The 57,671-nt window shown below is 44.6% G+C and carries 52 protein-coding genes (2 of these 52 cut by a window edge); 38 read left to right on the top strand and 14 right to left on the bottom strand.

Annotated elements, in window-relative coordinates:
* Positions 1-824: the 5' portion of a glycosyl hydrolase family 8 gene (locus tag ACR8BL_RS02615; RefSeq protein WP_434751170.1), read on the bottom strand. It extends 319 nt beyond the left edge of the window; 824 of the gene's 1,143 nt are visible here — the first part of the coding sequence; it begins with the start codon at positions 822-824; its stop codon lies off the left edge, out of view.
* A 316-nt stretch (positions 825-1,140) separates the two neighbouring features.
* Between ACR8BL_RS02615 and ACR8BL_RS02610 the strand changes: the two genes are divergently transcribed.
* The 7 genes from ACR8BL_RS02610 to ACR8BL_RS02580 all read left to right on the top strand — a co-directional run bounded on the left by ACR8BL_RS02610 (position 1,141) and on the right by ACR8BL_RS02580 (position 8,420).
* Positions 1,141-2,424 (top strand): SGNH/GDSL hydrolase family protein, encoded by a 1,284-nt coding sequence (locus tag ACR8BL_RS02610; protein ID WP_434758315.1) that lies wholly within the window; start codon positions 1,141-1,143, stop codon positions 2,422-2,424.
* A gap of 56 nt (positions 2,425-2,480) precedes the next feature.
* A complete protein-coding gene (locus ACR8BL_RS02605) occupies positions 2,481-3,248 on the top strand; it encodes an alpha/beta hydrolase (protein WP_434751167.1) in 768 nt (255 codons plus the stop codon).
* Between the two features lie 38 nt (positions 3,249-3,286).
* A complete protein-coding gene (locus ACR8BL_RS02600; protein WP_434751166.1) occupies positions 3,287-3,919 on the top strand; it encodes a glycoside hydrolase family 11 protein in 633 nt (210 codons plus the stop codon).
* A 93-nt stretch (positions 3,920-4,012) separates the two neighbouring features.
* Complete coding sequence (locus ACR8BL_RS02595; RefSeq protein ID WP_434751165.1) at positions 4,013-4,855, top strand: formylglycine-generating enzyme family protein; 843 nt, start codon at positions 4,013-4,015, stop codon at positions 4,853-4,855.
* Positions 4,856-5,105: 250 nt separating this feature from the next.
* A complete protein-coding gene (bglS, locus tag ACR8BL_RS02590) occupies positions 5,106-5,819 on the top strand; it encodes a beta-glucanase (protein ID WP_145330760.1) in 714 nt (237 codons plus the stop codon).
* A 180-nt stretch (positions 5,820-5,999) separates the two neighbouring features.
* Complete coding sequence (locus tag ACR8BL_RS02585) at positions 6,000-6,563, top strand: hypothetical protein (protein ID WP_434751164.1); 564 nt, start codon at positions 6,000-6,002, stop codon at positions 6,561-6,563.
* A 171-nt stretch (positions 6,564-6,734) separates the two neighbouring features.
* The gene (locus ACR8BL_RS02580) at positions 6,735-8,420 is read left to right on the top strand and encodes an extracellular solute-binding protein (protein WP_434751163.1); all 1,686 of its coding nucleotides are present in this window, start codon (positions 6,735-6,737) and stop codon (positions 8,418-8,420) included.
* Between the two features lie 74 nt (positions 8,421-8,494).
* Here ACR8BL_RS02580 and ACR8BL_RS02575 read toward each other — a convergent pair whose 3' ends face one another.
* Both ACR8BL_RS02575 and ACR8BL_RS02570 read right to left on the bottom strand, forming a co-directional pair.
* A complete protein-coding gene (locus tag ACR8BL_RS02575) occupies positions 8,495-10,135 on the bottom strand; it encodes a response regulator transcription factor (RefSeq protein WP_434751162.1) in 1,641 nt (546 codons plus the stop codon).
* A gap of 9 nt (positions 10,136-10,144) precedes the next feature.
* Complete coding sequence (locus ACR8BL_RS02570; RefSeq protein WP_434751161.1) at positions 10,145-11,854, bottom strand: sensor histidine kinase; 1,710 nt, start codon at positions 11,852-11,854, stop codon at positions 10,145-10,147.
* Between the two features lie 146 nt (positions 11,855-12,000).
* Here ACR8BL_RS02570 and ACR8BL_RS02565 point away from each other — a divergent pair, with 146 nt between their 5' ends.
* From ACR8BL_RS02565 to ACR8BL_RS02535, 7 genes are all read left to right on the top strand, one after another.
* Positions 12,001-12,951 carry an ABC transporter permease gene (locus tag ACR8BL_RS02565; RefSeq protein ID WP_434751160.1) on the top strand — a complete coding sequence of 317 codons (951 nt, stop codon included), beginning with the start codon at positions 12,001-12,003 and terminating at the stop codon, positions 12,949-12,951.
* A 15-nt stretch (positions 12,952-12,966) separates the two neighbouring features.
* On the top strand, positions 12,967-13,845 hold the full coding sequence (locus ACR8BL_RS02560; protein ID WP_434751159.1) for a carbohydrate ABC transporter permease: 879 nt from the start codon (positions 12,967-12,969) through the stop codon (positions 13,843-13,845).
* A 42-nt stretch (positions 13,846-13,887) separates the two neighbouring features.
* Complete coding sequence (locus ACR8BL_RS02555) at positions 13,888-18,369, top strand: carbohydrate binding domain-containing protein (protein ID WP_434751158.1); 4,482 nt, start codon at positions 13,888-13,890, stop codon at positions 18,367-18,369.
* A 353-nt stretch (positions 18,370-18,722) separates the two neighbouring features.
* Positions 18,723-19,097: a response regulator transcription factor gene (locus ACR8BL_RS02550; RefSeq protein ID WP_434751157.1), complete on the top strand. Its 375-nt coding sequence runs from the start codon at positions 18,723-18,725 to the stop codon at positions 19,095-19,097.
* Positions 19,087-19,713 (top strand): chemotaxis protein CheC, encoded by a 627-nt coding sequence (locus tag ACR8BL_RS02545; RefSeq protein ID WP_434758314.1) that lies wholly within the window; start codon positions 19,087-19,089, stop codon positions 19,711-19,713. The genes ACR8BL_RS02550 and ACR8BL_RS02545 overlap by 11 nt, the downstream gene beginning before the upstream one ends.
* Before the next feature lie 2 nt (positions 19,714-19,715).
* On the top strand, positions 19,716-20,690 hold the full coding sequence (locus tag ACR8BL_RS02540) for a diguanylate cyclase domain-containing protein (protein ID WP_434751155.1): 975 nt from the start codon (positions 19,716-19,718) through the stop codon (positions 20,688-20,690).
* A gap of 200 nt (positions 20,691-20,890) precedes the next feature.
* Entirely contained in the window at positions 20,891-21,322 is a 432-nt protein-coding gene (locus ACR8BL_RS02535) for a DUF3237 family protein (RefSeq protein ID WP_434751154.1), read from the top strand.
* A gap of 1 nt (position 21,323) precedes the next feature.
* Here the strand turns inward: ACR8BL_RS02535 and ACR8BL_RS02530 are convergent, their stop codons facing one another.
* The gene (locus ACR8BL_RS02530) at positions 21,324-21,479 is read right to left on the bottom strand and encodes a hypothetical protein (RefSeq protein WP_434751153.1); all 156 of its coding nucleotides are present in this window, start codon (positions 21,477-21,479) and stop codon (positions 21,324-21,326) included.
* A gap of 263 nt (positions 21,480-21,742) precedes the next feature.
* Here ACR8BL_RS02530 and ACR8BL_RS02525 point away from each other — a divergent pair, with 263 nt between their 5' ends.
* Positions 21,743-22,339, top strand: coding sequence for a TetR/AcrR family transcriptional regulator (locus tag ACR8BL_RS02525; protein ID WP_434751152.1), 597 nt, complete (start codon positions 21,743-21,745; stop codon positions 22,337-22,339).
* Positions 22,340-22,393: 54 nt separating this feature from the next.
* Positions 22,394-22,741, top strand: a complete 348-nt coding sequence (locus tag ACR8BL_RS02520; RefSeq protein ID WP_434751151.1) for a DUF4260 domain-containing protein — start codon at positions 22,394-22,396, stop codon at positions 22,739-22,741.
* 187 nt (positions 22,742-22,928) lie between these two features.
* Here ACR8BL_RS02520 and ACR8BL_RS02515 read toward each other — a convergent pair whose 3' ends face one another.
* Genes ACR8BL_RS02515 through ACR8BL_RS02505 form a run of 3 tightly spaced genes read right to left on the bottom strand, consistent with a single transcriptional unit; the run spans position 22,929 to position 25,777 of the window.
* Positions 22,929-23,696, bottom strand: a complete 768-nt coding sequence (locus ACR8BL_RS02515) for a sulfite exporter TauE/SafE family protein (protein ID WP_434751150.1) — start codon at positions 23,694-23,696, stop codon at positions 22,929-22,931.
* A gap of 33 nt (positions 23,697-23,729) precedes the next feature.
* Positions 23,730-24,299 carry a GerMN domain-containing protein gene (locus ACR8BL_RS02510; RefSeq protein ID WP_434751149.1) on the bottom strand — a complete coding sequence of 190 codons (570 nt, stop codon included), beginning with the start codon at positions 24,297-24,299 and terminating at the stop codon, positions 23,730-23,732.
* Between the two features lie 47 nt (positions 24,300-24,346).
* Entirely contained in the window at positions 24,347-25,777 is a 1,431-nt protein-coding gene (locus tag ACR8BL_RS02505) for an N-acetylmuramoyl-L-alanine amidase (protein ID WP_434751148.1), read from the bottom strand.
* A 458-nt stretch (positions 25,778-26,235) separates the two neighbouring features.
* Here ACR8BL_RS02505 and codB point away from each other — a divergent pair, with 458 nt between their 5' ends.
* From codB to ACR8BL_RS02480, 5 genes are all read left to right on the top strand, one after another.
* Positions 26,236-27,513: a cytosine permease gene (gene codB, locus ACR8BL_RS02500; RefSeq protein ID WP_434751147.1), complete on the top strand. Its 1,278-nt coding sequence runs from the start codon at positions 26,236-26,238 to the stop codon at positions 27,511-27,513.
* A complete protein-coding gene (locus ACR8BL_RS02495) occupies positions 27,482-28,756 on the top strand; it encodes a cytosine deaminase (RefSeq protein WP_434751146.1) in 1,275 nt (424 codons plus the stop codon). Before codB ends, ACR8BL_RS02495 begins: the two co-directional genes overlap by 32 nt.
* Before the next feature lie 435 nt (positions 28,757-29,191).
* Positions 29,192-30,256 (top strand): polysaccharide deacetylase family protein, encoded by a 1,065-nt coding sequence (locus tag ACR8BL_RS02490; protein ID WP_434751145.1) that lies wholly within the window; start codon positions 29,192-29,194, stop codon positions 30,254-30,256.
* A 209-nt stretch (positions 30,257-30,465) separates the two neighbouring features.
* Positions 30,466-30,960 (top strand): RNA polymerase sigma factor, encoded by a 495-nt coding sequence (locus ACR8BL_RS02485; RefSeq protein WP_434751144.1) that lies wholly within the window; start codon positions 30,466-30,468, stop codon positions 30,958-30,960.
* Positions 30,957-31,979, top strand: coding sequence for a hypothetical protein (locus ACR8BL_RS02480; RefSeq protein ID WP_434751143.1), 1,023 nt, complete (start codon positions 30,957-30,959; stop codon positions 31,977-31,979). Before ACR8BL_RS02485 ends, ACR8BL_RS02480 begins: the two co-directional genes overlap by 4 nt.
* A 90-nt stretch (positions 31,980-32,069) precedes the next feature.
* Here the strand turns inward: ACR8BL_RS02480 and ACR8BL_RS02475 are convergent, their stop codons facing one another.
* Positions 32,070-32,933, bottom strand: a complete 864-nt coding sequence (locus ACR8BL_RS02475) for a LysR family transcriptional regulator (protein ID WP_434751142.1) — start codon at positions 32,931-32,933, stop codon at positions 32,070-32,072.
* Positions 32,934-33,102: 169 nt separating this feature from the next.
* Between ACR8BL_RS02475 and ACR8BL_RS02470 the strand changes: the two genes are divergently transcribed.
* On the top strand, positions 33,103-34,158 hold the full coding sequence (locus tag ACR8BL_RS02470) for an alkene reductase (protein WP_434751141.1): 1,056 nt from the start codon (positions 33,103-33,105) through the stop codon (positions 34,156-34,158).
* Here ACR8BL_RS02470 and ACR8BL_RS02465 read toward each other — a convergent pair.
* Complete coding sequence (locus ACR8BL_RS02465) at positions 34,141-34,491, bottom strand: winged helix-turn-helix transcriptional regulator (RefSeq protein ID WP_434751140.1); 351 nt, start codon at positions 34,489-34,491, stop codon at positions 34,141-34,143. The two genes, ACR8BL_RS02470 and ACR8BL_RS02465, sit on opposite strands and share 18 nt — an antisense overlap.
* Positions 34,492-34,625: 134 nt before the next feature.
* Here ACR8BL_RS02465 and ACR8BL_RS02460 point away from each other — a divergent pair, with 134 nt between their 5' ends.
* Positions 34,626-35,540, top strand: coding sequence for a DsbA family oxidoreductase (locus tag ACR8BL_RS02460; RefSeq protein ID WP_434752989.1), 915 nt, complete (start codon positions 34,626-34,628; stop codon positions 35,538-35,540).
* A 272-nt stretch (positions 35,541-35,812) separates the two neighbouring features.
* Here the strand turns inward: ACR8BL_RS02460 and ACR8BL_RS02455 are convergent, their stop codons facing one another.
* Positions 35,813-36,373: a GNAT family N-acetyltransferase gene (locus ACR8BL_RS02455; protein WP_434752988.1), complete on the bottom strand. Its 561-nt coding sequence runs from the start codon at positions 36,371-36,373 to the stop codon at positions 35,813-35,815.
* Between the two features lie 736 nt (positions 36,374-37,109).
* Here ACR8BL_RS02455 and ACR8BL_RS02450 point away from each other — a divergent pair.
* From ACR8BL_RS02450 to ACR8BL_RS02420, 7 genes are all read left to right on the top strand, one after another.
* Positions 37,110-38,486: a cytochrome ubiquinol oxidase subunit I gene (locus tag ACR8BL_RS02450; RefSeq protein ID WP_434751139.1), complete on the top strand. Its 1,377-nt coding sequence runs from the start codon at positions 37,110-37,112 to the stop codon at positions 38,484-38,486.
* Positions 38,483-39,496, top strand: a complete 1,014-nt coding sequence (locus ACR8BL_RS02445; protein WP_434751138.1) for a cytochrome d ubiquinol oxidase subunit II — start codon at positions 38,483-38,485, stop codon at positions 39,494-39,496. The genes ACR8BL_RS02450 and ACR8BL_RS02445 overlap by 4 nt, the downstream gene beginning before the upstream one ends.
* Positions 39,497-39,592: 96 nt before the next feature.
* On the top strand, positions 39,593-41,353 hold the full coding sequence (gene cydD / locus ACR8BL_RS02440; RefSeq protein ID WP_434752987.1) for a thiol reductant ABC exporter subunit CydD: 1,761 nt from the start codon (positions 39,593-39,595) through the stop codon (positions 41,351-41,353).
* Positions 41,350-43,080, top strand: coding sequence for a thiol reductant ABC exporter subunit CydC (gene cydC, locus ACR8BL_RS02435; RefSeq protein ID WP_434751137.1), 1,731 nt, complete (start codon positions 41,350-41,352; stop codon positions 43,078-43,080). The genes cydD and cydC overlap by 4 nt, the downstream gene beginning before the upstream one ends.
* Positions 43,081-43,231: 151 nt before the next feature.
* A complete protein-coding gene (locus ACR8BL_RS02430) occupies positions 43,232-44,038 on the top strand; it encodes a MerR family transcriptional regulator (protein WP_434751136.1) in 807 nt (268 codons plus the stop codon).
* Positions 44,038-44,751 carry a GNAT family N-acetyltransferase gene (locus ACR8BL_RS02425; protein ID WP_434751135.1) on the top strand — a complete coding sequence of 238 codons (714 nt, stop codon included), beginning with the start codon at positions 44,038-44,040 and terminating at the stop codon, positions 44,749-44,751. Before ACR8BL_RS02430 ends, ACR8BL_RS02425 begins: the two co-directional genes overlap by 1 nt.
* Positions 44,744-45,769, top strand: coding sequence for an alpha/beta hydrolase family protein (locus tag ACR8BL_RS02420; protein ID WP_434752986.1), 1,026 nt, complete (start codon positions 44,744-44,746; stop codon positions 45,767-45,769). Before ACR8BL_RS02425 ends, ACR8BL_RS02420 begins: the two co-directional genes overlap by 8 nt.
* 198 nt (positions 45,770-45,967) lie before the next feature.
* Here the strand turns inward: ACR8BL_RS02420 and ACR8BL_RS02415 are convergent, their stop codons facing one another.
* The gene (locus ACR8BL_RS02415) at positions 45,968-47,119 is read right to left on the bottom strand and encodes a choline esterase (RefSeq protein ID WP_434751134.1); all 1,152 of its coding nucleotides are present in this window, start codon (positions 47,117-47,119) and stop codon (positions 45,968-45,970) included.
* 25 nt (positions 47,120-47,144) lie between these two features.
* Entirely contained in the window at positions 47,145-47,741 is a 597-nt protein-coding gene (locus tag ACR8BL_RS02410; protein ID WP_434751133.1) for a TetR/AcrR family transcriptional regulator, read from the bottom strand.
* 389 nt (positions 47,742-48,130) lie between these two features.
* On the opposite strand from ACR8BL_RS02410, the gene ACR8BL_RS02405 reads away from it, so the two are divergent.
* The 5 genes from ACR8BL_RS02405 to ACR8BL_RS02385 all read left to right on the top strand — a co-directional run bounded on the left by ACR8BL_RS02405 (position 48,131) and on the right by ACR8BL_RS02385 (position 51,405).
* A complete protein-coding gene (locus ACR8BL_RS02405; protein WP_434751132.1) occupies positions 48,131-48,634 on the top strand; it encodes a hypothetical protein in 504 nt (167 codons plus the stop codon).
* A 161-nt stretch (positions 48,635-48,795) separates the two neighbouring features.
* Positions 48,796-49,587 carry a MerR family transcriptional regulator gene (locus tag ACR8BL_RS02400; protein WP_434751131.1) on the top strand — a complete coding sequence of 264 codons (792 nt, stop codon included), beginning with the start codon at positions 48,796-48,798 and terminating at the stop codon, positions 49,585-49,587.
* On the top strand, positions 49,574-50,053 hold the full coding sequence (locus ACR8BL_RS02395) for a hypothetical protein (RefSeq protein ID WP_434751130.1): 480 nt from the start codon (positions 49,574-49,576) through the stop codon (positions 50,051-50,053). The genes ACR8BL_RS02400 and ACR8BL_RS02395 overlap by 14 nt, the downstream gene beginning before the upstream one ends.
* Before the next feature lie 93 nt (positions 50,054-50,146).
* The gene (locus ACR8BL_RS02390; RefSeq protein WP_434751129.1) at positions 50,147-50,629 is read left to right on the top strand and encodes a hypothetical protein; all 483 of its coding nucleotides are present in this window, start codon (positions 50,147-50,149) and stop codon (positions 50,627-50,629) included.
* Between the two features lie 191 nt (positions 50,630-50,820).
* Positions 50,821-51,405: a hypothetical protein gene (locus tag ACR8BL_RS02385; RefSeq protein ID WP_434751128.1), complete on the top strand. Its 585-nt coding sequence runs from the start codon at positions 50,821-50,823 to the stop codon at positions 51,403-51,405.
* A gap of 1,037 nt (positions 51,406-52,442) precedes the next feature.
* Here the strand turns inward: ACR8BL_RS02385 and ACR8BL_RS02380 are convergent.
* Positions 52,443-52,637: a hypothetical protein gene (locus tag ACR8BL_RS02380; RefSeq protein ID WP_434751127.1), complete on the bottom strand. Its 195-nt coding sequence runs from the start codon at positions 52,635-52,637 to the stop codon at positions 52,443-52,445.
* Complete coding sequence (locus ACR8BL_RS02375) at positions 52,601-54,109, bottom strand: alpha-N-arabinofuranosidase (protein WP_434751126.1); 1,509 nt, start codon at positions 54,107-54,109, stop codon at positions 52,601-52,603. Before ACR8BL_RS02375 ends, ACR8BL_RS02380 begins: the two co-directional genes overlap by 37 nt.
* Before the next feature lie 276 nt (positions 54,110-54,385).
* On the opposite strand from ACR8BL_RS02375, the gene ACR8BL_RS02370 reads away from it, so the two are divergent.
* From ACR8BL_RS02370 to ACR8BL_RS02360, 3 genes are all read left to right on the top strand, one after another.
* Positions 54,386-55,324 carry an ArsR/SmtB family transcription factor gene (locus tag ACR8BL_RS02370; protein ID WP_434751125.1) on the top strand — a complete coding sequence of 313 codons (939 nt, stop codon included), beginning with the start codon at positions 54,386-54,388 and terminating at the stop codon, positions 55,322-55,324.
* A 234-nt stretch (positions 55,325-55,558) separates the two neighbouring features.
* Entirely contained in the window at positions 55,559-56,407 is an 849-nt protein-coding gene (licT, locus tag ACR8BL_RS02365; protein WP_434751124.1) for a BglG family transcription antiterminator LicT, read from the top strand.
* A 157-nt stretch (positions 56,408-56,564) separates the two neighbouring features.
* Positions 56,565-57,671: the 5' portion of a beta-glucoside-specific PTS transporter subunit IIABC gene (locus ACR8BL_RS02360; RefSeq protein ID WP_434751123.1), read on the top strand. Its footprint extends 858 nt past the window's final position; 1,107 of the gene's 1,965 nt are visible here — the first part of the coding sequence; its start codon is at positions 56,565-56,567; the stop codon falls past the right edge of the window.

Raw genomic sequence — 57,671 nt, 5'->3', positions numbered from 1 at the left:
AAGGCAATATTGGCTGCAACGCGATAGGCGTCGCTATAAAAATGCCTGAAATCACCATGCGGCTGAACGGGGGCAGGAGTCCCATCGTAATTGGCGTATTCAGGTGAAAGCCCGGTTACCGGATGACAGGCTGCATTCAGATATGAACGGCTTGCTTCGGCAGCTTCTTTCCAAAATGTTCGGTCTGCTTCATTCGCGTACTTGGCAAACAATTCATAGAAATGGGGAAGGTGATAGGACGGGTCACTGAAAGGTAACTCTGGAATAAACTTGATTAGCCGGTTACTTGGTTCCCACATGGGATCGCCTTGACCTTGTTCTCCTTGATGCAGACAGGCATGAAGAATCTTTCGAGCCTGAGTTTTGTAATCATAAGGTGCAGGTCCCTCCCCCCAGCGATTCGAGGCGAAAAATAATGCCATAGCAAAAAACTCTTCACCGTCAGGAGCTGGCCCCGGAGACAGCCGGGTTCCGTCAGGCTTGCAATGCCAAGCAAAGTAATCCTTGTATCGTCCTTCCGTATGCTGCATATAGGTATGAGCGTAATTCCACAGGCGATCAAATTCCTCTTTTTTATCCATCTGCACAGCCATCATCATGCCATAGGACATGCCTTCGGAACGAACGTCGTCGTTGCCCGTGTCCAGCATGTAGCCTTTGTCTTCATCAACAGGATAATAGATCCGTGTATGTTCATCTCCATAAAACAGATCATTCCATGTCTGTTCCAGTTTCGCGTTGATTTCTTCTTCGTTATACCCCGATTTGTGAAAAAGATTAACATATGTACCTGTCTCATAAGCGCCTTTTCCAGTGATATTCATGTGATCCTCCTCCAAAAATGCTTCACAGAATGCTTCGTTAATGCTTCATATGAATAAGTATATCATTCGCGATACTGCTCAAATTAAAGCGTTTACATGGAAAATTATAGGTATGATATCCCATCTATTTCCATTTTGTTTTGCCGGTGATATATTTAGGCAAGTCCTATAGTTTATCAGGTTGTTGTTAAATTATGTAAGCGCTACACTCGAAGAGAAGAAACCGCCTGATATCGACATCATTCTAGTCCAGGTTTCTTCATAAGACAGTACTTGGAGTGTAAAATTTTCGCTGGAAGGTTGGTGAGAATGCAACATGCTTGGCGATTCAGGAGATGTAGATGAGAATCAAGGAACTAATGCACCGCGTGACCCCGTAGGAGTTACAGTTTCATCGTTTGAGGCTGACTTTGATTACGATTCTCCGGCTTATCTTGACATGATCGACAGATCGCTCCTGAGTGCAGGGAACAACGTCAGATTAAAGAGAGCGATCGGGAAAGCTAAACGTGGTGAGAATGTAACTATAGCCTATATTGGGGGATCAATTACTCATGGCGCTGGTGCGGCACCCATTCATCTCCAAAGTTATGCCTATCATTCCTATGAACACTTCAAAAGAATGTTTGCCCCTTTGAACAGCAATACGGTTCAGCTGATCAAGGCGGGGGTAGGCGGGACGCCTTCCCAACTTGGCGTCATTCGTTATGATCGGGATGTGCTCCGGGATGGCAGCGTACAGCCGGACATTGTCATTATCGAGTTTGCGGTAAATGATGCTGACGATGAGACGCGAGGGAACTGTTACGAAAGCTTAGTATTGAAAGCGCTTGCTTCAAATAACGAACCAGCAGTCATTCTACTATTTAGTGTATTTAAGAATGATTGGAATCTTCAGGATCGTCTAGCTCCGGTGGGCTTTCATTATGATCTGCCCATGGTGAGCATGAAGGATGCTCTAGTAGAGCAATTTCAGAAGGCAAAAAATGAAGGTGGCCTCATAACCAAAGAGCAGTATTTTCATGACATCTATCATCCCACCAATGTGGGACATCGCATCATGGCCGATGCGCTGGCGAATTTGTTTCGCGTTACAGATCGTACAAACCTTGATCAGAAAGAAGATGAATTAACGAAGTTACCGATCATCGGCAAGGATTATGTTGATGTCAAACTGCTGGATCGGCAAAACGGTGATCAGATTGCCCTAATTGAATCAGGTAGTTTCTGTCACACAGATACAGATCTACAGATGACCGAGATGGACGATCATGATTATGGTACACCGCTCTTTCCAAACAACTGGATGTATGTTCCCGGTGCAACGGCAGAGCTGAAGGGTTTCAAGCTGCATTTGCGGTGCAGCAGGCTCATCCTGATCTTTAAGGACTCAGACAGCGATATGTTTGGAACGGCTCATATCAAGGTGGATGGTCAACTAACCAAACAGGCTGATCCCCACCAAGTGAACTGGACACATTGCCATGCCATGCTTCTATTTAGTAACACGGAAGTTGATGAGCATCTTATCGAGATTGATATGGCACTAGGACATGAGGAAAAGCAATTCACGGTTTTGGGTTTTGGTTACGTGGGCTAGTGCAAACCTGGTATGAAGTTTAGAGGATTAAGCTAACCGTGAAGGGAGTAAAACAAATGATAGCTTCAGCATCTGCTGGTTTTGACCAGTATCGTGATAACATAACACGTGGCGTCGTCGAAACGATAGAGTATGATTCCAAGGCGGTTGGCAACGTGCGTAAAGCGATGGTATATACGCCGCCAGGTTTTTCTTCGGAGCTTACCTATCCGGTACTCTATCTGCTGCACGGAATTGGAGGGGATGAGAAGGAGTGGCATACATATGGCTCTCCAGCAATCATCCTGGACAACCTCTATGCCGAGAATCTCATAGAGCCAATGATTGTCGTTTGCCCCAATGGGCGTGCGATGTCTAACGACAGGGCAGAAGGTGATCTCTTTGATCCTGAGAAAATTCGGGCATTTGAACGATTTGAATCGGATCTGATTCAAGATCTTATCCCGTATATGGAGTCCCGTTACCGGGTATCTCGAACGAGGGACAACAGAGCAATTGCCGGCTTGTCTATGGGCGGGGGGCAGTCTTTAAACATTGGACTACGTAATCTGGATCATTTTGCGTGGGTCGGTGCTTTTTCAGCAGCGCCAAACACCAAAGCACCGGAGGTACTTATTCCTGATCCGGCTCAAGCTTCATCACTTCTGTCATTGCTCTGGGTGTCTTGTGGAGATCAGGACAATCTGATTCAGATTAGTGTTGATGTTCATGAGTATTTGAAGCAGCAAGGCGTACCTCATATTTGGTATGAAGAGAGCGGAGGACATGACTGGCCCGTGTGGAAGAATGATCTGTATCTTTTTTCTCAGCGTCTCTTCAAATAAGTGAACTAAAAAATAAAAATATCAGGAGGGTTTTCCCTATGTTCAAATTTGGCAAAAAGTTGTTGACTGTTGTTCTTGCAGCTTCCATGAGTTTCGGTGTGTTCGCGGCTACGACAGGTGCTACAGATTACTGGCAGAACTGGACAGACGGCGGGGGTTACGTTAATGCTGTGAACGGTTCTGGTGGAAATTACAGCGTAACTTGGCAAAATACCGGGAATTTTGTCGTTGGTAAAGGTTGGACTTACGGCACACCTAATCGTGTAGTTAACTACAACGCTGGCGTGTTTTCACCTTCCGGCAATGGTTATCTGACGTTCTATGGCTGGACCCGAAATGCACTTATTGAATATTATGTAGTTGATAACTGGGGCACATACCGCCCAACAGGAACTTACAAAGGCACGGTGACTAGTGATGGTGGTACGTATGACATTTATACTACGATGAGATACAATCAGCCATCCATTGACGGGTATTCAACATTCCCTCAATATTGGAGTGTTAGACAATCCAAACGTCCAATCGGTGTAAACTCCCAAATTACGTTCCAGAATCACGTGAATGCGTGGGCGAGCAAAGGAATGTACTTGGGTAACAGCTGGTCCTATCAAGTTTTGGCGACGGAAGGATATCAAAGTAGCGGTAGCTCAAACGTGACTGTTTGGTAAGCGCTTTCCTTTTTATCGACTAGTCTACAACACAGGCAAGACAGGTCTGTGATCTGTCTTGCTCTCAATTTCCGTTTTAAAGGAGACTTCCAGATGAGAAAGTGGATGGTATTTCTACTCATCGCAGCTGTTGTTGGATTAAGTGCATGTTCGGCAGCCAGCAGTTCCACCGTAAGCGATGATCTTGTGTTGGTAGAGGGTGGGGCATTCAAAAGCAGTAAAACCAGTTATAGCGGCAAAGGTATCACATTGTCTGACTTTTACATTGGGAAATATGAAGTGACCCAGAAGCAATGGGCTGACGTTATGGGGGACAATCCCTCCGCTTTCAAAGGCGAAGAACGACCCGTTGAACGGGTGAGCTGGTACGATGCAATCGAGTACTGTAATGCACGTAGCGATAAGGAAAACCTGAAACCTTATTACACGATTGATAAAGAAACCATGGATACGAATAATAAGAATGAAAACGATAATGTCAAATGGACTGTAACCATCAATGAAGATGCGAATGGATATCGTCTGCCTACGGCAGAAGAATGGGAATATGCCGCAAGTGGCGGACAAAAGAGTGAGAATTTTACGTATAGCGGAAGCAACAATCCAGACGAAGTGGCATGGTACTGGATGAATGCCGGAGAAAAACCGTTAACAGGAGACTGGAACTGGCCTGCAATCGAAAATAATCGAAATCAAACCAAGCCAGTTGGTCAGCAAAAGGCAAACGAGTTAGGGATTTTTGATATGTCCGGCAATGTGAGAGAATGGTGCTGGGACTGGCACAAACATCCGGAAACCCCGGACAACACCTGGAGAGTTAGCAAGGGAGGCGGCTGGGTCAGTAGTGTAAATACAGAAGAGATTTCATATCCAGGGAAATTCGATGCGAATGGCCTTGGTCCTGATCAGGGATTACGAGTCGTACGTAGTAAATAATGAGGCCCGTTCATTAAAAAGGGGTCTTTATACATTTTGCCTGGAAAGGGGAGAGCAATCTTAAAAAATGAATATGTTTTCTTTAAACTTTGCTATAGTTTGCCAATTATGATCCGTATAAAATGGAAATACCAACCAATGTAAGCGTTTTAATAGTGAGGCGAATCCATCTTTAGTCACGAAACTCAAGAACGGAATGATCGTTTCACTCATTCGTTTACACGGTTGAAATCCGTAATGGAGGTGTATGATGAAAAGGAAGACATGGTTTACATTAATGGTATCGGGTGTGGTTTCATTATTTATTTCGGTAAGCGCTTTCGCCGGGTGGGTGTTTTGGGAACCACTGACGTATCACAATGCAAGTACCTGGCAAAAAGCAGATGGGTATTCCAACGGTTCCATGTTCAACTGTACTTGGCGGGCGAATAATGCTAATTTTACGAATGACGGCAAGCTGCGGTTGAGTCTGACAAGTCCTTCGAACAACAAGTTTGATTGCGGAGAATATCGGTCAACGAATACTTACGGGTATGGTCTGTATGAAGTAAGCATGAAGCCTGCTAAAAATACAGGAATTGTCTCCTCCTTTTTCACCTATACAGGTCCTGCTCATGGCACCCAATGGGATGAGATTGATATTGAATTCCTGGGTAAAGACACAACGAAGGTCCAATTCAATTATTATACAAATGGCGTCGGAAATCATGAGAAAATCGTAAATCTGGGCTTCGATGCGTCCCAAGGGTTCCATACGTATGCGTTTGATTGGCAGCCAGGGCATATCAAGTGGTATGTGGATGGTGTGCTGAAGCATACAGCTACAACAAACATTCCGAAGACACCAGGTAAAATTATGATGAATATCTGGAACGGAACGGGTGTGGACAGCTGGCTTGGATCATATAACGGCGCTAACCCGTTGCATGCTGAATATGATTGGGTGAAATATACAAGTAATTAACAGAAGCTCATGACACACCCTAATCGAGTAGCTAAATAACTACATGAAACAGAGGAGAAGATCTCATCCATGCTCCTCTGTTTTTTTATGTTTCTTTTCCATCTTTACATAACTAAAGAAACGTAAGATGATGAGGGAAAAGGGTGGAAAACCTACTTTACTTTGAGAGGATGAAAAACCATGAATAATAAAAAAAACACCTCGTCATCCGAGCAGTTTATTGAGCTGTTAGGTCAACCATATGATTCCAAACAGGTACAAGCTTTACTGGAACCTTTCGGTGTAAAAAGAGTAGCGAGACCGGACAGTCCTTTTCAAGATGACATTATCTGGTCAGTTAAAGCATCCATTCGCATCGATGTGTATCGTTCTCCTAAAATCAATGAACTGACTGGACGTGATGACCTCTCATCCGAAGAATGGATCATTGGAGCGATTCATTTTCTTGCACCGGGGTCAGATGACCGGATCAAAAAGCCGTTTCCCGGACAGCTGCCGAAGGGGATGACGATGAACGTTGCGCCTGACGAATGGATCAATGCGTACGGACAACCGGATATCTATGAGCAAGGTGATTGGATTGGAGGAAGTGGCCCCTATCTGGCGTGGCGCAAGTCTGGTATGAATATTTCTGTTGAATATGAAACGGATGAGAACGACACCAGGATCTTGTGTGTTACGTTCTGTCTGATTGGCTGCATTGGTTCATGGCGCAAGGAGTATCCGGAAGTGTTCACACCGTGATAGAACAGAGAGACGTAATGGGGACGTTGTACTAATACAACATCTGTATTCACTTTTTAATATCCTAAATTAATACAATAAATGTTGCAATATTAGTATGGGCATCCATATGGTTCATTCATTATGATGGACTCTGTAGACAACATCACTACATACAGGGGGACACACAAGTTGAAAACAATCAAGAAAAGAAAGATTGGCGGTTTGGCTTTGGCAGGAATGTTGGCGCTTTCAGCAGTTCTGAGCGGATGTAACAGTGGAGCAAGTAAAGAGGCTACACCGAGCACACCAAGTGCTACAATGGAATTGAAGGACGGGAAGTATGATCCACCCGTAAAACTTACTTATTTGCGTCCTTGGGGACCGGAAATCAAATTCAAATCTGGTGAAGATCAGGACAATAATGTGCATACCAAATGGGCGAAAGACAAACTCGGCATTGAATTGAAAAATCAATGGGTGTCGCCATCCACAAACAATGCGTTTGAAACGAAGCTGCGCTTGTCGCTGGCTTCCAATGCGGAAATGCCGGACATTATCTCGTATCGCGGAGACTTCAATCTGGCACGTGAGTTGATTGAAACGGGCAAGTTTGTTGATGCAGGTGAATTGTTTGATAAATATGCAAGTGATACCTGGAAAGCTGCAGTGAATGAAGACCCTTCCGTATGGTATCCGTACATGCAGGACGGTAAACGGATTGGTATTCCAATTCTTGATTACTCCTACAATAGTGATCCAGTGATGTGGATTCGTGAGGATTGGATGAAGAAGTTTAATTTGAAAGCGCCTGAAACGCTGGCTGATCTTGAAGTGATTATGGAAACGTTTACGAATAAAGACCCGGATGGCAATGGTAAAAAAGACACATACGGTCTGACGATCGGATTCAAAAACTTTTTGAGCACATGGATGTCTGATGCTGGCTGGATCTTCGGAGCCTACGGCACGATGCCAAATCAGTGGAATCTGAACGCAGAAGGCAAACTGGAGTATGGTTCTGTAAACCCTGGAGCAAAACAAGCTTTGGCAACACTGGCTGACTGGATGAAAAAAGGATTCATTCCAGAAGAAGCCGGGGTATATGATGAAACCAAAGCAGCAGAAGAGTTTACAGCAGGTAAAGCAGGGATTGTTGTGGGGCCTCACTGGATGCCTTCATGGCCGCTCGAAGATGTGAAGAAAAACAATCCGGAAGCGGAGTACAAAGCTTACCCGATTCCATCTGGACCTGATGGCAAAGCAGGCAGACGCGGTACCGCGAACGACAATGGTGTAGTTCTGATTAACAAAGATATGAAGAACCCAGAAGTCTTTTTCACATATCAAAATTATCTATTCGATCACTATGCAAATCCAAAAGCAGGTGACGAATTCGAACACGGCTTCGCTGAAGGATATGACTGGGCAATGAAAGACGGCAAACCAACAACAGATGCTGGTGTGACAGGCGGTTATGCTCCTGAGAAATATACATTAACGTTTGATGGTGCACGTATCCCGAGTCTGAACATGAGTACACTTGCGAAGTTTGCCAACGGTGAAGAAGCAACAACACCTTTTGAGAAAAAACTCAAATCTGGCGTACCGACACCAATGGTGGAAGCAGCCAAGATTGTTCAGGATCAAAAAGATATCGCATTAAAACAGATGTTCACAGGTGCGCCAACCATGTCGATGCAAATGAATAACGATATCTTAACCAAAATGGAGAAGGACCTGTTCTCGCAAATCATCTATGGTAAAGCTCCAATCGAGGCATTTGATTCATTTGTAGAAAAATGGAAATCTTCCGGTGGAGATCAAAATACGAAGGAAGTTAATGAGTGGTATCAATCCGTAACCAGCGGCAAGTAAGCAGGAGCTGCGTTACAATCAACTTCATAAAGAAAAGGCCTTGCTGGACAACATTCCAGCGAGGCCTTTTTGATTTATACAGGCATATTCTCTCTATATTCCTGCGGTGTCAGATCGTAGAATTTCTTGAATACCCGGATAAAATAAGCTGTATTGTTGTATCCGACAAGCTCTGCAATTTCGAATACCTTGGCGCTGGACGAGCGCAAATAATAAGCTGCTTTTTCCATCCGTAACCGATAGACATAAGCTGTCAGTGCTTCTCCAGTCTCCGCCTTATACACTTTGGAAAGATAAACAGGGTGCAGGTGGACATGTTCGGCAATAGCCGGTAAGGAAACATCGGAAGCCAGATGCAAATCCACAAAGCTTTTGACACTGCGAACGATGGTACTGTGATTATCCTTAAGCTCCTGTTCTGCGTCTTCACTGATTGAATGAAGTGTGCGAATCGACCAGTCTTTCAACTGCTGGGCGGTAGCATAGCTTGGAGCTTGAAAGTACTTATACATTTCAGCAGGAAGGACAGAAGAAATCTGTTTTCCATTCTTATGGATGATATAAGCAAAAGCTCCTGCCAAGGCATGATAAACCTCAATCGTCGTTTCTGCGATATCATGATGTTGCGCCGATTCGAGCAATTCCTCGAAAATGACCTCAATCTTCTGTTCCACATCGTCAAAGCGGCCAGCTTCCAGAAGACTGATTAGGGTTGGCGGCTTGTACAGAGAGCGTATGGCTGGCAAGGGATGTACATCTTTATCATCCGAAGCCGTGATGAACAGGCCTTGGGCCTGTCCCATACGCTTACGCATGGACCTGACAGCACTCTCATAAATCTCGCCGATCTCATAAGGGAACTTGCCCCAATGGGAGACAGAGATGGATATAGCCCCTTTTAGATACAGTTGAACATTCGTCTGAATCTGGGCAGCATAATGCTCAAGCAGGGTCTGCGGTTTGTCCTCTTTGTTCATGCTCTGAGGTACACCCTTTTTAACACTAACCAGTACCACCAGATAATCATGGACATCCCGCGTATGCCAGATATGAAAATGGTGCTGCATGACTTCGCTGATAATATTAGAGATGGCATACTGCATCAGCGACAGATCATAATCGGCCATTTCGGACAGATGCTCCTCCATGCGGATCACAAGCATGCCGAGTTCCTCTCCAACGGAGTAGGGCAGTTCCAGAAGCTCCAGCTTGTCCGCAAGTGCGGAGGGGGAATAGGTTTTGCCTGTGAGCAATTCATCAAGCATCGTGGACTGCAGCAAAGGCAGGTTATCCTGAAACGCATGTAACGCCCGTTGATACGAAGCGGCGGTTTCCCATTTTTGCTTGATCCGGTCAACAAGCCGTTGTACGGTTTCGATCAGATCTTCATCACTTACAGGCTTCAGCAAATAATCAAAGCTTTCCTGAGCCATCGCTTGTTTGGCGTATTCGAAGTCGGCAAAGCCCGAGAGTAAAATAGTCTGCACATGCGACCATTTTTCGTGAATTGCCGTGATTAACTCAATACCGGACATTCCCGGCATGCGAATATCAGTGATTACGATATCAATATCATGATTCTCCATAATTTCCAGTGCTACGGCACCTGACAAGGCTTCGTGTACAGTACCGATCCCGCAACTTTCCCACGGAATGGTTTCCGCCAGCGTTTCTACAACGGAACGTTCATCATCAACTAACAAAATTTGTAACATGTACTTCACCTACTCATTGATATTGTTGTACCATGTCATGCTTACCTTAACGCCTCCGCTACTCGTATGTTCATAGCTTAGACCCGCGTCTTCACCATACAAAAAAGACAAACGCTGATGAACATTCCAAGTTCCGCATCCCATGTTGCCATCGAGCGGTTTGTTAAGATTATCAACCAACTCTTGCATCTGATTCTCGGTCATACCCAGCCCGCTGTCCTCGACGGTTATCGTACACATTTCATCCGTATGATAGCCTGTTATGTTGATATGCCCGTCTTCTGTACGGGGTTCAATGCCATGAATGATAGCGTTCTCAACGATAGGTTGTAAGCTTAAACGTGGTAACGTTTTATGCAGCATATCGTCCGGTACATCGATGGTGAAATGCATGCGTTCCAGCCGAAGAGCCTGGATTTCCAGGTAATTGTTCACCATAGTCAACTCTTCTTTGATGGTAGCCTGATCATTTTCGGATCTTGTGATGTACCGATAATACTCACCTAAATTAAGAGCCATCGCCACAACGGCTTTCTCATTTTTCATCCTCGCCATATTTTTGATGTAGAAGAGGCAATTGTAAAGGAAATGCGGATTAATCTGTGATTGCAACTGCTTCAGTGTAGCCTCACGTCGTCGGAGTTGTTCTTCGTATACGTTCTCAATCAACTCTTGAATTCGCTGTGCCATGATGTTAAATCGTGCAAACAATAAACTGAATTCATTACGTGACGAATGATGTAATCGCACAGAGAAATCTCCAGTCGATAAACGGTTCGTTCCCTTCACCAGTTGAAGCAATGGAAGCTGCACACTACGATACAGCACATACAACACTACAATACTCATAGCAATCAAAACGGCTATGGAAGCGTAGAAGAGATTACGACTATTTGTGATCGGTCCTAAAATTTGCTGCATAGGCACGTAGTCTACATAGTACCATCCCAGACTGTCTGAATGTATGTACGAAACATAGTACTCTGTGCGGTCAAGTGTCGTGGTGAATCCGCCTTTTCCCTGCAAATTCATCTCTTTCAGCTTGGACTGAATCTCAGTTAACGTGCCCTTTCCGCTAGTGTTGCTAATTAAGCCAAACTCGGGATGGAACATAAAAGGGTCACCGTTGTTATTCAATTTGTTCTGATCCAACATACGGGTCAGATGATACACTGGAAAGCTGATTTTAGTAATCAGTCGCGACCTCCCAGGGGTGCCCATCGCTGTTGTTGGGTCGGTCGTGTACCATTCAAATTGATTATGCTTATATGCCCATGATTTCGAAAGTGGCTTGGAAAATTCATCCTCTTCATATGGGATATAAGCATAATAATCTGTGGAAATGACTTTTTGCAACCTTGGAAAATAAAGGGTGATGGTGGAATGCCATTTGCTGGCTGCATTATACAAATTTATTTTTTCGAGAATAGCACTGCCAACTTTGACACGTTCATAAGGCACATCTTTGTAATCCGGCCGCTGATATTCCTGTATGCTCGAATCTTGCCCAATGGACATCCCATAGAGGGATAGTTGGTAAATATTGGATTCTACAGAATCGGCAAAAGTGGACAAATGATTCATGGTATTGTTCTGAATTTCGTGTTCGATCACACGTACACTTTCCCGGTTTGAATAGGTGTACAAAAACAAAACCAGGACAAGCAATGCTACAAACAACAGTGTAATTTTGGTAAAGACATTCAGACGTGCGAACAATGCTGGACCTCCTCAACTCATTAAAATATTGTTATCGTTGTTGCAATATTAGGATATAGATTGCTAATAACCGTTGCTATAATTTTAATATACAAGTTCATATGCACTTGTAAAATATAAATTTTTAGAACATGGGGGATGTAGGGGTGAAGGAACATACGTTAGAGACGCCACGTAAAGGGCGAGCCATCAAAGTGAGACAACGCTGGAATATGCAACGGAACTGGTCCTTGCACATGATGCTTATACCTGCGGTTTTGCTGGCTATTGTATTTCAGTACATACCAATGGGTGGGATTGTGATTGCTTTCCAGGATTTTAAACCGTACCTCGGATTTACCGAATCCAAATGGGTAGGTTGGGATAATTTTAAATATTTATTTTTATACCCTGACGTGGGCCAGGTCATCTGGAACACACTGGTGATTGCGTTTTTCAAAATCATCGCGGGCTTAGTTGCTCCATTCCTGTTCGCAATTTTGTTGAACGAAGTTCGTTTAAATGCTTTTAAAAGAGTCAGTCAAACCCTCGTGTATCTGCCACACTTTTTGTCATGGGTTATCCTAGGCGGAATATTGCTTGATATCCTTTCACCGCAGGGGGGGATGGTGAATAAACTGGTGGTTGCACTGGGCGGTGATCCGATCTTTTTCCTCGGGGATGGAACATGGTTTCGGATAACACTGATTGTTAGTGATGTTTGGAAGGAATTCGGCTTTGGAACGATTGTATTTCTGGCTTCTCTGTCTGGCATTAATCCCGCGCTCTACGAAGCGGCCGAAGTGGATGGAGCGAACAGGTTTAAGCAAACGCTGTTCATTACGATTCCTGCACTGATGCCGATAACGATTGTACTCATGACACTCTCCATCGGGAATATTTTGAATGCTGGTTTCGATCAGGTGTTCAACCTGTACAATCCACTCGTATATGACAAAGGCGACATCATCGATACCTTTGTATACCGACTTGGTATCCTGAACGGCAAGATGAGTTTTGCAACAGCTGTAGGATTGTTCAAATCTGTTGTAGCTACCATTCTGATCGTTATTTCATATCGCATGGCTTACAAATTGGCGAACTATCGCGTGTTCTAGAGAGGAGAAAAGGGCTTGTATTACAAAACAAAAGGTTATCGAATATTCAGCGTTGCCAACTATATTTTCCTGGGTGTATTATCCTTGCTTTGCATTTTGCCTATCATTCATATCCTGGCCGTATCGTTCAGCAGCATGGCACCGGCCTCATCGAATCTTGTCGGCTTCTGGCCCATTGGTTTTACGACAGATGCATATGTGAAAACGTTCGGCAATTCAAACTTTATTAACTCCTTGCTGGTTTCGGTTAAACGAACAGTAATCGCAACCGTGATCGGTATGGTGATTATGCTTCTGACAGCATTTCCACTGTCGAAGGAAGATCTTAATTTCAAAGGCCGCTCGCTCTACACTTGGTTCTTTGTATTCACGATTTTGTTCAGCGGGGGTCTGATTCCGAGTTATATCCTGATTCAGAAGCTTGGTCTGATGGATACGATCTGGGCGTTAGTACTGCCGGGAGCTTTGTCTGTGTGGAATGTTATCCTGATGATGAACTTCTTCCGCGGGCTGCCTAAAGAGCTGGAGGAAGCGGCTTATCTGGATGGTGCAGGTCACATCAAAACGCTGGCACTTGTATACATACCGTTGTCCATGCCAGCGATTGCTACATTGTCTTTGTTTACCATGGTTGGTCAGTGGAACTCTTGGTTCGATGGCATGATCTATATGTCCGATGTCAAAAATTATCCGCTGGCTTCCTTGTTACAAACCATTATCGTGCAACAAGACCTCAGCAAAATCAACGTCGATCCATCCATGCTGGAAAATGTTTCTCAGCGTACGGTTCGCGCAGCACAGATTTTCATCGGGGCATTGCCGATCTTGGTCATATATCCATTCTTGCAACGCTTTTTTGTCAAAGGTATCGTCATTGGGGCAGTGAAAGAATAGTTCTGCCTTGCAAGTGACAACACATTCGAAGGAGGAATATGGGTGAAAAAAGGGTTAGCTTGTCTCGTAGCAGGAAGCATGATCGTTTCACTAACCGCTCCGGCAGTAGCCGGAGCTGAACAGGGGAAGCAACAAACAGCAGCGGAGCAGGTGCAGGCGTCAAGCCTGCTTCGGGCCACGTACAAAGATCTGCAGGGACATTGGGCTGAAAATGCGGTGATGCGTATGCAGAGCATGGCATTAACCAAAGGTTATGCCGATGGCACATTCAGACCAAGTGAACACATCAGCCGCGCCGAGTTTGTTGTCATGCTCGATCGGGTGTTCGGATTCGCGGGAGGCCCCGGCGTGGCATCGTACGCAGATGTTAGTGAAAAAGACTGGTATTACGATGCAATCATGCGGGCAAGCGGATCGGGTATTATTCAGGGAACCGATGTAACTCATCTGTCTCCGCAACTTCCGATTACCCGGCAGGATGCTGTAGTGATGGCAGATCGTGCGTTCCAGCTGTCAACAGGCAGTGAGAATGGAACTTCGGGTTCTACATTCCATGATGAGAAAGATGTAGCTGACTATGCAAAACAGGCGATGAATTATTTTGTGAATAACAAAATTGTAAACGGATACAACGGGGGACTCGCACCGGAGTCCAACATTACGCGAGCAGAAGCCGCTACTATCATGTCTTCATTAATCGCGGATTTTAAAAGTAAACCTGGCACATACGAGTCCAAAGTAGACGGGAATCTGATTGTACGCTCAACCGATGTGACGCTGAAAAACACCACAGTTAACGGCAACCTGCTGCTTACAGAAGCCATTGGGGAAGGTACAGTGACCCTTGACGGAGTAACTGTAACCGGAAGTGTTGTTGTGAAGGGCGGAGGAAGCCACTCCATCGATATTCATAACTCCAAACTAAATCGGGTTGTGGTGGATAAAAACACCAGTCCGGTGCATGTTGAGATAACAGGAACAACACAGGTTGAAGAAATGGTTGTTGAACGTAAGGCTACAGTGGAGTTGTCTGCCGAGAGTGCGATTAATACATTAAAAGTAAACAGCACAGCCCGTCATACAGCGATCGACAGCAAAGGTAAAATCAAACGGCTTGACGTAGATGCAGGCAACGTATTGCTTAATGGAAAAGCGATTGCAACAGGTCAGTACGACGGTAGCACTGTGCCCGGAACTGGACAGTCTGAACAACCCAAGCCTGCTACCCCGAATACTTCTAATGGTAGCACTGGTTCTAGCGCAGGCGGGAACGGCTCCTCCAATTCAGGTGGAACCACACCATCCGTACCTGGCACACCGTCAGGTGAAAAGCCGATCCCGGCTACCACGATTCCGGATGAGCAATGGCAGATGGTCTGGAATGATGAATTCAATGCACCTAACGTGGATACGTCCAAATGGACGGTTCAGGATACGGAGCTTGTCTATAACAACGAATTGCAATATTACAGCCCGAATAATACACGAATTGTGAAGGACGGCAATCGTAATGTACTGCAGATTGAAGCGAAGCGGGAGCAGAAGGGCAGCAAAAATTATACCTCCGGTAAACTGATTACGAAAGAAAAAGGCGACTGGACTTACGGAAAAGTGGTCGTGAGAGCCAAACTTCCTATTCAACAGGGAATGTGGCCAGCAATCTGGATGATGCCTACGGATGAAGCCCATTATGGAGGATGGCCGGCTTCCGGTGAGATTGACATTATGGAGCTGATCGGTGGCAAAAACAAAGATCACGAGATCTACAGCACCATTCATTATGATTCGAAGAAAGCCGATGGCTCTCACGGACATGATCAAGGCAAGTTCACATTGCCTCAAGGTGAATCTTTTGCCGATGAATATCATGATTTTCAGGTGGAGTGGCTGCCTGGCATGATTCGTTTTTATGTAGACGGCAAGCTGCATCATCAGATCAATAACTGGCAGACAACGGCGGCTGGACAGCCGGAAAGCTATACGTTTCCTGCACCATTTGACCGTCCGTTCTATCTGATTCTCAATCTAGCGGTTGGCGGAGACTGGCCAGGTTCACCGGAAGCGGAGTTTGTTTCCGAGAAGATGAACGTTGATTTTGTACGAGTGTATTCTTATAAAAATATGGATCAATGGCCGGACGTAACTTCAAGCCCGATCGAGCCTGAGAAACAGCGCGAACCGCAAGCGAATGGTAACCAGATTTACAATGAAAAGTTTACCCAAGGTGTAGACGCAAGTGGTGCTCCTGCTGATTGGAAGTTCATTACAAATGCAGGCGGAGAGGGTAAGGTTGAAGTCGTAGAGGATGAAGCGAAAGGCAAAGCAGCCAAAGTATCGATCTCCAAAGCAGGAACAGAAACCTATTCGGTGCAGTTAACTCAGATGCCGATGTATGTGAAGAAAAACAAGAAATATAAAATTGAGTTCGATGCCAAAGCTTCGGCGCACCGGGTTATTCGCTCCAAAGTGACTCAGTTTGAGAAAAGCTGGACGAATTATTCAGAAGAAAAAGCGTTCTCTGTGACAACGGCTTGGCAGCCGTACCAATATGAATTCAACATGCGCAATGGTTCCGACAACAATGCAAGATTTGAATTTAATCTGGGATTAAACGAAGGCGAAGTTTCGGTGACCAACGTGAGACTTACGGAGATTGGTGACGCCGATCCGCTTCCAGTCGAGCGCAAAGCACTTCCGGATGGTAACTATGTATTCAATGGTACGTTTGATCAAGGCAAACAACGGCTTGGCTTCTGGAACACCGAGATTCAATCGGGTGCTGAAGCGCAGGTGTCAGTTAATAACTTCTTGAAGTTCCCGATTATGGAGAGACAACTCGTGGTGGATGTAAAGAAAACGAATAGCCAACCGGAGCAGGTCACTGTTGTTCAGCCTGGAATGAAGCTGGAAGGGAATACGTCCTATGGATTCTCTTTTGATGCCAAGGCAGATACGACAGGCGTTATGGATATCGGTTTATCTACCGATGAGGGCCATAACGTACTCGTTAATCAAGGGCAGCAGATTCAGATCGGGTCTGAGATGAAAACATACACTGGTGAAATTGTGATCGGAGAGGGAGAAGCGACAGCAACATCTGAATTAAAGCTTTTATTTGGCGGGTCAACCGGCAAGCTTTATGTGGATAATGTGCGGCTGACGAAACGTGGAAAACCGGTATCGATCCAGAATTATGCTCATATTCCTGCTGCGGATGCGTATGTGATGCAGGGATTGCAGCTCGAAGATTCGGATGAAGGTGGCAAACACGTCAGTTACATGGATGAAGGAGATCTGCTTCAATTCAAAATCACAGCAGCGAACGAAGGGGTATACGCCTTCTCAACACGTATGGCAAGTGGCAAAGCCGATGCGAAGGTTCGTTTTACAGTCAAAGATGAAGAAGGCCATACTGTGGCAAGTTCTAATCTGACGTTAGGAGATACAGGAGGCTGGCAAAAGTATAAAACCATATATCTGCCAGAGGTTTCGTTGAAAGCAGGAACAACGTATTACGTCAATTTTGAAGGGAACGAATACAACACACGCTGGTTGGACATTTCACAAAGTAAAGTGAAGAACGGCGAGCTGAGCAAAGATGCCACGGGATGGACGCTGCCACAGAGCGTTACTACGGCGACATATAGCACTAACTCTGAGCAAGGACTAAGCATGACTTTGCCTGGAGCCACGCAGAACTGGTGGGAAGACATTTTACAGCAAGGGCAGCTCTCGCTTGAGGCAGGTAAAACGTATCGTCTGAGCTTTGATGCTTCGGCTTCGGCACCAAAACCGATGCAGGTCGTTGTATCCAAGGCGGGCAGTGATGAAGTGAAGTATTTGGAGCAAACGGCTGAACTAACAACAACAAAACAGCAACTTGTGTACACCTTTACTATGGGAGAGACTGGGGATGAGGCAGCATTGTTAAACTTCGGGCTGGGAAATCCTGCGGTGCCAACCGGAGAGCATATTGTATCTATTCAGAATGTGATGTTGTTTGAAGTGAATCCTGGTGCGGATGAGGGAGGTCAACCGGTCCATGTCAATCTGATTAAAAATGGTGACTTCACGCAAGGAACGAACGGTTGGTTCGCTTATGCAGCCAGTAATAAACCGGAAGACTTGGCCCTCAGTGCAGATAACCAGAAGTTGCAAGCCAAGATCGGTCAAGTCGGGGACAATCCATGGGATCGGCAATTGATCCAGGAAGGTTTTGCGATGCAGCAGGGCTACACGTATAAGCTTACGTTCAAAGCAAAAGTGGATAAAGCACGCAAGCTGGGTGTAGGTATTGGTTGGGTGGACGTTGATGCAGGTTATAAGTGGACTGGATTCTATGGTAATCGAATGGATCTGACCACGGAAGAACAAGAATTCTCATATACGTTCCAAGCCACCGAAGCGAGTTATGCGAACAGTCGAATTGTTTTTGATATGGGGAAGATCGATGGTACTGAGCAAGCAGATACCACGATTACAATATCTGATGTGAATCTGGTTAATATGGGAAAGACGCAATAATACGTTATTATAAGATGTAAGGGAACGATTGCAATGCGGATGTTTTCAACGGTAAAAGTTGTATCTGTCACATCATTCAAGAAGAGACGAAGCAGAGATTCTCTGCTCGTCCTTTTTGCTATGTATATCAATGGGATTTTCCTTCCATTGACAAATGAATACGTTCTAATTTATTTTTAAGTATTGTTGACAATCTATATATTGAGTTACTATAAATTTATATTATTTTGCCTGTTTATCTGTCAGTCATTTTTAAGGGGTTCCACCTGTGCGCGAAGCTCCTTCTCAAGAACTGTCTACAGCGCCTGATATCTTGCGCCCTTAAAACTTATTCAAGGAGACTGAGTAGAATCATGAAAGTATTAATTGTGGAAGACTCGATTTTTGTGCAGAAATTGATGAGCAAGTTGATTAGCGATCATATTCCGGATTGCGAAATTCGAACGGCCACCAACGGGGAAGATGGATACCAACTCTATCAGGATTTCAAACCTGATTTAATAACAACCGACCTTTTGATGCCAGGACTGGGTGGTCAGGATATGCTTCGCCTGATTCGAGAGAAGGATCAGAACGTCAAAATTATTATTTTGTCAGCAGATATTCAAAAGGCCACCCGTGAAGAAGTGGAGGAACTTGGTATTTCGGGATTTTTGAATAAACCGTTAACAGCTGAAAGAGCGAGTACATTGCTCCAAATGATTCGGGTGGCACATTATGCTGAATGAGCTGCAGAAAGACCTGCTTACCGAACTTGTCAACGTTTACGTTGGACAAGCAGCTAACATGTTATCGGAAATTGTAGACAGGCATATTGTTCTCAATATCCCTGAAGTTGAGCTAATCTCTATTAATGAAGTGGATCGGGAGGACGGGAGGTACAATATTTTATTTGCCGAAGGTCATCTCTTTAGATCATCACTGCAATTTGGGTATCAGTTTCAAGGCAAAGCCTTCCTGATGTTCCCCACCGAGCAGGCCAAAGTGCTGGCAAATATGTGTCTCGGCGAACTCACAGAGAATGTGGATCCGAATGATTGTCGATTAATGGATACTGATCTCGATGTACTCCAAGAGGTCAGCAATGTGCTGCTTAATGCGATAATCGGTGAATTCGGAAATTTCCTCGAAATGAAGCTGGAGTATGTACTGCCTGATATTGAGCTGATTCATGTTACTCGAACTGACCCGCAAATCTTGCTTGAGAACGAAGTGTACATATTGGTGCTGCACACCTCCTTTTTGCTTGCGGACACAGATGTAAAAGGAATTATCGTTATTGCGTTGAGCATGGATTCCATCTCCAGTCTGCTGGATAAGATAGATGCTCTACTGGGAGGATAAACATGGATAATCTCATTGTACAAGCACTGAACAAAACCAAAATGGGCATTATGATTGTGGACAGACAATTGAAAATTCTCGTCTGGAATGGCTGGTTGGAACGTTTAACAGGTATGCTCGCTGGAGACGTGCTGGGTAAAAATCTGCTTGAGATTTGCCCCAGATTCAAGGCTACTATGTATATGAACATTATACAAAATGCGCTGTATCATGGGCAAAGCAGGTTCTGCTCCAGCGCTCTACATAAATCTTTTGTGCTTCCGAAGGATGGAGGAGATGAAAGCTTTTACAGACAGAATCTGCATGTTGAACCGCTTTATGAAAACGAGCATAGTTATGCACTGCTACAGATTAGCGACACAACCAATACGAGCACTCGCGTGTACAAACTCAAAAACCTGATTAAGGAACTGGAGACGGAGTATACCAAGATCAAAGTTTCCGAGAAAATCAGCAAACATCTTTCCCTGCATGATTCCTTGACAGGTCTTCCCAATCGGCTGGCTTTCAAGGATCGGCTGGCATGGTCTGTTAGCAATGCACTGAGAAGTGAGACACGTTTTGCCGTAATGTATATAGATACCGACGGATTCAAGCAGATTAATGATACCTATGGTCATGAGATTGGAGATCAGGTTTTGATGGAAGTGTCCGAGCGATTGAGGGGCAACATTCGTAGTACGGATTGCGTAGCAAGACTGGGTGGAGACGAATTCAGCATTATCTTGAATCAGCTTAAGGAAGACGATGATGCGGAGATCGTTGCCAAAAACTTGACCGCAGCGTTTGAAATCCCGATTCATGTTAATGCCATTGAAGTTCATCTGTCTGCCAGCATTGGCATCAGTCTTTTTCCAAAACACGGGCAAGATCCGACTGAACTTCTGAAACTTGCGGATATGGCTATGTACAGAATCAAGAAAAATGGAAAGCAAGGTTATGCCTTCTTTCATCCCGAACTGGATCACGTCTGGTGATCTTCTTATAAAATGGTTGCTTGACCTCTCAAAGTTGCTGTCATGGCAACTTTTTTTGTTATCATTCCATCATTCATTCTACTTTGTTTTATTCACTTGCAAGCAGGAGTCCTTATATATCTAACGAAGTAACAAGGAATAGTTAAACTCAATGGGTTGAATCACAATAATGGCAGATAGAGAGGATGGCTGTGATTAGAATGAGTTTAGAGATGGAGGAACTGTTTACCGTACATGTGAAGATTGAAAATTCAATCGAGTTAAAGAATGCGGATGGTGACTCGGTAGTGATGATTACATTTGCAGGACATGTCACCGGAACCTGTTTCGAAGGCTTCGTTTGTGAGGGAGGCGTGGATACACAAATTATTGGAAAAGCGGGAGGACGTCACAGCCTGTCGGCCAGGTATATGTTACAGGGACAGGATTATATGGGGCAAGCTTGTGAGATTTACATCGAAAATAATGGATATATCGGGGAAATGAAAGGTGACAGGCTTTTTCGCACTTCGCCTCGGCTCATCACCAACAGTCAGGCTTTGTCTCAACTGAACGTGGATGCGCTTATTGGTGAGGGCTATCCGGCGGAAGGCGGCGGTGTAGATATTAAGATTTTCAAGGTGAGGTCATAAGTTACTGAAGGGAACGGTGGTGTGTTAACACATCTTTCAAAATTGGATGAGACACTTTATATCTCGAAAGCGTTGTTTTGGCAAACAACGCTTTCTTCATGTTTAACAGCATGTATTCACGGAAGTAGCCCATTTTAATAAGGTTTGTTTTTCTCATCGTTTCAATATTCTCCGAATCAGCATAATCACAAGGATCAGAAAGACTATTGCAAATAACATACCTGACAATCCCACACTGCTCATCACTTTTATAACCTCCTAATAAAAACCATTTATATAACATGTATAGTATAACATATTAATTTGGAAGCAACATACAATTTGAAATGTTAAAAAAAGTGTTGACTGTTCGAACAAACAGTTTTAAGATAAGAGCATAAACTAACTGTTCAAACAAACAGTATTGGAGTTGAAATGATAATGTCGAAACCACAAGCAACGAATCAGGACGAACGAAGAAGTGCCATTTTACAAGCGGCCTTTACTTTGTTCGGTCAGGTGGGGTATACGAAGGCAACGATGAAAGAGATTGCAGCTAAAGCTGGCGTCGCTCAGGGGCTGATCGGATACCATTTTAATACGAAGGAAACACTTCTGGTGGAAGTTGTACGGGAATGGATGATTAACCGTGGCATGAAGGAAGCGCTACAGCAATTGGATATGACAGCACCACCTGCAGAGTTACTTCAGCAGGCACTACAACACGTCGTTGAATTTCGCAGCACGAATCCGGAGTGGTTCACCCTATTAATCAGTTTGTGGACGGAGAGTGTGAACAACGAGAAGCTGGCTCTGGAGTTAATGAAACTGTACCAGGAGATGAAATCAGGTATCCGATTAATTATTGATCGCATGGAGCTGCCGCTGGATGAAACCCAAAAGGAGACTTTAGCAGCCTTGATTCAAGCGGTATTTGACGGATTAACATTACAATCCCCTGTGCTGCTATCCAGCCATCCACTATCACACGAACAGGTATCCCAAGGCATCGGGTGGATGTTGAGTGGGATGAAATGATCAAATGAATACATCAAAATCAAAATAAATCACATTCAAAGGAGATTAAACCAAATGACTAGACTATGGATTCGATTAGAGGGTTTACTGGTACTCGTGGCAGCGACAACGATTTATTTTTATAATGATTACTCCTGGTGGCTCTTCCTGCTGTTGCTTCTCTTCCCGGATGTATTCATAATCGGTTATGCAGCTAACAACAAACTGGGTGCACAGATCTATAATGTGGGGCACACGTACATTGTACCTATGGTACTTTTGGCGGCAGGTTATACTTTGAAAATGGACTTCCTGATGCTGATCAGCTTCATCTGGATCGCTCACATCGGCATGGATCGCATGTTTGGTTTTGGCTTGAAGTATGGAACAGAATTTAAAGATACCCATCTCCAGCGCTTATAATCATAGGCATGGATTGGGTAACTCAGTAATTTAGTAATCATTTTTCTAAAATAGGTTCACCATAAAGGCTGTACCCGCATCATCCAGATGACAGGGTACAGCCTTTATTAATGAAACCTTCATCTGTGCGCCATTATATGGCGACTTACAATACAAACTTAATACAAACTCAAAAAAAGAAAGAAAGTTACAGCCACAATATGGCGGCTCCAATCATCGGTGTCACAACCATGCTCACTTTCAGCCAGAAAGCAGGCACTCGTTTGGTGAACTTCGCTCCAACGTATGAACCGGACATTGTACCGATCACAACAAGCAGCAGTAACTGCAAGTCCAGGTAACCAATCTTCATATATCCGGCTCCCCCAGCTAGTGCAATCGGAATAATGACCAGCATTGTGGTTCCGGCAGCATATCGCATAGGCATATTTAACATCAGCATAAGTCCCAATTGAATAAAAGGTGTAGAGCCAATGCCGAACAGACCGGACAACATGCCAGTAATCACGCCGATCAATAGCGCATATACCCAGTATCGTGCGCCTTCATCAAGCATAACGGTCTGTATCTCGGAGCCATTACGGTGCCACGAAACAAGGATTAATCGAAGCCACAAGGCGAGCCCGGAAGCAAATAACATGAGGGAGGTCAGCATACCGAGCCGATCTTCTGGAATATAGGAAGACCAGCCTGAGCTGATCCAAGCTCCTGTTGCCCCAGCAAGCCCAACGATCACACCGGTTTTGGGCACCGCATTTCCTTCCCGGTAATGACTGATTGAACCGGAGAGCGAGGAGAAAAACATCGCTGCAAGCGCCGTGCCAAGAGCAACATGAATGGGATATCCAAATACAACCGTCAGGATTGAGATAATAAAACCGGAACCACCTGCACCAACAAACCCGAGCAGAAGACCCAGAAGAAACATAACAAGCACAATATTCATCACTAACATCAGACTTCTCCAAATTATGTTCTTAAATTCAATTTACATTGTACCACGAACGATCGGATTCTCCAGCTCGACATGACCCATCAGGCTCTCGGTTTCCTTGCCGTCCACCAACAGCTGAATGCTTTGAATCTCCTCGAACTGGAACAGGGTTTGCTTCAACACATCCAAGAAGAGAAGTTCTCCACCAGAACCGAGTCTCGCTTCATCCGGAATGTGAATATTTAACGTAAGTTTGCCATCGCTTTCCTGAAAATGAAGTGATTCCAGTCCAATGTCACTCCATAATGAAATATATTCCGGGTCATCCGAACGCTGCAAAACATCAAAAGCCTGTGTATATTTCTCATTGCTGTTCGAAAACTCAATGGTGGCTTTCTTTGTTTTGACTTGTGTAAGTTCAGAATCTACATAACCAATTTCAATCTCCTGCGTCTCTTTTTTCTCTACATCTGGTGCGGAGGGGGAAGAGCCGTTAGATTGAGTCGGATTGGGTGCGGGCTCCGCATTTCCGGGGTCAGTGGCAGGCTTGTTACCACAACCAGCAAGTATGAGCATTATGGCAGTAAGGTAGAGCAGGCTCACGTAGTTTAACTTTTTTCTCATCCTAAGCACATCCTTATCTTCACATTCAGTTCCCGTTACTTCCTTGTTCATTGGGATTGCTGCAAAAACTCCTTGATTCCATCAACGATGGCCTGTGCCGCTGTGTTCTGTACATTTTCAGAGAGCATTGCTTGTTCTTCAGCGAGATTGCTCAGGAATCCGATTTCAAGTAACACAGCTGGCATCGTTGTATCTCGCAGTACTTCCAGATTGCCGTTCTTAACCCCGCGATCCTTAAAACCTAATGCTTGAATCAGATGCCTGTGTACGATATCAGCCAGTGTTTTACTGCTGTTTCGTTTGTAGTAGAACGTTTCGGTACCTGTGGTCAGGGGTGAAGCCTTTACACTGTTTCCATGGATCGATACAAACACATCCGCGTTTAACGTGTTCGCCAATTTCACACGCTCTGGGCGGGTAGGATAAACATCCGTTTCACGTGTCATCACCACGTCAATATCAGGCTCCTGGAGCAGAAGCGACTGAACTTTGAGAGCGAGTGGCAGGGTGAAATCTTTCTCTTGTGTGTTGGAGATGCCGATTGTGCCAGGGTCTTTCCCACCATGCCCGGCATCAATAACAACAACCTGTTTACCACTGTCATTGCCACCAGGGCTAACGGGAATACCAATTGTAGCTGTCAGAGCCAAGTCAACAATCAGTTTACCGCTAACATATTGAGAATTGGCCTGAACATCGCTCAAATTATTCAATTCGATAACAACTCTGACCTGAGCCGGATCTTTTTTGAAAAGGGAGTATCGAACATCTGTCACATTAGCTATTCCGCTGACATCAAGCTTACCCATTGTACCTTGCAACAAGGTTGAGCCCATATCACCAAAGGTGGTATTCGGCAAATCCACCACGATGCGATCCGGATTCGTTAACCGGGTAATCTGTGGTGTAACCTCTGTGTCAACAGATACAACAAGCTGCTGATTAGCAAAGCTGATATCATTCACTTTGCTCCATACGATGTTGTTCCCTACGCCAGGAACAGTGGGAGCAGGGGATGGCTCAGCAACAGGAGGAAGTTCAGTGCTTGTTAGGCCAACAATTTTTTCTTTGTTATTCCAGCTAACGGACAGTCCCATTTCTTCACTGACAAAACGAAGGGGAACAACGACCGTATTTTTGATTAATTTCGGCGCCGTGTTTAGTGTTACTTTTACATTCTGAACCCTGGCTTCTTTCTTACCTACGTTGAGAGAAAGGACCTTGGCATTTTGTTCGATGCTCACATTTTGACTCTTCTGATCCCATTTCACGTTGAATTTCAAATTCTCAGCAACAACACGAATGGGAATCATGACATTGTTGTTTACATTGACAACTTCGACATCTGACGGCAACAGAAGCTCCTGACCATCTAATATAATCTTCGTTTGCGGGGTAGCTGTGGCAGCATGTCCCACATTGGACAGAGCGAGCAGAAACAACAAGCTGAACAAAAGTACACTTACGATTTTTCTCATTTTACACCTCTGTTTAAAATTACTTATGACAATATTCTACATTTATGCGAATGGTTCCTGCTTCTTCATTTTCTTTTTTAATAAAACTACAGAATATATCGAAGCAGTAAAGGAAGATGTGAAATCCAGTCCCAGTCTGGAATTGTGCGTTATCTAACGAATTCTAGTAGTTGAATTATTAATGTTATTGGATAATAATGACATTGACAGTTTCACATTTTTCCAAAATAATAGAACCTAATTGAATACTGGTACCTTTAATTCAGTCCAGAGAGGCTGGCAAGGGCAGCGGATTTTGTAATCACGCGAGAATCAGGCATTTCATGCACAGGAATGTTCTGTGTCTTCGCGCGGGTTATGATGCATAAAGAGGCTACTTGTCAGCGTAAAGCGTGATGAGTAGCCTCTTTTTCTGCTTTTTTATGGTATCAGAACACTTTTTATTTGGAGGTTTTCTGATGAGCAAACAAGATCAAGAGTTTTCATGGCAAGAGGTGCCAAAAGCACAGCGTAATCATTTTTGGAAGACGTTATCCGTCATGCTCGGCTTTACTTTTTTTTCAGCGAGCATGCTGGCGGGGGGGACACTTGGTGTCAGCCTGACCTTTATGGAATTCATGGCGATCGTACTGGCAGGAAATCTGGTGCTGGGCATCTATACCGGAGCGCTGGCGCATATCGCTGCCAAGACAGGATTGTCCACCCATTTGCTGGCGAAATATTCGTTTGGTGAAAAAGGTTCTTACCTGCCTTCATTCCTGCTGGGTTTCACACAGGTTGGATGGTTCGGTGTCGGCGTAGCGATGTTTGCCATTCCGGTTGCCAAAGCGATGGACTGGAATGTGTACCTGTTGATCCTGATCTTTGGACTGGCGATGACGGCCTCAGCCATCTTCGGGATGAAATCTCTTGTTATTCTTGGTTATATTGCTGTACCGGCGATTGCTATACTCGGGGGTTACTCCATGTTTGAGGGGGCGGGATCACTCGGCGGTCTGCAAGGGCTTCTGGATTATACGCCAACACAGACAATTACTGCGGCGGCGGCTCTGACCATCTGTATCGGCTCTTTCATAAGCGGCGGTACGCTGACACCAGACTTTGCCCGGTTTTCCCGGACGTCCCGGCAGGCGGTTACGGCGACGGTGATTGCATTTTTCCTCGGTAACTCGCTTATGTTCTTGTTCGGGGCTGTCGGGGCAATGGCGTACAACCTGGCTGATATATCTGAAGTTATGTTCCTGCAAGGGCTGCTCATTCCTGCAATCATCGTACTGGGCCTGAACATCTGGACAACCAATGACAATGCTCTATATGCTTCGGGTTTAGGATTCGCCAACATTACGAAAATTTCGAAAAAGTTTTTTGTTATCATCAACGGAATCATCGGAACGGTGTTTGCGATGTGGATGTACAACAACTTTGTGGGTTTCCTGAATGTGCTGGGTGCAGCGATTCCTTCCATCGGAGCGATCATCATTGCGGACTATTTCATCGTGAAACGCAGATCGTATGCACCATTTGCCGACATGAATTTCAAAAAAGTAAACTGGGTAGCTATGGCTGCATGGGCCATCGGCGTAGCATTTGCACAGCTGGCTCCCGGAGTAACACCGCTTAACGCGCTGATCGGTACAGCCGTGGCGTATGTAGTCCTCATGGCTATCGTGTCCATGACATCATCCAAAGAAAAGGGGAAAACACATGATTATACAGAACGCAAAATTGCGGGGTAAAGAAGGCCTTTGGAATATCGTCGTTAGAGACGGGGAATTTGAGCAGATCTCACAAGAGACACAGTCTGATACAGATACAAACGAAGAGACACTGGATGTGGGTGGAGCACTGGTGCTTCCACCATTCATTGAACCGCATATTCACCTGGATACAACTCTGACAGCAGGGGAGCCGGAGTGGAATCTGAGCGGCACGTTGTTCGAAGGTATCCAGCGCTGGTCGGAGCGAAAAGCATTTCTGACCCATGAGGATGTCAAAACACGTTCCAAAACGGCTTTGAAATGGCAGATGGCACAAGGCATTCAGCATGTGAGAACACATGTGGACGTGACAGATCCAAGCCTGATCGCCGTTAAAGCGATGCTTGAAGTGAAGGAAGAACTTGCACCTTACATCGATATTCAACTGGTTGCTTTCCCGCAGGAAGGCATTCACTCTTATCCAAACGGCGCCGAGTTGCTGGAAGAATCACTTAAAATGGGCGTAGACGTTGTAGGCGGCATCCCACACTTTGAGTTTACGCGTGAGTATGGCGTCGATTCCATGAAAGTGGCTTTTGACCTGGCTGAAAAATATAATCGTCTCATCGATATTCACTGTGATGAAATCGATGATGAGCAATCCCGTTTCATTGAAGTGGTTGCCAAGGAAGCGTATGAACGCGGGCTGGGCTCACGCACGACCGCAAGTCACACAACAGCGATGGGATCGTACAACGATGCGTACACGTACAAGCTGTTCCGTCTGCTGAAGATGGCGAATCTGAACTTTGTGTCCAATCCGCTGGTCAACATTCACCTGCAAGGACGCTTCGATACGTATCCGAAGAGAAGAGGGCTGACGCGGGTGAAGGAGTTGCAGGAAGCGGGCTTGAACGTCTGCTTCGGGCATGATGATATCTTCGATCCATGGTATCCGCTCGGTACAGGTAATATGATGCAAGTGCTGCATATGGGCATTCATGCCTCACAACTGCTTGGATACGATCAGATTGTGAATTCGATCGACCTGATTACGAAAAATAGTGCCAAAACACTGCACATTGAGGATCGTTACGGTGTTGAAGAAGGTAAACCTGCGAACTTCATCGTACTTGAAGCCGAGAATGAATACGAAGCAGTTCGCAAACAGGCTGCAGTTCTGTATTCCTTCAGGAAAGGTCGCAAAATCGCTGAAACGAAACCGCGTGATACATCCATCATTTTGGATGGTAGCTCGGAGAAGGTTACCTTTAATAAATAGTAAATCGTCGTAGGACGGTTCTGCTTATGCAGGGCGGCTGACAATCATAAGCATGTCTGACTCATGACCTGCTTACCCATATGCGAAGAATGTATATCTCCTTGAAACAGGGCTAATCATCTACGTGGATGTTAACTCTGCATCGAGGAGTTTTCTTTTTTCTGATAAGAGAGGTAGGGAGGTAAAGTGAAAAACAGAATAGGATATATTGTAATAATTTGAATTTACTTCTATTAAATCATCGTATATACTAGATTCAACCCGAACCAGCGCTACTCGTGCTGACAGTTCGCATTTTATTTACTTTCTTATGTAAGCGCTTTTATTGGAGGGGTTATGAGTAAAAGAGAGGAGGCATAGGTGACTACAGGAACAAACAATTTATGATGAAATCAAAATATTAATTACGTTAACTATTTTACTGGAGGTGTATTCATGTTTAAATCCAAAATCATTAAAGCTGCCATGTCTGTTGCTCTTTTAGGTACATTATTTGCTATACCGCCACTCCCTTCTGCCACCGCAGCTGATGCCCGTTGTCCTAACGGTTATGTAGGTCTGACTTTTGATGATGGCCCTTCCAACAATACCAACAATATTCTTAATGCTTTGAAGCAGTCGGGTCTTCGCGCCACGATGTTTAATACCGGACAAAACTCGCAAAACAATCAGGCTTTGGTTCGTGCGCAGGTATCCGCCGGCATGTGGATTGCCAACCATTCCTATACGCATGCGGATATGACAAAGCTGAATACTTCTCAGATGGCATCTGAGATCACACGTACACAGCAGACCATTCGTTCCATTACAGGTTCATCGCCTTCACTCTTCAGACCGCCCTATGGTGCTACCAACGCAACAGTGAAATCAGTCATTAGCCAGAACGGTTTGAGAGAAGTATTGTGGAACGTCGATTCTCAGGATTGGAATGGTGCGAGTGCCTCCCAGATTGTAGCTGCAGTGAATCGTATGGCGAGCGGTGACGTCATTTTGATGCATGATCAGTACCAGACAACACTTCAGGCTATTCCTCAGATTGCTCAAAATCTGAAAAACCGCGGCCTGTGTGCCGGAATGATCTCTCCATCCACTGGACGAGCTGTTGCACCGGATGGGACAACCAACAATCCACCAGCAACAACGGTGAGAATTGAAGCCGAAAATATGACTAAAAGCGGTCAGTATACTGGCAATATTAGCTCTCCGTTCAACGGTGTTGTTCTCTATGCCAATAACGATGCTGTAAGAACAACTCATAACTTTTCAAGCGGAACCCATTCATTCGCCCTGCGAGGTGCGTCGAACAACGCCAATATGGCCAGAGTGGATCTAAAGATTGGTGGGCAGACCAAAGGCACGTTTTATTTTGGAGGCAGTAGCCCCGCGGTGTATACGCTGAATAATATCAGTCATGGTACTGGAAATCAGGTGATCGAGCTGATCGTAACAGCAGACGATGGTACCTGGGATACGTATCTGGACTACTTGGAAATAAGCTAATTTTATTTCATAGCTTTAGAGCGTAACATTCTGCAGCTAACCTGAATAATAAAGTTTGGGCTATTTCAATGACATACACCGTACATGGTGTGTCGTCGACGAAATAGCCTTTTCTGCGTTTTTAGAAAATGAAAATAAAAAGTGAAAACAAAATGTGACCAAATGTCGTCCGTAAGAGTGTTAAGGGTATAAAGGAGGGCACAACAACCATGCAACAAACCATATCCCAACCAAGTGATGAAGTCACGAACATCTATGATACATACGCGGATACACTGTTCCGGATTGCAATGATTCATCTCGGCAGGCGAGAAGACGCAGAAGAAGCTACTCAGGACACGTTCATCAAATGGATGGAAAAAGCGCCTGCATTCAACGATGCAGAACATCAGAAAGCATGGTTGATTCGGGTGATTACGAATCATTGCAAATCCTTGCTCCGTAAAGGCTGGCGTAAACGGGAAGACAAGCTGGAAGCCGTGGAACACATCACGCTGGATAATCCTGAAGATCAGGCTTTGATTGAACTTGTGCTGACTCTACCAGTGAAATATAGATCGGTAGTTCATCTCTATTATTACGAAGATTATGCAGTCCGGGACATTAGCAAGATTTTAGAGATTAGTGAATCAGCAGTGAAGATGAGATTACAACGGGGGAGACAACTGTTAAAACTGGAGCTTGAGGGGGAGGAACAATCATGAACGAACAACAATTCAAACAACGATATAAGAAAGCGGTGGATCAGATGAAAACAGATCATCAAATGAAAAAGAGAATCGAACAAAACGTGAATGTGCAGCGTCAAACAACGAAACGTCCTCGTAAATCGCTTTACATCGCAGCAAGCGTTGTCGTTGCCGCCAGTATCGGCCTTGCAGCACCAACCGTCTGGCAGCAATGGGGTGGAACAACTACACCTGCAAAAGAGGTGGCGTTAAATACCGGAGGGGTTGCCAAGGGCTCGGTTACCGAAGGTCAGACCGTGATCAAGACTGAGAATTCAAACATTGTTCCCGTTGAGATTCCAAAGATTGAGCTGCCCAATGGGGATAACCAGAATATTAAAGCAGACATGATTGGATTGGTTGTTTATCATGGTAACGTCTATACCGAATCTGCGACAACAGTGGAAGGTGCAGATGCCTTGGCGCTGCGAGGTGAGAAACTGGGCAAAACCACTGGTGGTATTCATGAGCTAAGTGGTCAGGATGATTACAAAGAGCTGGCCTCGACGATTGGTACAGCAGATATGTACACCGTGAAAGGATACGATTCGGATTTTCGGATGATGTCGTATACCGAAATAGACGGGCAAGTCTATGCGCAATTGTTTGATAAAACCAATGATATATCGGTCAGCGGCCTATCTGATCTTCTTGGCAAGCTTAACATTAAGGATCATGTGACTGCGGCACAATGGGAAGGCTTTGATAGCTGGAATAACGGATTGCAGCAGCTCCAGCAGCTTCCGGTAGACGACTCACTGAACAGCTTTATTGAGAAACTGTCTTTAGCAGCTCCGGTTGCAGCAAGTCCTGAACTGCAAGAACGTCTCTATGGCAAAGAAGATCGTAAAATGCTCTATTTGACTCTGGATGATAAAACAAAGGTTCAGCTTGTGCTGTTTGGAGAGGAAGGCATGGTACGTTACGGCCAAGCTCCCGTATTTTTCAAAGTGGAGCAGGAGGCATTCCAGCAATTTTGGAACAGCCTTAAGTAAGTAAATGGATTATTAAGGTACATTTCTAAATGCATGAGGGCAGCCAGTCGGCTGCTCTTTTTTAATACATGAAATGTAAAAAAGAGAAATTCAGAAAGTCATACCCTTATCATTTAACAAGCTGATGAACTGCTGCAGCGCGCTGCTGACATATCGGTTTTCACCCCGGACAAAAGTGGTGGTGGTAGGCGTGAGTACATCAGACAGATTATGCACTGAATATGCCTCAGGATGGTTGTGGACAACGCTGCAGGGCATGATCGTAACCGCAATCCCGGATTCTACACAGCTGAGCAGATTTTCCATTGTACTGACCTCAATTAACTTTTTGGCAGAAAGGCCTTCTTCCGCCAGAAACTTCTCTGTAATCTCACGATATGGACATCCCTGTGGAAACACGACCCATGAAAGTTGACAAAATGTTTCAAGAGGGGTCTCCGTTTGTTTGGAGATGATGTGCACCGTGTCCTGCATTTCGTATTCGACCTTCAATCCTTCCTTGACACATGCCCCACTGATAAAAGCACCATCAAGCTCAGAGGACTCAATTTTATGACGTAATACCTTGGGGGAGGTAGCATTCACCAGAGAGATAGACACGTTTGGATACCTCATCTGATACTCGTTCAAAATCTCGATGAAACGCCGCGATGCTGCCGTTTCGACAATTCCGATCCTCAACGTGCCGAATGGTTCTTTCGGGTCTGTCATCTCCTGCTCCAGATCATACAGCAGGCTGTGAATTCGGGCAGCATAAGCAAGGAACTGCTTTCCTTTTTCCGTAGGATTCACGCCTTTGGAAGAACGGTCAAACAGCTGGACCTGATATTCTTCCTCCAGTTTTTTGATACGTGTCGTGACATTGGACTGGGCATAGTTCAGTTCCTTGGCTGCTTGTGAGATTTTTCCTGTGCGTCCAACGGCGAGCATGATGTCAATATCAGATAATTCCATGACGGCCTCCTAAATACAAAATAAAGATAGATAAGAGAGTATTCGTTGCCGGATATCCCTTTAATGAAGATATCACTGGGAGTGATACTTCTATATATTATAATCATTTTACGATATGTCATATCCGTTTTACAATATCCTTAATTCCAAAAAGAAAGAAGGAAAAGACATGTCAAACCCATTTTTAAATATTTTCAAACCTGTAAAGATCAATCACTGGAACCTTCGCAATCGAATCGTCATGGCTCCGTTGACCAGGGGCTTTGCCAGAGATGAAGATGGAACGGTAACAGAAGAAATCGCCGCATACTACGAACAACGAGCCAAGGATGGCGTAGGTTTGATTATTACCGAGGGCATTACCCCCATGCTCTCAGGTAAAGGAACGTACGGGGTACCCGGATTATATACAGATGCACAGACTGCTTCATGGAAAAAAGTAACGGAGGCTGTTCATCAGCACGGTGGCACGATTATCGCACAGTTATGGCATGTGGGCCGCTTGTCACATTCCGATCTAATCGGCAGGATGCCACAGGCGCCCTCCCCTATACAAGCGGAGGGAAAGGTGCATAAACTTCGCAAGCCCTACGAAATGCCCCAACCCATGACTGCTCAAGAGATCGAGGATGTCGTGTATCATTTCCAGATGGCTGCTCGCCGTGCGGTTTTGGCGGGATTTGACGGGATTGAACTTCACGCGGCACACGGTTATCTGATTGACCAGTTTATTAATGAGCGGACGAACAAACGAGAGGACAAGTATGGGGGCAATCTCCAGGGGAGACTTCGCTTTTTGAAAGAGATCATTATGGCGGTAAAAAAAGAGATCAGCACTGAGCGTATCATCATCCGCTTTTCCGAAAAAAAAGATGATGATGCGTCATATGTATGGAATTCCAAGGCGGAGACACTCCAAGCCTATCTGGAGCTTTTTCGTGAAACGGGCATCACCATATTGCACCCCTCAACCGAAAGTTATGCAGCTGACTGGTCAGGTGAATTTAACTTCCATCAGGCGGTTAGGATGCAATGGGAGCACATGATTATCGGAGTAGGGGATCTCAGTCTGGAGAGGGCGGAGGAGGCAATCAATGACGGTGTAATTGATCTGGCTGCTTTTGGTCGACCATTCATTGCTAATCCGGATTTAGTACAAAGATGGACAACAGGACTTCCGCTAACTACGTATGATGCCACAAGGCATTTATCCGTTTTGAAGTGAATCAGACCCTTGCTGCATATTTTTCTGACCCCATACCACCATGGATTCAATTAAAGGCACCAGTTCTTTACCGGATGGTGTAAGTGAATATTCGACTCTTGGCGGTATTTCGTTATATTGCTCCCGATGAACGATTCCGTATTGAATCAAGTCTTTCAAACAGTTCGTTAACATCGTTGGTGTGATGCCGGGTAGCCTTCTTTTTAACTCGTTATAACGAATGTTATCTTGTTCACTTAAAATCGCCAGGATCGGCAGATTCCACTTACCACCAATGACCTGAAAAGCATAGGTAGCCGGACAGAGTTGATCAAAATTAAAATCATATTTCACGCGATAACCCCCATTAGTATACTTTTTGATACTTAGTCAGAAAAAGAATCGTACTTGTTCTTCAGATTGTAGATATTATAATCATACTAACACAAAGTTAATCGATTAGATAAGATCAAAAAGGCGGGATAATGATGAGTAATGAATCCATGATGTGTGATTTGGAAACGGGAGTATGTGGTGTAACTGATGATGAAGAGATGCAAGTGATTAATCTGAAGCAAGAAGAGAAAAAAATAACTCTTTATTATGCAACGGACCCGATCTGCTCACACTGCTGGGCACTGGAACCTGTGTTAAATCGATTTATAGAAGAGTACGGTCGTTATTTTAATGTGGAAACCAAAATGGGTGGTCTGTTAGCAAGCTGGGAAGGGTTCTCGGATGGGGCAAACGGCATTCAGAAACCTGAAGATGTAGCGGGGCATTGGAGAGAAGTAGGCGAGCATTCACGTATGCCGATTGACGGTTCCCTCTGGCTTGAGAACCCGATCCAGTCTTCCTATCCGCCTTCTCGCGTATTTAAAGTCTTAGAGCGTATGCATCCTGGGAAAGAACATGCCTTTCTGAGAGTTGCGCGAGAAGCTGTGTTTGCAATGAATCGAAATATTGGAGAAGATGACGTACTGATTGAGCTTGTGAATGGGCTAGGGCTGAATGGAAAAGAAATCGTGGACAGTGCTACTCAGCAATCTGCACAAGACTTGTTGGAAGAAGACTTCGAGATGACTGCCCGGTTAGGCGTACGAGGTTTCCCTTCCATTATTATTGTGAACGAGGAGCAGCAAGGCGTCAAAGTGGTTGGGGCTCGCCCTCTGGAAACCTACGTTCAAGCGCTGCAACAGATTCTGGGTGAAGCGCCGAAGCCGAAGAAGATCGCTGCATTGTCTCACAAAATTAAGGAAGGAAACCTTTTGTTCTCCAAAGAAATTGAAGTGTTGTATGATGTGGAAAAGGATGACGTAGAGTCATTCATTCAATCCGAATTAAAAGAGGGTACCTACGAGGTAAAGTATATCTTAAATGAAATGGCTGTTCAGCGGGTGTAACTGACTCAGGAAAAAGATAACAGTAGAATTAGTACATTTATCCATGTGTTATTGCAATTTCCCCGAGGGCTGTATTTCATAAAAGTCACATTAATACATGTGAATATGAGTAGATAATAAAAACAGTGCATACCCTGATCTGAATTTACCTGGTGAAGGAAGGCGTATTTTTGGATTTCACTTGGTCTGTTCTGATATAGAAATAAAAAAGCAGTTGCCCTAGGAGGCAGCTGCTTTTTTTAGGTTATCTGTGTTCAAATAAATAGGACTCTTTAATACAGGTTCTTGAAATAAACCAGATGATCCGTCCATTCCTCATGTTCATAAATAAAACCTTTGCGGATACATTCGAATTCCAAACCTACACTTTCAGCGAGCTTGATCGAGGGAGTATTATCCAGGTTGATATGTGCCTCCAAACGGTGGAATTTCAAAGAGTCAGCTGCAATGCGAAGCAATTCGCTTACCGCTTCTTTACCGTACCCTTTTTTCCAGTGCTGATTGTGAATAGTGTACCCAAAACTTGCCCACTGAAAAGGCTCTCTCGCCAAGGTGGCTATATCAATCATACCTAGATGAGTGCCGTCTTCTTTGCGGAATACCCCCAAGACATATACTTTATCGTTACGTGCCAGTTCCTGATGTCGCGCTACTAAACGCTCAAACCATTCCAGTGTACATTCGCTCATATCCATTTTTCCAGGGTCGTGTCTATGTTGGGAAGGAGATCTGCGCTCGAATTCGTGCAGCCAGTTCTCGTAATCTTCATTTTGCAATGGCCGAATCACCAGCCTTTCGGTCTCCGATCTATGATCAAATTGCTCTTTAAACATATTCAATGGCACGTCTCCTTGCATCATTGCTCGTATTTATGTCATTTTTTTCTCTGTCCGAGGACAGTGAAGTAACCTAAGTGTAACACAGTTAATTCGTTATCATCATGAGTGACAGCATAATCTGTAACATTTTAGTGTAGTAGGAGGGCTTATTACCACGTCCGAGTCTAATAAAGCAATAGCCCCAAAGGGTAGTTGTGCTTAATTTCACGAAGTTGTCAGAAAGAATTGAGTCTTTCTTGAACGTTTGTAAACAAAGACGTGTCAGCGATTGAATTGCTTAAAATTGAGGATATAATAATTTTGATTAATAGGTCTAAGCCTAGGACTAAGACGCTGTGTGATCAGGGGATATAAGGAATTCGACCTTGAAATATCGTCCTACGTTTGCAGGATTAAATACACTAGGCGTGTGGCAACCTATCTTTGTCATCTCATTTGTGATTTTTTTCTCATAATGTATTGGACTCGTTTTGCCTATCTCAAAATGGACTATTCAACTGATAGGTCTTAACAAATCGCACAGCTTGTTTACACATAAACGGAGAGGACAGAAAAAAGCTGGAAAAGCGAAGCGGTCGCCTCTATCACCGGATTTCCCCTCTAAATAATTAGGATCAAAGAAATCTGGGGGTAACAGCGATTGGAGGGTTATTCTGTCATCGGAGTGCACGTGTAAACATCTTTAGTTCAGAAGCAGCAATGAATAGGGTTTGAGAGGAGGCAGTATAAAATGGCAATCGATACAGTGTTATGGAGTAGACTCGTAACCGGTTTAACGCTTGCGTTTCATGTTATTTTTGCAACCATCGGTGTGGGGATCCCCTTAATGATTGCGATAGCAGAATTCATCGGCATTCGGAAGAAAGACCCGCATTACATACTTATGGCGAAGAGGTGGTCAAGAGGATTTGTCATTTCGGTGGCCGTAGGGGTGGTGACAGGTACAGCGATATCTTTGCAGCTAGCCCTGGTATGGCCGAATTTTATGAAGCTGGCTGGTAATGTCATCGCATTGCCATTATTTATGGAGGTGTTCGCCTTCTTTTTCGAAGCGATCTTCCTCGGCATTTATCTCTATACATGGGATCGATTCAAGAACCCGTATATCCACTGGCTGCTGACTATTCCTGTTGTTCTGGGAGCGGGGATGTCTGCGGTTTTCATTACAACCGTGAACGGGTTCATGAACCAACCCCAAGGCTTTGTCATGGAGGCTGGCCAATTTATGGCCGTTAACCCTGTGCAAGCGATGCTGAATACTGCAACGTTCTCCAAGGTGTTCCATGTATTAAGCTCTGCTTATTTGACAGGAGCCGCTTTACTAGCCGGGATCGCGGCTCTGGCGATGTTGAGAAGAGGAGCATCTGCGTACCACAAAAAAGGCTTGAACCTGATGATGGCCGTTGTTTTGGTATTCAGTTTGCTCAATTCACTTGCTGGCGATGTATCTGCCAAGTTTCTGGCTGAACACCAGCCGGAGAAGCTGGCAGCCGCAGAATGGCATTTCGAAACAGAGAGCGGCGCAGATTTGATTCTGCTCGGGTGGCTGAATGCGGAGCATGAGATTATAGGTGCGTTACATCTGCCCAAGCTGCTCAGTTTTCTGGCCTTCGGAGACTTCAATGCCGAGGTCACCGGGCTGAACGAATTTCCACCCGATGAACAACCGCCACTGCTGGTGCATTATCTATTCGATCTGATGGCTGGCATTGGATTCGCTCTGCTCGCTATCTCCAGTTTATATTTTCTGTTTGTGTTATGGAAGAAACGTAATCCGCTGAATAAATGGTTACTTCGTCTTGTTGCTCTAAGTGCACCGCTTGCTTTTCTCGCTGTAGAGATGGGTTGGTTCTATGCTGAAGTCGGGCGGCAGCCGTGGATCATTCGAGGGTACATGCGGGTAGAAGAAGCGGCGACCTCATCGCCGAGTGTACGAATTTTATTTTTTGTCTTTTTACTTCTGTATATTGTACTTGGTGTGATCTGTGCTCTCGTGTTGAAGCGATTGTTCAATAACAATCCTGCTGAGCTTGAAATGGAGAAATGGTTACAAGCCAAACAAGATAAGACTGCGGCAAGTACAGAGAATGGAGGACATGCCCAATGAGTTATGAATTGGTTGGTATTTCTGTGCTCTGGCTGTTCCTTTATGGATATCTGATCATCGCTTCGATTGATTTCGGGGCTGGATTTTTTGCCTTTTATGCACGTTTGACGAAACAGGATCATCTGATCAATCGTTTGATCTCTCGTTATCTATCGCCAGTCTGGGAGATTACGAATGTATTTTTTGTCTTTTTCTATATTGGAATCGTCGGATTTTTCCCGGATACAGCTTCTTATTATGGCGCAGCATTGATTGTCCCTGGAAGCATCGCCGTAATTCTACTTGCTATTCGCGGCTCGTTCTATGCGTTTGAGAATTACGGTTCCAAGAACAACATCGTGTATCTGTTTTTATACGGAGCTACAGGGTTGTTGATTCCGGCATCGCTATCGGTAGCCCTGACGTTGTCCGAGGGTGGCTTCATTCTGAAACAGGGAGAGACGGTTTCGCTGGATTACTGGGCGTTGTTCACCAATCCGTTATCCTGGAGTATCGTTGGATTGGCAATTGTATCTGTATTGTTTATTAGCGGAACCTTTCTGACCTTCTATGCATCACGGGCAGAAGATAAGGGTGCCTTGAAACTCATGCGGAATTATTCTTTATTCTGGAGTACACCAACCATTATTCTGGCACTGACTGCTTTTATATATCTGGGTCAACACAATGAGCGTCACTTTCAAAATATGATGGATCTCTGGTGGCTGCTCGCCTTATCCGTCGCTTTCTTCATGGTAGCCATGTGGCTGCTGCATAACGAGCGTCGTTACGGGCTTGCTTTTATTTGTATCATGCTGCAATTTTTCTGTGCCTTTTTTGCCTATGGTATCGGTCAGTATCCGTACATTCTTGATCCGTATATCACGATTCAGAGCAGTGCCACCTCACCAGCCATGGGTTTCGCGCTTGTCGTTGTATTTATCGGGGGACTATGCCTGCTGATTCCATCTCTGATTCTGGTGTTCAAATTGTTCCTGTTTGATGCGGATTATGTCAAAGGCAAGAAATAAAAGGAGGGTCGTCTTGTGAAAAGGCAAAGGAAACAGCAAATCAAACCTCAAGGAAAACAGTCCGGTCGGCAAAAATCGCTTCTGATTCAACAGCAGATGTCTTCACTTCGGAAAAGCAGACTTCTCCTTATGGCCTTTTCACTGGCTCTTGGTGCAGCAATGGTAACCCAGGCTGTGTTCATGGCCGAAGCCGTGCAGCGTATTTTTGTGGAAAAAGCCTCTTTTTCATCCATCACACTGCTACTTGGCATATTGCTGGCTGTTATGGCTCTACGCACGCTGTTAACTTACGGCAATGGGAAAGTTGGCTTGTACATGGCTGCACGTGCCAAAACAGAGATGAGATCCAAGGTGCTGCAGAACCTGACCCGAGCTTCGATGTTCTCCTCATTGCAGGGACAGACCGGAGGTAAGGTGAGTGTTGCACTGGATGCCGTGGATGAGGGTGACAGCTATTTCAGTCAGTATATGCCTCGCATGATGGAAGCATCGATCATTCCGATCCTGATTCTGGTTGTTGCCTTCACGCTACATGCCAATACAGGTTGGATTCTGTTGTGTACAGCGCCATTTATCCCGTTGTTTATGATTCTGGTCGGCTTGCAGACCAAGAACAAATCCGAAGAAAAATATGCACAGCTGGCTGAGTTCTCGGGTACGTTTCTGGATTCGCTTCAAGGTCTGGTTACGTTGAAAATATATGGACGAGCTAGCCGTCAACAGCAGCAGATCGAACGCAGTAGTCTGGGCTATCGGGATGCCACAATGGGCATTCTGAAAATTGCATTTACGAACACCTTCATGCTGGAAGCGATTGTGATGTTAAGTATCGGTATAGTCGCGCTCGAACTTGCCATTCAGCTGCTTGTGTTCAAATCGATGACATTCCATACCGCCTTTCTGGTGTTATTACTTGTTCCGGAATTCTACAGCTTGTTAAAAAATACGGGGACTGCTTTTCACAGTGGCCGAACCAGCATGGGCGCCATTCGCAAGGTTGAGCAAATGCTTGAGGAGAGCGCTCAATCGAGTACACCTTCATCGCCCGAAGAAGAGGCGGAGAAGCCGTCACATCCACATTTTCCGACTGTTCCATCGTCAACTAAGCTAGTAATACCGTCATTCATTGAATTGAAAAATGTACGTTTTCACTATGCACCTGGCTCATTTACACTTGAAACGGGAGAGGTATCGGTTAAAGCTGGAGAACATATAGCGATTGTTGGCCAAAGCGGTTCAGGTAAAACAACGTTGATGAACCTTATTTCCGGGTTATTACAACCCACATCGGGAGAAGTTTGCATGAACGGCAGGCCGCTTTCACAGGTGCACGAGGCAGAATGGTTTAAACAGGTCAGTTATATTACACAGCATCCTTATATTTTTGCAGGCACATTGGCTGAAAATATAGCGCTTGGTGCAGGCGGCGATGTATCCCGGGCTGACATTGAAAAGGCGGCTGAACGCGCAGGACTTGCTGCCCTTATTGCTCAACTTGATAAAGGACTGGACACTCCTGTCGGGGAAGCGGGTCGGGGGTTGTCAGGTGGAGAAAAACAAAGATTAGCATTGGCTCGTGCTTTCCTGAAGCAGCCTGCTGTTATTTTATTCGATGAACCAACGGTTGGACTTGACCTGCGCACCGAACAGATTCTGCAACGTTCCATCGCATTATTGTCACAGCAAGCAACGATGATTACGGTAGCTCACCGCTTATATACGATTCAGCATGCTGATCAGATTTGGTTTATGTCGGCCGGTACACTTGCAGATTCAGGAACTCATCAGGAACTGCTGGAGCGTGTACCTGCATATGCCGAGATGGTACAAGTGCAGAGAACAGGAGGGATCGCATGAAAGAGTTAGCTGTTTTGTCCAAGGCCATGATGCAGGAGCGCAAAGATATTCTGCTCTCGATCCTGTGCGGATTCATAGCTGGCACAGCAGGTGTGGCCCTCTTCTCCGCTAGTGGGTATCTGATCTCGCAAACGGTATTTGCACCGCCTTTGTACACGTTGATTGTACTCACGTCGATGGTCAAACTGCTTGGATTCCTGCGTGCAGCAAGCCGTTATGGAGAGCGACTCGCTTCTCACCGGGCGACGTTCTCCATCCTCAGCCGTTTACGCACCTCGTTTTTTGCCAAGCTTATTCCTATTACACCAGGGATATTCAACAAAAACCGAAGCGGAGATCTGCTCGCACGCATCGTTGGTGATGTGGAGAGTTTGCAACATTATTTTCTGCGTGTAGCGTATCCACCGATCATGGTAGTCATGGTATTTTTAAGCACCGTTCTGTTTACGGCCGTTTTTTCATTCTGGATTGCATGTTTGCTCGTCATTGGCATGCTGATTACAGCCTTTGTTGTACCAAGCCTGGTACTGATCGGACAGCGCAAAATTAGTGAGCATGTGAGCCAGCAGCGTGCAAAGCTCTCTACAGAGGTAACCGAAGTGTTATACGGATTCCGTGATTTGAAAGTATATGGACAACTGGCACAGCGCGAGCAGCAGCTTCAGCAGGATTCGGCTGTACTCGCAGCCAAACAGCAACGGGCAGCCGGTCAATTACTTTTTGGACAATCCATGCATATTTTTGTTACCTATCTGGTCACATGGGGTGTGCTTGTACTGAGTGCTTTTCTTATTGCTGATGGGGTCTTTGCGGGTGTATTTCTAGCTATGCTGATCCTGGCGACACAAACCATGTTTGAAGAATCTGCTGCTATGGCTGTATTACCATCGTATAAGCAGGATAGCGAACATGCTGCAAAACGATTAGCTGAGACGGTAAGGCTATCCGACAAACAAGCTTCCCAGCCTAAAGGGCAGTTATCTATGCATGGGGAAGCTGTTGCGATCCAATTAAGCAAGGTCACTGTTCAATATGAAGGAGAATGGAGACCTGCATTGAATGAAGTGTCTCTGCATGTTCCATCTGGCTCTAAAACGGCCATTGTTGGATCTAGTGGTTCAGGGAAATCAACCATTCTCGATGTACTTCTCAAATTACGGACACCGGCTTCGGGTGAAGTATTATTCAACGACATTTCGGTGAATGAACTGGATGAAGCGAGCATCTGGCAGAATACCCATGTTGTTTTGCAACAAAGTCACTTTTTCAGGGGGACGATTCGGGACAACTTGCTGCTTAGCGGGGAGCAACATTCTGATGAACAACTAGTGGCTGTACTGCATAACGTTCAACTAGTTCATGTGTCCTTAAACGATCTGGTATACGAAAAAGGAGAAAATCTGTCCGATGGCGAGAAGCAGCGGCTGGCGCTGGCCCGTGCTATGTTGCGTAAGGGGAGCATATGGTTGCTCGATGAACCGACCTCTTCGCTGGACTATGTTACAGAAGCACGTGTATTGCAGCATCTGCTAGCAGAAGCAACAGATGATACCGTTCTGTTGATCTGTCATCGGCTGACGGGGCTTGAACAAATGGATCAGATCATAGTGATGGATCAAGGACAGATTGTCGAAACAGGCTCGTTCAAGGAGTTGATGGAGCGTAAGGGTTATTTTTATGAGATGAAACAAATTGAACTGCAAATGATTGGAGAACAAGGAGCCTAGCTCTGTGATGAAAAGCCGCTTATCGCGGCTTTTTTTGCGTTGAACTCAACATTGCCGAAGGATCATTATGAATGAATTAAAAATTAGTCTTGACCTTAGGTTTGACCTAGGGTTTATGCTGTTCACAGATAGGACAACAAAGGTGGAGATCATGATGAGTGGAATGAAGGATGAAATTACAATTAGTGAGCTGGCCAAACTTATGCAAGTATCGGTACATCAGATTCGTTATTTTGAAGAAAAAGGGGTGCTGACCCCAGCATATACCGGTGAAAATCAATATCGAATGTATGGAATGGATGAGGTGTACCGTTTAGCTCATATTTTGTTGCTGCGTAAGATGGGCTTGTCTGTGCAAGTGATTCAAGAATGCCTGTCCCACCTTAATGCAGAGCAGATCACTCCGATTTTTCGTCAGGCGCTGACCAATACAGAGGCGGAGATCCGAAGGCTGCAGGACACCAAACATTTTATTGAGAAGTTACTTGAGGAAAAAGAGTCCATTTTTCAGAGATCCTCCCAGACAGAGAAAGATGCGTATAGGATCATTCACCGTGATGAAGTTCCATTGTCTCTGTGGTTTGAGATGCAGGATGCTGAAAGTCTGAGTACCCAAAAGTTAGTCGAGTACCGGAGCAACATTTCCAATCTGTTCGAAGCGGATATTCATTATGTGTACAACGATTCAGGCATCGTCGGCTTGTATACGCAAGGAGAGAAAAGGGAGAGTGATTTAATGCTGCCTGCCGGTGCATATCTGTCCCGTACGCTTTTTGTACAAAATGAAGAACAACTCGCCACAACCATTCAGGAGCTCTATGCTTATGCTGAAGATATGGGTTACCTATGCTCAGGGCCGTTGATCATGGTGGAAAAATCATACTTATCCCTGTTCACACCAGAACTGCTCCATTATGAGCTTCTCTCGTATGTTTCGAATCCGGAGGCGAACGAGTAATGAGCCATCTGTTCAACACAGATCTCAGCGAGACGAATCTCATGAACAGCAGACTTGATCAAACGAATCTCGTTCGAATCCAACCTATAACTTCTGAGCTGTATCCGGCTGCGGCACAGCTGATGGCATATGGATTCGGACACAAATTCCAGAAATCATCTTCCATATCTACAGCGGACCTGGCTTTAGTCTTTGAGCAATTATTACTTTCCAGTCCGCATCAGGCAGTTGGTGTGCGGTTCGCAGCGCTGGAGAATGATGTGCTCATAGGTACGATGGCTCTGAAGTGGAAGGGACATGAGATTGTCCGAAAGGTTGATACTGCCCCGATTCAATGGTGGAGCATGCGCAGTCACACCGGGTGCTGGAGGTTGCTTCATATCATGTCATGTATACATCTGCTCAAACATGAGCCTGAAGCAGGAGAGTGTTATATCGAAGACATCGTTGTACATCCACATCGTCAAGGGAAAGGTGTGGGCAGACAGCTGCTCGCACGGGCACAGCAATATATGCTTCAAACGAAGCAGCTAACTTATCTCAGTCTGCATGTAGCTCGTCAGAACCAGAAAGCGATGCAGATGTATGAACGGTATCATTTTCGCAAACAAAACAGCACGAACAGCTTGTTAACTGCCCTGCTGCTTGGTGAACATCAATGGAACTACATGACCCGCAAAGGAGACAACAACATTGAAACCGCATATGTTTAAACACAAAAAAATCTGGATTTCATTCCTTATCATCATTGTATTATTTGCGGGTACAGGTGCATATATCGTTGCACAGCAGGACTATAACATGGTCGAGCGATCCGTGGAGATTCATACCCCGCAAGGGAAATTAACAGGTATTCTCACACTGCCTAAAAAGGATACCGGGACAGAAAAACTTGGCATGGTGCTCTTTATCCACGGAGATGGTCCCATCGATGCAACGCATAGTGAAGGTTACAAACCGCTGTGGGAACGCCTTGCCTCGCTCGGTTATGCATCCTTGTCACTGGACAAACGTGGTATTGGAGGTTCAGAAGGAAACTGGCTGGATCAGAGTATCGATGACCGTGTTATTGAGGCGCAGCAGGCAATCGCTTGGGCGAAACAACAGCCGATGATTGACGGTTCCCGGATTGGTGTATGGGGAGCAAGTCAGGCCGGCTGGGTCATTCCCAAGCTTGCAGGCAAGGAACAGCTCGCATTCAGCATTCTGGTCTCACCAGCCATCAATTGGCTGAAGCAAGGGGAATACAATACGCGGAGTCAGATGGCCAAGGACGGGCATACACAACAGGAGATTGAAGCTCAGGTGAAATACGATAGTCAGATTAAAGATATTTTAAAAGATTATGGCACTTATGAGGAATATACCAAGCATATTCGAAAAGGCGAAGAACCGATGTCCCGCGAACGCTGGAGCTTTGTCAGCAAAAACTTTAATTCGGATGCTACCGAGAGTCTGCGTTATTTCAAAAGTCCGGTGTTGCTGCTGCTTGGAGAAGATGACGTTAATGTGGACATTCAAGATACGGAGCATACCTATCGTCAAGAGATCCACCCCTCTTATTTACTTCATATAAAAACGTTCCAACATACGGAACATTCCATGTTACCGACCTCCATCGCCGGGTCCGAATGGAAAATGGGACTGCGTTTTCTGTTTGCCCCAAGAAGTATAACTACGGAAGGTTATATGGATGAGATCGAGGAATTTTTGACGAAAAAGGCGTTGTAAAGATGTCATTTAAAAACGCTATTAGGTTAAAAATATGGAGAGAGTCTCAAAGGGTCAATTTGTAATTTGTACTGCGTCATGTTCAAGGCCATTGTATAGAAAAGAGCTTGTATCATATAGGTACACGGTCTTTTTATGCTAAATTATGCTTTTATTGATTTAACTCTGTGATCTTATGTGGCGTTCAAGTGTGTTATTTCACTTGTTGCTGTTCTTCTTGATCAAGTCCACGCCATCGTATGCCAGACTTTCCACATTTGCTGCCTTCTGCAGTATGTACTGATCAAAAAAGTTCTTCGTATAATCTGTAACGAGATTTCGCATCTCCATGGCATCCCGTTCGCCTCTGAGTTTCTCATTAACATGAGTAAACAAGATGTCGCAGTAATCTAAATGCGCAACACGGTCAACAGAGAAATAAAAGGTTTCCATGCTGTTGTTAGCGCCAATTATCGCATTCATGTTATAGTTTGGTTCACAAAACAGGAGCAAGAAGGTTTTTTTAAGGTCGCTGTCAAGAAGGCCGAACGCACCACTATCTAGGCCAATCCCACAGGCGAACCGGTTGTCGTCCCGGCAAATCATCGCCGTCGTAAGCCCTCCATAAGAATGTCCGACGATGCCCATGCCAATGCCAATGTCTAGCAACAGTCGGTCCTTAAAGATGGAATTCAACTCTCCAGTGTCCAGATTGTAAAGATAATCGGCCACATATCTTACATCCTCTGCCTGTAATTCACTATACTTTGTTAACTTGGCAAGGATCGGAAGTGCAAGCACGTTACGGCACATCTCAATGGCCGTTTCATCGTCAGGCCGCATCTCCATTTTACCAGCTAACGCCAGCATCTCCGGATCTTCAGAAAACGCCATAATAACATCCGAAAAATCCTTGGATACATTAAACAGGCGCCCATCTTTTCGCTTATACATCGTGCTATTTGGATGGCAGATGCTTACCACAACATATCCTATGCTTGCCAGGTCTGTGCAGATCACGGTACCCCATTCTGGAGAACCACCACCGCCACAAACATAGAACAAAACCGGATAGCGCTTTTGTTTCCCGGAGAGAGCAAGGCTGTCATAACACTGGGTCTTGATATCTATAGAGAAAAATTCCTTCCCTTCAAGATATGCAGTGAAAAGAGGTTGCTCAGTAAACATTTTGTAAACTTCGGGAAACATGGATGTGGAAGTCGACTTATCTTCGCAGCTGTCGGAAGGATAGTATACAAAGGCCGTCAGTTCTCTTATGGAGTCATCTGATGCTGTATACTCAAAGTCCATCTGGGTTCGACCGACCGTATATCCGCCAATAGGCTCTGGAAATGAGTCATAGGTTTTCATCTTCGTGTTCCCCCCTAATTCATATCTACTCCTTGGCTTTCGTGAAATCGCTAACCACTTCAGCATATTTATGATCTTCAAGCAGTCCATGACCCATAAAATCACTAAAGTACCTGCTAATCTTGAGCTGCAGTTTGGAATCCTTAATATCAAATTCTCTGAAAAACATGACTAAATTAAACTGCATGGACTCAAACATAAAAGAAATCAAATCATCGTCAAGATCAGGTCGGAGATAACCGTCAACCCTCATTCGGCGTAAAATATCTTTCATTAAGGGGAATGATTGGCCCTTTAGCACATTCAGATACACTTTAAGTAAAACGTTCTCAGGAATATTTAAAAATGTTTCTGTGAGTTTGATTTCCAACTCATTCAGTGGCTCGGTAACCATGCCATTAACGTTTCCAAATAAGCTGGTGAGGAAAAACTGGTTAAGGAAATCCTCATTATTGTTATTAAAATACGCAGCTCTTTTCTGGGTCACATTACGTATTAAGAGACAATAAAGATCATCTTTGTCCTTAAAATATCGATAAAATGTTCCGGGATGCATAGACAAACGATCGAAAACCATCTTCATCGTTATATCCTCGTATGGATGATCAACAAAAAGATGCATAGCGCTATCAGATATTTCCTCACGCCTTGCTTCCTCTAAACGAAAGAACGAATTTTTAGGGATAGATTACTCACCTCCACAGATAGTGTGAACTGATTCACACTATATCGATAATTAGTTCGCATATCAAATCGTACGAACCGAAATTAAAGATTTTGTCCCAGAAGGTCGTTTTACTTCTGGTATAATAATAACTTCATCACCATTTTTTTTTAAAACCATTTGGAAAGGATTGAAAGCTGGGAATGAGCAGGCGGGAATTCGTTTTTTATGCTGCAGTTTTTGTTTATGCAGTTGTGATGTTATTGAATGATCAATCGATATTTCTAGTGTTTAGCACTTCGCTTTTCGCAGTACTTATTTTTTTTAGTATTTATATTTTATATCCGATGGCCTGGGAAACGCGCATGGATCGCTTGGAATCTTTTTTACGAAAAAAACAAAGCACGCCTTACATTTATATTTTCTATGCAACAGCCAACAGATTGGACGAAGAAGTTGAGTTAACGATGGAAAAGCTGATGAGTAATACGTCGGCCAGCAAGTCAACAAAATCCAACTATCAGGCAGCCTATGGTGCTTACCGTAAGGATTTGTTTACCGTAAGAAAAGCTGTGCGCGAGATGCGCAAATCCGATTACCGTACATATTACGAAACATTCATCCTTATTGAGGAATGGGAGAGTGAACGAGCCAAAGAGCATTTAAGTTCCATCAAAAGAGAGTGGATGCGTTTTGCACTTCTAGCCGAAATTGAACGTAAGCTGAATCATCACCAGCAAGCCGAGGTGTTTGCCGCGAAGGCCGTGCAGGTTAGCAAAGGAATTAATCGGTACACGATGACCAAGGAATATGAAAGATATTATACCAAGGTACAGCAAGCACATCGATAGAATAAAAATTCAAGGAGAGAGAAGGACTGTATCACAGCGGGGACGATGCCAGCATCGTCTTTTTTTGTTTTTGTTGAGAAGTGGTCATTCATTGAGATTTTAGGGCTTTACCCTAACGTACACGTTATTGTTTATAATGTTCTCAGGAAGGAGAGGTGAGCATGATCCTGATCGGTGAATTAGCAAAAAAAACAAATATCAGTAAAAGAACACTTCATTATTATGAACAGATCGAGCTGTTACAACCGACACTCATTACGGAAAATGGGTATCGATACTATGATGAAAGTGCCATTCTTCGCCTGCAAAAAATTCTTCTGTTGAAGTCCATTGGCTATACATTAGAACAGATTAAAGAACTGTTTCAGAACCAAGAAAATAAGGGAGAACATGAAAACTGGGTGACCTCTTTAAACGAACAAATAGAGCTGATTGAACTGAAAAAAGAAGAGTTAAGCCGGAAGCAATATTATCTTCGATCAACCCTTCATACGTTGAAATTTGGAGGAATGAGCGATCTCGAAAGTTTATTGCAAATTATTTCCCAAATGGAAGATCGGCCGCTCTCTGAAGGGATAATTCGTCCCGAATTCAGTGATGATTTAGAGTTATCATCAAGGGAAATGGATATACTGAATCGTCTCCCTATTCTTGGAAGTGGCGATAAGCGAATGGAAGAACTTTTAACTATTTTTCAACGTGTACAATCGATGATGTCTTTATCTCCTTATTCTTCGGAAGTCCAGGCCATTGCTGGCCAATTGTATGAGATGGCGTTAGAGCTATTTGATCGTGATGAAAAACTGCTTGATAAATATTGGGAGCTTATTAAACCAGGAGATGCTGCTGAGCCCGTGGTATTGGGCATGGATCATGAATTCATGTCTTACATTGATGAGATGATCCGCTTTTTTCTCAAAGAAAGAGAGGGGAACGCTCATGAAGGGAAGTAAACAAAACGGCATTAAACGTAAGAATAGATGGGTTCCTTTCTTGTTCTCAGGTCTGCTCATGTTATTAACTGCGTGTGGAATGACAGCAAATACAGTGAATGATGAACTGACTCGTGAAGAGTCCAAACGAAATACAGCGCATGATTCCGATGGAATCGTCGTTGAGGTGCTTGTTGAAAGTGATGTTAAATCGGCAGCTAATCTGGAAGTAGAGATTAATGCTCGGAAAAATCCGGAGAGTGTATATTGGGATACGATTGAAGTTCCATATCAAGAGAGATTTATTATTCCCAAAGATACGTTTATTCCTCTGCTCTCAACTCGCGTTAGGGCAAAAGCAGATGACAGTGCAAGTTGGATAAGCTGTTCCATTTGGTATGATGGGGAATTAGTTGCATCTCATAAGTCCCGAGGGAGCGGTGCAAAGGCTGTCTGTGAGAAGAAGTCCCAGCTGGGGCCAGGATAACTGCACTTTGCATGTGAGGGTTCTGTTCTATGTTCTACATTTTGTTCTAGTAAGCAAGTTAAAACGACAAAGAGAGCGAGGAACACAATGACGTTGACAGCACTATTATCTACTCTTGTATTGCTGGCATTAATTGATTCAACAAGTGTGGGTACTCTTTTAATTCCTATCTGGTTACTGATGACACCCGGGCGTGTTCGAGTAGATCGGTTTTTGATCTATTTATTCACAGTGTCCGGGTGTTACTTTGTTATAGGCCTCATCATCATGTTTGGAACGGATTCATTTGTGAACCAATATGCACCCCTACTGGAATCTCAGCCCTTTCTGTTAGGACAACTGGTGATAGGTATATTGTTAATGGTCATAAGCCAACTCATGGATACAAAAAAATCTCGTGCACGTGCGGCGGAACGTGCAGTAAGTGGGGAAGGTTATATTTTAAAATGGAGGGCGCGTGTTACGGGAGAAACGGTTTCCAGCAGAAGCTCTATTACTATACTTATTGGGCTTGCCCTGGCCGCGGTTGGACTTGAACTTGGAACAATGCACAGAACGCTACAGCCTGGATTGTAGGTATCGTTGGTTTTTTGCTGACGGTTAATGCTGTTTATGATTTAGGTTGGGTATAGTGAGACGTGTGGTATGAGCCTTGTTGACAGTACCTGTATCTTCCTGTTTTCAGCACATGGATGCGCTATTCGCACAGGCAAGTCGTCCACCCAACGCGTAGATTAAAGTAGATCAAGTTGAGTGAGGTGAATTCCATGGCTAAGACCAATGAAATACACGTCAAGGCAAAACGATTCAAGGATCGTCCGGTCTGCGTGACTCTTCATAATGGTGAGACGTACATCGGGTACATCTCTGGCGTGAGTAACGAGGGCGTAGAGCTTATCGGAGGAGGGAAATTAACACAAACTTCAACGACTCCAGGAAGAAAAACAGGTGCTGTACGGAGTAATACTCGTAAAATGAAATCCAAATCAACCGGGGCAAGTAAAAGCGCATCCTCCCCAAGCCGAAAAAAGGTCAATCATTCCCGCAAGTCATCCGTTCCATCTCGAGTAACTTCCCGTAGATCGTCGCGTCAAGCGCAAGTGTCATCTTTCATGCCGATGATGGGCTCTTTATTAGGTGGACTGGGCGGGGCAGGATCTTTCGGAGGTATGCTTGGAGGCGGTATGCGTCTATTCGGTATGATTCAGCGTTTTGTGCCTGTCGTGAAAATGGGCTACGGCATGATTAAACAAATCCAGCCGTTTATGGGTGCTGTGCAAGGTTTGGTGTCACCTGCAAGCCAGGCTCAAGCAAACGAGGCTGAAGCTGAAGCGGAAACCCAACGGGGGTAACAAGAGTAAACAAGTGTAGTGTCGAGAACATGTTGATGTAGTAAGAAGGAGAGAAGATAAGTAAGCGCTCCTAAGTCGCTATTATAGCGGCTTTTTTATCGTTTAAGTTTTTTCTGGAATATGATAAAGATTCAATAGAGGGAACTAGCTTCAGTGAATTCAGACTTTTAGAGTAGCTGGAGTATTATTAAGTATTAGTGATAAATTATTCCAAATAAGTGTTATGATATTTTTAGGTAAAATACAATATGCAATACATTTCTATGATCAAGAGGTGGGATACAGCAATGAAAAACAGAAACATAACAGGTATTGTAGTCGCCATAGTATATTGCATTGTTTTATATACTTTTTTAACGGATGCCCCACCTGGTGAATCTCCCAATAATCTCCGGTGGGTATACTTATTGTTACCGCTTGGAGCGATTGCGATTACGTCACTATTTGATTATGTAATCAAGTTCGATTTCTTCAGGAACAAGAAATGATCCTCAAAGCCTGTTCGATTAACTTTAAAAGCAGAATGTAAGATAACATGTAGGATAGATTTCTTTAATCATAGCAAGTTGCTCTCCGTACTTCATGCAAAGGGAAGTTTTTTCGAGCCAAAAGCGCTAACGATCACCAGGAAGCTGATTTGGATAGATATTGAGCTTTGAAAATTCTAACGATCCTGAGAGAGCTTATTTTGTTGAAAACACGAGATCTCACCTTGAAAAAAGCCGAATTGTCCAAAATAGCGTCTGCTGTGATCGTTAGAATAAAAAATGACCTCAATAGAGCCAAATAAGCTCCGCTGAGATCGTTAGAATTTAAGCTACATACTAGAATCTGTCTTGAAACTCACTGAAGTGCATCTTTTACCGTCTTTTCGACCCTGCTGCTGACGTGCTCCGGCACGCCTGCGGTAAACTTCCTGGCATGGAACAAAAATTCAGCAAAATTGGGTTCCTCCAGCGTATTCAGACACACTCTGGTTGGTTAGTGCTGTTAATACAACAAAACACAAGGTTAAAGGGGCTGTCCCAAAAGTCATGTTATGATTTTTCAGCCCCCACTTTAGACAGGAGTTCAAGCAAGAGAGAAGCCTTCAAACCCACTTTAGCGGTGGTTTTGAAGGCTTTTCCGTTCAACGTTTGGGACTGGCTTATCCGTCGGTACCCTTTTGGGACAGCTCCTTTTTGATCTTGCGCGATTAAGCTTGTTTGGTTTTCAAGCGGATCACGTTCCATGACGCTTTGCTCAGTACAGCTTGTACTTTACCTTGATCCACGGTTGTATGTCCGCCGTTGTGAGGCAACACGTTACGTGGATTTTCTTTGGTGTTGCTTGCTTTCAGATCGTTGTTTTCCAGGACAATGTGTTCCACAAATGTTGTTTCTCCGAAGGAACGAAGATCAATATTCAGTTCCATTGACTCATCGAGATGTCTGTTCACCGCAAAGATTGTGATGGTGCCATTTTCTTCATCATGTACACTGATGGATTCGAGATAAGGTACATCCGTAAAATCTTTGGAATCGTACTTAGGTGAAGATGTGATAGAACGCAACACGGTTCCACGTCCGAAGTTGGAAGCGTGCAGGAACGGGAAATACGTCGTTTGTAACCAGATTGCTCCGTTATTTTCGGTCATGATTGGTGCAATCGTGTTAATCAACTGCGCAAGGCAAGCCATTTTTACACGGTCAGCATGTTTAAGAATGGTAATCAGATAACAGCCTACTGCCAGTGCATCTTCATGCGTATACACATCTTCGAACTCAGGAGGCGCAATCTGCCAGCGTTCTTCCATACGGCTAGTGCCAATAGATTTCCAGACATTCCATTCGTCCAGAGAGAGCATCAATTTCTTTTTGCTACGTTTCTTCGCTTGTACAAAATCACAGATCGAAGCCACACTATCAATAAATTGATCCAGATCCAGCGAGGTCGCCAGGAAGTCATACGTGTTGTCTTTGTTGTTATTGTAATACTGATGCAGAGACAAGTAGTCTACATTTTCATAGGTAAGATCGAGCACGGTTGCTTCCCAATCTGCAAATGTTTTCATGTCACGGCTGGAGCTGCCACATGCAACGAGTTCAATCTCCGGATCAACCCATTTCATCGCTTTAGCTGTTTCATTGGCAATTCGTCCATATTCATACGCAGTCATCGCACCAATCTGCCAAGGACCGTCCATTTCATTACCCAGGCACCATGTTTTGAATTTATGCGGGTCTTTGTATCCGTGAGAGATACGCAGGTCACTCCAGTATGTGCCGGATGGGTGGTTGCAGTATTCAACCAGATTTCGGGCTGCATCGATACCCCGGGTTCCCAAGTTAACAGCCATCATTACTTCCGTACCTGCCAGCTTGGCCCAATCTGCAAATTCGTTCGTGCCCACTGCATTGGTTTCAATCGTCCACCATGCCAGCTCAAGTCTGCGTTTACGTTCAGCTACTGGACCAACTCCATCTTCCCAGTTGTAACCGGATACGAAATTGCCGCCCGGATAACGAACGATGGGCACATTGAGTGCTTTAATCGCTTCAATCGCATCCTGACGGAAGCCTTGTGCATCCGCAGTTGGATGACCTGGATCATAAATACCACCATATACGGCACGTCCCAGATGTTCTATAAATGAACCGTAGACACGCGGGTCTACTTCAGCAATCTGAAAATCTTTATCGATCAGCATTTTGGATTTAAGCATAATGAAAACCTCCATAAGTTTGGTTTGTGATTCCATATCATCGTTTGTCGTGTCATATGATGTCGCTAACCTATATTGAATTCGTCTAAAAGCAAAATCAATATATTTGATTTGTTATCTAATATGTATCATAATGCGAATATACAGAGCAAGTTCATTTTACAGAGTTCGCTAAATAGCGAATCCTAACCCTTTATAAACAAGATCGAATTAACCCACAGAACAGAAGCTGGATCACCAATGAGATATCGAATATAAATCAAGGAAGTGGATTCTATGATGCTTGGAACAGATGCATCTTCGCTGCTTATCTATGAGGCATTAGCCAGTGAAGCCCGTTTAAATATTGTGCGCCTGTTGCTGCAAAACCGAGAAATGCATATTAATGCTCTCGCTCAAGAGCTTTATTTGAGCAAAGCCATTGTGAGCACACATGTTAGCAAGTTGCAGAAGGCAGGCATTGTAGGCAGCCGAATGAAACGGGAGAATGGCGGGACTTATAAATATTGTTTTATCGTGCAGGAGTTTATGACCATCCAATTGTCGCCAGCCGAGCCCGCTGATGCTTCTTATCATGAAGTATCCATCCCGGTTGGGCATTACACAGATTATGAAGCATGGCCGACCTGCGGGCTCGCAACGACGACTCAAATGATCGGACAATATGACACACCCGCCTGTTTCATGGACCCCGATCGCGTTAACGCGGCAATTCTTTGGATGGCACGAGGTTTTCTGGAATATAAGATTCCCAATTATCTGCATAATGATCAGTATCTTCGGGAGATTGAGATCTCACTCGAACTTAGTTCGGAGGCGCCCAAGGTCAATGAAAACTGGCCATCAGATATCCGTTTTACGCTTAACGGTAATGATCTCGGTACATGGACAAGCCCGGGTGACTTCGGAGATCGGAAAGGTAAACATACGCCATTGTGGTGGAAGTTAGATGTTAATCAGTATGGCGTGCTGAAGGTGCTTCGTATCAATGATGAAGGTACGTTTATCGATGGTCAGCGTATCTCGGATGTTTCCATCTCGGACCTGAAACTGCAAACAGCTACCTATTGGACGTTTGGATTGAAGCCGGAAGAAGGTGCAGCAGACCGAGGGGGGGTTACGCTATTTGGCAAAGGGTTTGGCAACTACGATCAAGACATTTTAATTCGATACTATTATGATGAGGCCAGGGAAAACAAAACTCCGAATGTATAAAAAGTGGCTTTTGTTATCAATTTATATAAGACAGTGCAGCAACTGACTTAAACGAAACAGATCATCATTCCAGAGTTATGGTATTGACAACGATTACATAGCTGGTTTAGAATACAGCTAAATAAGGAGTGTCACTGATTCGATCAGGCACCACCACAGTCTGGATATCACAAGTTTGTTTGCTTGTGTATCGGACCAGGGTGGTGCTTTTTGCATATAGGGGGTGAGAACATCATGAGGTTCAAAAAATCGTTAAACAACAACATCGCTCTGGCGGAAGACGCCGAAGGCTGTGAAGTCATTGTCATTGGGACGGGTGTAGGCTTCAAAAAAGTAAAGGGACAGCCCATCGAGCAAAGTCAGATACAGAAAACGTTCCGAATCGGCTCGAATGATAAATATCAGCGAGTTGAGCAATTTCTAAACGATATCCCTCTGCAAGTTATCGATATCACGGATCAAATTATAGAAGAAGGCAGGGAGATGATCGGAAAAAAGCTGAATGACTCCATTCTATTAACGCTTGCAGATCATATTCATTTTGCTCTGGATCGTTTCAGAAAAGGCGTGGATATGCAAAATCCGCTTCACTGGGATATCCGCCACCTGTATCCTGCGGAATACCGTGCGGGAGAATTGGCAGTGCAACGGATTAATGAAGCTTTTCTAGTTACTTTGCCTGCTGGTGAGGCCAGTTCCATTGCTCTTCATTTTGTGAATTCGCAATTTGATTCCGGTAGCATGAACCAGACGATCAAGATTACACAGATGATTAATGATATTTTAGGGATCATGACAGATCATTTTGGAATGGTATTGAATCAGGAGTCTGCTGATTTTTCCAGATTCATCACTCATCTGAGGTACTTCATCGTTCGGCAAATGAACCGGGAGGTGCTCTCATTCAAGGATCAGCAGTTTTTATATGATGTATTGTCGGAACGTTATCCTGATAGTTTCCAATGCGCACTCAAAATCAAGGAGGCAATGGAGCAACAGCGCGGATTCACAATTACTCCCGATGAGATGGTATACCTTATGATTCACATCGAGAGAGTGACATCCCGTACCGATGCGGGTTGATCTCAATACAGCTTTTGGAAGGGATACCATCACCAAGTTGAATTCAATATGGAGTGTTACTGATACGATCAGGCACCACCAAATGTTTCCGATTTCGCTACTGTAGCGGGGCGGGTTTACATTTGGTTTTTTTTTCGCCAAAAAAGGAGGAAGCAGCATGAATCACCAGGAGTTGTCCAAAGAAATCATCCGTTTAACAGGAGGGCAGGAAAATATTACACAAGCCTGGCATTGTATCACTCGATTGCGCTTTAATGTGCGTGAAGAAAAGAAAGTGCAACTTGAACAGATTCGTACACTGGATGGTGTCCTTGGGGCACAATTCCAAAACGATCAGTTCCAGGTTGTGATTGGCAACAAAGTTGCTGCCGTCTATGAAGAGTTGGAGGATCAGTTGAAACAAGGTGGTACAACACAGACAGAAGCAGAACCGCCACGTTCAAGAGGCATTAATGCAGTACTGGACACAATCTCGGGCATTTTCACCCCGATTTTGCCAGCGATTGTAGGCACCGGGATGCTTAAGGGGATTCTCGCATTACTTGTGACTTTGGGAGCGATTCAGGAGACGAGTGGTGAATATCAGATTTTGGCGTCCATAGCCAATGCGGCTTTTTATTTCTTGCCTTTCCTGCTTGCGGTATCGTCTGCACGGAAGTTTAAAGTCAATGAATATATCGCCTTGACCCTCGCAGGCACATTATTATACCCGACCATTTTGAATGCATATTTGGAAAATCATCTGGAACCGATTCGTTTTCTGTCACTGCCCGTGTCAATCGTGAATTACACCCAATTTGTCATTCCGATTATCCTCGGAGTTTGGCTTCTCAGTTATGTACATCGCTGGGTGGATCGCTTCATTCCTGGTCCGGTTAAGGTGATTTTCACATCAATGATCGTGCTGGTTATTACGGTTCCGATTCTGTTAATCGCCATCGGGCCGCTTGGTAATTACATCGGCATCTATCTGGAGATCGGTACATCCTGGCTCTTTGCTCACTCGGGCCCATTAACAGGAATCGTGCTAGGCGGACTTATGCCAGTGATCGTTATGACGGGTATGCATTATGCGTTTTTCCCGGGAACATTACAGAATTTGAGCAAGCTCGGTTACGACGTGCTGTTACTGCCGCTTAACCTTGTAGCTAATATGAGTCAAGCTGGCGCCGTAATGGCAGTATTCCTCAAAACCAAAAACAAATCAATGAAATCGATTGCTTTATCCAGCGGTATATCTGCTTTTCTGGGCATCACAGAACCT

It is taken from the genome of Paenibacillus amylolyticus (assembly GCF_051136285.1).
In the GTDB taxonomy this organism is placed as follows: Bacteria; Bacillota; Bacilli; order Paenibacillales; family Paenibacillaceae; genus Paenibacillus; species Paenibacillus amylolyticus_F.
This window is presented reverse-complemented; position numbering and strand designations above follow the sequence as displayed.

What these genes read in the sequence shown, in the direction of transcription:
- ACR8BL_RS02610 (WP_434758315.1), top strand. Translation starts at nt 1,141, where the DNA reads ATGCTTGGCGATTCAGGAGATGTAGATGAGAATCAAGGAACTAATGCA.
- ACR8BL_RS02605 (WP_434751167.1), top strand. Translation starts at nt 2,481, where the DNA reads ATGATAGCTTCAGCATCTGCTGGTTTTGACCAGTATCGTGATAACATA.
- ACR8BL_RS02600 (WP_434751166.1), top strand. Translation starts at nt 3,287, where the DNA reads ATGTTCAAATTTGGCAAAAAGTTGTTGACTGTTGTTCTTGCAGCTTCC.
- ACR8BL_RS02595 (WP_434751165.1), top strand. Translation starts at nt 4,013, where the DNA reads ATGAGAAAGTGGATGGTATTTCTACTCATCGCAGCTGTTGTTGGATTA.
- bglS (WP_145330760.1), top strand. Translation starts at nt 5,106, where the DNA reads ATGAAAAGGAAGACATGGTTTACATTAATGGTATCGGGTGTGGTTTCA.
- ACR8BL_RS02585 (WP_434751164.1), top strand. Translation starts at nt 6,000, where the DNA reads ATGAATAATAAAAAAAACACCTCGTCATCCGAGCAGTTTATTGAGCTG.
- ACR8BL_RS02575 (WP_434751162.1), bottom strand. Translation starts at nt 10,135, where the DNA reads ATGTTACAAATTTTGTTAGTTGATGATGAACGTTCCGTTGTAGAAACG.
- ACR8BL_RS02550 (WP_434751157.1), top strand. Translation starts at nt 18,723, where the DNA reads ATGAAAGTATTAATTGTGGAAGACTCGATTTTTGTGCAGAAATTGATG.
- ACR8BL_RS02545 (WP_434758314.1), top strand. Translation starts at nt 19,087, where the DNA reads ATGCTGAATGAGCTGCAGAAAGACCTGCTTACCGAACTTGTCAACGTT.
- ACR8BL_RS02540 (WP_434751155.1), top strand. Translation starts at nt 19,716, where the DNA reads ATGGATAATCTCATTGTACAAGCACTGAACAAAACCAAAATGGGCATT.
- ACR8BL_RS02535 (WP_434751154.1), top strand. Translation starts at nt 20,891, where the DNA reads ATGAGTTTAGAGATGGAGGAACTGTTTACCGTACATGTGAAGATTGAA.
- ACR8BL_RS02530 (WP_434751153.1), bottom strand. Translation starts at nt 21,479, where the DNA reads ATGAGAAAAACAAACCTTATTAAAATGGGCTACTTCCGTGAATACATG.
- ACR8BL_RS02525 (WP_434751152.1), top strand. Translation starts at nt 21,743, where the DNA reads ATGTCGAAACCACAAGCAACGAATCAGGACGAACGAAGAAGTGCCATT.
- ACR8BL_RS02520 (WP_434751151.1), top strand. Translation starts at nt 22,394, where the DNA reads ATGACTAGACTATGGATTCGATTAGAGGGTTTACTGGTACTCGTGGCA.
- ACR8BL_RS02515 (WP_434751150.1), bottom strand. Translation starts at nt 23,696, where the DNA reads ATGTTAGTGATGAATATTGTGCTTGTTATGTTTCTTCTGGGTCTTCTG.
- ACR8BL_RS02510 (WP_434751149.1), bottom strand. Translation starts at nt 24,299, where the DNA reads ATGAGAAAAAAGTTAAACTACGTGAGCCTGCTCTACCTTACTGCCATA.
- ACR8BL_RS02505 (WP_434751148.1), bottom strand. Translation starts at nt 25,777, where the DNA reads ATGAGAAAAATCGTAAGTGTACTTTTGTTCAGCTTGTTGTTTCTGCTC.
- codB (WP_434751147.1), top strand. Translation starts at nt 26,236, where the DNA reads ATGAGCAAACAAGATCAAGAGTTTTCATGGCAAGAGGTGCCAAAAGCA.
- ACR8BL_RS02495 (WP_434751146.1), top strand. Translation starts at nt 27,482, where the DNA reads ATGATTATACAGAACGCAAAATTGCGGGGTAAAGAAGGCCTTTGGAAT.
- ACR8BL_RS02490 (WP_434751145.1), top strand. Translation starts at nt 29,192, where the DNA reads ATGTTTAAATCCAAAATCATTAAAGCTGCCATGTCTGTTGCTCTTTTA.
- ACR8BL_RS02485 (WP_434751144.1), top strand. Translation starts at nt 30,466, where the DNA reads ATGCAACAAACCATATCCCAACCAAGTGATGAAGTCACGAACATCTAT.
- ACR8BL_RS02480 (WP_434751143.1), top strand. Translation starts at nt 30,957, where the DNA reads ATGAACGAACAACAATTCAAACAACGATATAAGAAAGCGGTGGATCAG.
- ACR8BL_RS02475 (WP_434751142.1), bottom strand. Translation starts at nt 32,933, where the DNA reads ATGGAATTATCTGATATTGACATCATGCTCGCCGTTGGACGCACAGGA.
- ACR8BL_RS02470 (WP_434751141.1), top strand. Translation starts at nt 33,103, where the DNA reads ATGTCAAACCCATTTTTAAATATTTTCAAACCTGTAAAGATCAATCAC.
- ACR8BL_RS02460 (WP_434752989.1), top strand. Translation starts at nt 34,626, where the DNA reads ATGAGTAATGAATCCATGATGTGTGATTTGGAAACGGGAGTATGTGGT.
- ACR8BL_RS02455 (WP_434752988.1), bottom strand. Translation starts at nt 36,373, where the DNA reads ATGTTTAAAGAGCAATTTGATCATAGATCGGAGACCGAAAGGCTGGTG.
- ACR8BL_RS02450 (WP_434751139.1), top strand. Translation starts at nt 37,110, where the DNA reads ATGGCAATCGATACAGTGTTATGGAGTAGACTCGTAACCGGTTTAACG.
- ACR8BL_RS02445 (WP_434751138.1), top strand. Translation starts at nt 38,483, where the DNA reads ATGAGTTATGAATTGGTTGGTATTTCTGTGCTCTGGCTGTTCCTTTAT.
- cydD (WP_434752987.1), top strand. Translation starts at nt 39,593, where the DNA reads ATGTCTTCACTTCGGAAAAGCAGACTTCTCCTTATGGCCTTTTCACTG.
- cydC (WP_434751137.1), top strand. Translation starts at nt 41,350, where the DNA reads ATGAAAGAGTTAGCTGTTTTGTCCAAGGCCATGATGCAGGAGCGCAAA.
- ACR8BL_RS02430 (WP_434751136.1), top strand. Translation starts at nt 43,232, where the DNA reads ATGATGAGTGGAATGAAGGATGAAATTACAATTAGTGAGCTGGCCAAA.
- ACR8BL_RS02425 (WP_434751135.1), top strand. Translation starts at nt 44,038, where the DNA reads ATGAGCCATCTGTTCAACACAGATCTCAGCGAGACGAATCTCATGAAC.
- ACR8BL_RS02420 (WP_434752986.1), top strand. Translation starts at nt 44,744, where the DNA reads ATGTTTAAACACAAAAAAATCTGGATTTCATTCCTTATCATCATTGTA.
- ACR8BL_RS02415 (WP_434751134.1), bottom strand. Translation starts at nt 47,119, where the DNA reads ATGAAAACCTATGACTCATTTCCAGAGCCTATTGGCGGATATACGGTC.
- ACR8BL_RS02410 (WP_434751133.1), bottom strand. Translation starts at nt 47,741, where the DNA reads ATGCATCTTTTTGTTGATCATCCATACGAGGATATAACGATGAAGATG.
- ACR8BL_RS02405 (WP_434751132.1), top strand. Translation starts at nt 48,131, where the DNA reads ATGGCCTGGGAAACGCGCATGGATCGCTTGGAATCTTTTTTACGAAAA.
- ACR8BL_RS02400 (WP_434751131.1), top strand. Translation starts at nt 48,796, where the DNA reads ATGATCCTGATCGGTGAATTAGCAAAAAAAACAAATATCAGTAAAAGA.
- ACR8BL_RS02395 (WP_434751130.1), top strand. Translation starts at nt 49,574, where the DNA reads ATGAAGGGAAGTAAACAAAACGGCATTAAACGTAAGAATAGATGGGTT.
- ACR8BL_RS02385 (WP_434751128.1), top strand. Translation starts at nt 50,821, where the DNA reads ATGGCTAAGACCAATGAAATACACGTCAAGGCAAAACGATTCAAGGAT.
- ACR8BL_RS02380 (WP_434751127.1), bottom strand. Translation starts at nt 52,637, where the DNA reads ATGGAACGTGATCCGCTTGAAAACCAAACAAGCTTAATCGCGCAAGAT.
- ACR8BL_RS02375 (WP_434751126.1), bottom strand. Translation starts at nt 54,109, where the DNA reads ATGCTTAAATCCAAAATGCTGATCGATAAAGATTTTCAGATTGCTGAA.
- ACR8BL_RS02370 (WP_434751125.1), top strand. Translation starts at nt 54,386, where the DNA reads ATGATGCTTGGAACAGATGCATCTTCGCTGCTTATCTATGAGGCATTA.
- licT (WP_434751124.1), top strand. Translation starts at nt 55,559, where the DNA reads ATGAGGTTCAAAAAATCGTTAAACAACAACATCGCTCTGGCGGAAGAC.